We start from the raw sequence: 55502 nt of genomic DNA on the forward strand, positions 1-55502 counted from the left end.
GGCACCAGCGCCGACGGGCTGCCGATCGGCGTGATGCTCGCGGGGCGCCCGGCCGAGGAGGAGCTGCTGCTCGCCCTGGCCGCGCAGGTCGAGGAGGCCGCGCCCTGGCACGGGCGCCGTCCCCGGCTGTGGTAGCCGAGCGCTCGGCGCTCGCCAGCCGGGCCTAGCCGATGCCGCGGAAGAGCAGCGCCGACTTGAAGTCCACGTGGGCGTACTTCAGGTAGTTGTCGAGCACCTTGTTGGTGACCTTGTCGGTGCGGGTCGCGACCGTCACCACGACGACGCTCCCCGTCGAGCCGGAGCGGAACTTGCCGGCCGCGAACTCCGGGATGAAGCGGCCGTCCTGGATGGTGAACTGCTCCTCCTTGAGACCGTTCGCCGCCTTCTCGGCGCGCTTGGCGTTGCGCATCACGAAGAAGATGTGGGTGAACTGGAGGTTGCCCCCGCGTGCCTTGTAGCTCGCCTCGACCGCGTAGCGACATCCCTGGGAGGTGAGCGCCCCCTCCTTCTCGACCGGGGCGCAGGTGCGGTAGTTCCAAGCCCCGGCGTTCTTGGCGGAGAGCTTCACGTCGCCGAGCCGGAAGTTCCAGTCGTCGCGGTACTCCTTGGCCCTCAGCTTCCCGGTGGCGGTCGGGTCGGGCCCCTCGGTCGGCTCGTCGGTGGGGTCCTCGGTCGGCTCCTCGGTCGGCTCCTCGGAGGGCTCGTCGGTGGGGTCCTCGGTCGGCTCGTCGGTCGGCTCCTCGGTGGGGGACTCGGACGGGCTGGGGCTGGTCGAGGGCTCCTCGGGGCCGGCGGTCACCGTCGCCGGATCGTTGTTGAGGCCGTAGACGATCCCGGCCGTGCCCAGGATCCCCAGCACCAGCGACGCCACCAGCAGCCCGAGGACCAGCCGGTCGCGACCGCTCGCCGCGGGTCGCGTCGGTGCCCCCAGCGGACCGGACAGGTGCGAGGGCGGACCGAACCCACCGGTGCCCCCGCCGCTGCCGGGATCCGCGGGGCCGTGCGGTGGCTGCTGGGAGTGGGACATGGAGCGGGTCCTCCTGTGGACGAGGTGGGGTGCGCGGGTTGTTCTACCCGAGGTGAGCCGGAGTAGTCCTCATCCGGCCTCCACCCGCGCGCCGGCGAGTTCGGCGATGAGCACGGCGCCGGCCAGGTCGAGCCGGGTCTCGCCCAGACGGGCGGCGAGGAGGTCGACGCCCTCGAGGCTCGCGCCGCGCAGGTCGGCGCGCCTCAGGTCGCTCTCGCGCAGCGTGGCGGAGTCGAGCCGGGCACGGCGCAGGTCGCAGCCGGAGAGGTTGCTCAGGGACAGGTCCGCCTCGTGCAGGTCGAGGCCGCTGAGGTCCGTCCGGCTCAGGTCCGCGCCGCGGATCGTCACCGCGCCCCACTGACCGCCGCGGACCTTCATCGTCCGTAGGTTGCACCGCTCGAAGACGGACCCGAGCAGCTTGCAGCCCTCCAGGGTCGCGTCGAAGAAGCCGGTGGAGCGGAAGGTGCAGGCCACGAAGGCGGTGCTGCGGTGCACCGAGGAGTTGAGCCGGCAGCGGTCGAAGGTGCAGTTCTCGAACAGCGCGCCGTGGGTGCGCACGTCGCTGAGGTCGACCGCGGTGAACGTGCAGTCGACGAAGCGCGCCGAGCCGAGGTCGTCGCCGTACCAGTCCTCGTCGCGGTAGTCGACGTCACGAACCTCGCCGTCGGCGCTCACCGGCGCAGCTCGAGCAGTCGGCGGGGCAGACGCGCGGTGGACAGCCCGCCACCGGCTCGCCGCACCTCGAAGTGCAGGTGACAGCCGTCGGGGGCACCGTCGTCGGAGACCCGCGCGATCACGTCGCCGCGCCGTACCCGGTCCCCGCGCTCGACGAAGACCTTGCGGGTGTGCGCGATCAGGAAGTCGACGCCGAGGCGGTGGTTGCGGATCAGCAGCGGGTTGCGGCCGTACGCCGGGCCCAGGGCGCCGTTGTCGACCACCCAGCCGTTGCGCGCGGCCGTCAGCTTGCGCCCGCACGGGATCGCGACGTCGATGCCGTGGTGGAAGCCGCGGCCGTTCGCGCAGCGCGGGTCGGCGGAGTAGTAGGGCGCCGGGGTGCACCCGAACGGGATCATGATCCGGTGCCGCCCGGCGTACCAGGGGGAGGAGTACGCCGTCCGGTCGCTGCTGTAGAAGCGCCACCGCGGGTCCGGCTCGGCGCTGGCCGCGGTGACCGGGACGAGCAGCGCCGCGACCAGCACGCTCAGCAGGGTGACGAGGGCGGCGCGGATCATGGCGGACACGCTATCCCGACCGCGGCGAGCAGCCGCTCGCACTCCTCGACCAGCCGCCGGCGCAGCGGGGCGCCCCGCTCGGCGAAGCCGCGCTGCTGCGCGGCGTACTCCCGCTTGCCCGCCGGCGTCTCCACCTCGAGCGGCTCGAAGCCCAGCCCGGTCAGGTCATACGGCGCCGCGCGCATGTCCAGGACCCGGATGTCGCGGGCCAGCTCGAAGCAGTCCGCGACCAGGTCGGAGCAGATCATCGGGGTGAGCCGGAAGGCGTGCTTGTACAGGTCCATCCCGGCATGCAGGCAGCCCGGCTGCTCGAACGCCGCCCGGTCGCCGCTGGTGGGGGACAGGGCGTTGAGCGGGCGCGCGTCGGGGGTGAAGAAGCGGAACGCGTCGAAGTGCGAGCAGGCGATCCGGTGGGACTCCACGACCCGGTCGGTGCCGTCCGCGCCCAGGCGCAGCGGCCAGTCGGCGTGGCGGACCTGCTCGGGGCTGAGCCGGTAGACCATCGCCCACTCGTGCATCCCGAAGCAGCCGAGGTTGGCCGGGCGCGACGCGGTGGCGCTGAGCAGCGCGTGCAGCGACTCCAGCAGCGGCCGCTGCCGCGCGACGTACTCCTCGGCGACGCCCACGCCCTCGCCGAGGTGGGCGTAGCCCTTGAGGTCGAGGTACTCCTCGGCTCCGGTCAGCGCCACCCCGTAGCCGGGGTGCCAGCGGCGCAGCTGGGCGGGGCGCTGGGAGTAGTAGGTGAACAGGAAGTCGTGGACCGGGTGCTTGACCCGGGACTCGCGCCGCGCGAGGTGCGGCGCGACGAACGCGTCGACGCGCGCCTCGTGGGCGGCCCGGCGGGCCGACCACTGCGCCTCGTCGAGCACCCGCACGTCCATCGGGACAAGGGTAGGCGCCGGCCCGCACCGTCCGGCGAGCGGGCGGGGCCCGGGCCGTTAGGCTCGACCCGTGCGTATTGCGAGATTCACCACTGGAGAAGACCCCCTGTACGGCGTCGTGACCGGCGACGTCGACGAGTTCGGCCAGCCGGCCGACGACAGCGTGATCGTCGCGCTGGCCGGCGACCCGCTCTACGTCGGCGTCAAGCTGCTCGAGCAGGAGTACCGGCTGGCCGACGTGCGGCTGCTCGCGCCGGTCCTGCCGCGCAGCAAGGTGGTCGCGATCGGTCGCAACTACGCCGCGCACGCCGCGGAGATGGGCAGCGACCTGCCCGAGGAGCCGCTGATGTTCCTCAAGCCGAACACCTCCGTGGTGGGGCCCGGCGACCCGATCTTCTACCCCCGCCAGACCCAGGACCTGCACTTCGAGGGCGAGCTCGCGGTCGTCATCGGCCGGATCTGTCGCGACGTGCCGCCCGAGCAGGCCACCGACGTCATCCACGGCTACACCATCGCCAACGACGTGACGGCGCGCGACCTGCAGCGCAAGGACGTGCAGTTCACCCGGGCCAAGGGCTTCGACTCGTTCTGCCCGCTCGGGCCGTGGATCGAGACCGACCTGGACCCGCAGACGTTCGCCGACGGGGTCTCGATCCAGACCCACCTCAACGGCGACCTGAAGCAGGACGGCAGCACCCGCGACCTGATCTTCGACATCCCCACGTTGATCGCCCACGTCACCAGCGTGATGACGCTGCTGCCCGGCGACGTCATCCTCACCGGCACCCCCGAGGGTGTCGGTCCCATGAACGTCGGCGACGAGGTGGAGATCTCGATCGCCGGCATCGGCACTCTCACGAACAAGGTGGCTCAGCGCTAATGGTCTCGACAACCCCGACCGACGACGACGCAGGCTCGACCAACGACGCGACCCCCCAGGCGCGCCCCGTCCGCGTCCGGATGGCGCCCTCGCCGACCGGCAGCCCCCACGTCGGGCTGGCCCGCACGGCGCTCTACAACTGGGCCTTCGCCCGCCACAACGGCGGCACGTTCGTCTTCCGCATCGAGGACACCGACGCGGCCCGCAACACCCAGGAGTCCTACGACTCCCTGATCGAGGTCATGCAGTGGCTCGGGTTGGACTGGGACGAGGGCCCGCTGGTCGGGGGCCCCTACGGCCCCTACCTGCAGAGCGAGCGCTCGCACATCTACCGCGACGTCCTCCAGCGGCTGCGTGAGTCCGGCTACACCTACGACTGCTACTGCACCAACGCCGAGGTCGAGGAGCGCCGCAAGGCCACCGGCTCCAAGGTGATGGGCTACGACGGCTTCTGCCGCGAGCTCAGCGAGGAGCAGCTCGCCGGGTTCGCCGGCCGGCCCAGCGTGGTCCGCTTCCGGATGCCCGAGGGCGAGATCACCTTCGACGACGTGGTGCGCGGCGAGATCTCCTTCCAGACCGAGTTCGTCCCCGACTTCGCGCTGGCCCGCGCGAACGGCGACCCGCTCTACACGCTGGTGGCGCCGGTCGACGACGCGCTGATGGAGATCACCCACGTGCTGCGCGGCGAGGACCTGCTCTCCAGCACCCCGCGCCAGATCGCGCTCTTCGACGCGCTCAAGGAGATCGGCGTCGCCAAGATGACGCCGCAGTTCGGCCACCTGCCCTACGTGATGGGCGAGGGGAACAAGAAGCTCTCCAAGCGCGACCCCGAGGCCCACCTGCTGCACTACCGCGAGCAGGGCTTCCTGCCCGAGGGTCTGCTCAACTACCTCGCCCTGCTCGGCTGGGCGATCGCGGAGGACCGCGACATCTTCACCCTCGAGGAGATGGTCGAGGCCTTCGACATCCGCCGGGTGAACCCGAACCCGGCCCGCTTCGACCTGAAGAAGGCCGAGGCCATCAACGCCTCGCACATGCGGCGCCTCACCCTCGACGACATGACGCACCGGGTGCTGCCGTTCCTCAAGGACGCCGGCGTCGTCTCCGACCCGGTCTCCGACTCCGACGCACGCCTGCTGGAGCTGGCGATGCCGCTGGTCGCCGAGCGCATCAACAAGCTCACCGAGGCCGTCGACATGCTGGCGTTCCTGTTCGTCGAGGAGGAGGCGTTCACCCGCACCGACTCCATCGACGACGCCGGACGCGAGGTCGTCCGGGCGGCGTACGACGCGCTGGCGGCGCTGCACACCTGGTCGACGGCCGACATCGAGGAGGCGCTGCGCAAGGCGCTGGTCGAGGAGCGCGGCCTCAAGCCGCGGCTGGCCTTCGGCCCGGTGCGGGTCGCGGTGTCCGGGCGCAAGATCTCCCCGCCGCTGTTCGAGTCGCTCGAGCTGCTCGGCCGCGAGCGGGCGCTCTCGCGGCTGCAGCGCGCCCAGGACGCCTGAGCGTGCAGCCCGGCGCCCCCGGCCCCGCGCTGACCCAGGAGGAGATCGACGCGGCGTACCCGCCGCTGGGGTTCCACGAGCTGCACCGGGCCGGGGAGCGCGGCTGGTGGCGCACCCTGCTCGGGGTGGTGCTGCTCGCGGTCACGATGGTCGTGCTGGCCCCGGTGGCCTGGCTGGTGCCGTTCACGGTCGGCTTCGTGGTCGCCGGGGAGCCGGTGGGTGAGGCGATGGGCGACCTGCTCGATCTCGGCGACCCGACGCCGCTCGGCCTGGCCTACCTCAACCTGTCCCTGGCCACGCTGATCCCGGTGGTGTGGCTGCTGACCCGGGCGCTGCACGGGTTGAAGCCGCGCTGGACGACCTCGGTGCGGCCACGGATGCGGTGGGGCTACTTCGTCGCCTGCCTGGGGCTCTCGGTGCTCGCGCTGGTCGCCACCGTGGTGGTCTCCGCGCTGCTGCCGGTCCAGGACGGCGGCGCGGACGTCACCTCGACGCCGCGGGAGTTCACCCGGGAGATCCGCGACTTCGTGATCGTGGTGCTCTTCCTCACTCCGCTGCAGGCGGCGGGGGAGGAGTACGCCTTCCGCGGCTACCTCACCCAGGCGTTCGGCGGCCTCTTCCGCAGCCGTGCGGTGGCCGTGGTCGTGCCCGCCCTGCTCTTCGCGCTGGCGCACGGGCTGGGGCAGAGCCTGCCGATCTTCTTCGACCGGTTCGCGTTCGGGATCGTGGCCGGGCTGCTGGTGGTGCTCACCGGCGGCCTGGAGGCGGCCATCGCCATGCACGTGCTGAACAACTGGCTGGCCTTCGGTCTGGCGCTGGCCTTCAGCGACATGGCCACCGCGCTGAACCCGACCGGGGGAAGCTGGTGGTCGATCCCGACGACCCTCACGCAGTCGCTGGTCTACCTCGCTCTGGCCCTGCTGGTGGCCCGCGCGATGCGGCTTCGGAACACCGCGGATTCGGCCGTTTTGGTGGCCTCCCGGGGGCGCGTGTATGGTTTCTCTCCGGCGCCAGAACGGGCCTGAAGCCCCCAAGAATTACGTGGGGGCTTGCATTACCTTGGGATATGGTGTAATTGGCAGCACGACTGGTTCTGGTCCAGTTAGTCTAGGTTCGAGTCCTAGTATCCCAGCGAGATCGCGGCGCAGGCCGCGATTTTGTGCGAGAGGCTAGCCCCGCTAGAGTTTCGCTCGCGAACGAAGCCGCAAGGCGGAAGATCGCAATGCCCCCGTTGTGTAGCGGCCTAGCACGCCGCCCTCTCAAGGCGGTAGCGCCGGTTCGAATCCGGTCGGGGGTACAGACACGAAGGCCCCGCGGTCACCACCGCGGGGCCTTCGTCGTTCCCAGGCGCTCCTCGCCTGCGAGCTTGCGCCGACTCGGCGCCTGTCTCGTGCGAGCTCACGCCGACTCGGCGGGTTTTCCGCGCGAGTGCGCGCCGACTCGCTGTGGGGTCTGATTTCCGCCAGTCGGGGCGGGGGTGGGGTGTCAGGATGGGGGTGTGTCGATGACCACGTCGCTGGACCCGGAGAGCTGCTACCGCGCGGTGCGCAGTCGCGACCGCCGCTTCGACGGGGTGTTCTGGACCGCGGTGCGCACGACCGGCATCTACTGCCGGCCCTCGTGCCCGGCGCGCACCCCCGCCTTCGCCCACGTGAGCTTCCACCGCAGCGCCGCGTCCGCCCAGGCGGCCGGGCACCGCGCGTGCAAGCGGTGCCTGCCCGACGCCGCCCCCGGCAGCCCCGACTGGGACGTGGCCGCCGACGTGGCCGGGCGGGCGATGCGGCTGATCTCCGACGGGGTGGTCGACCGCGGCGGCGTCCCCGAGCTCGCCCGGCGCGTCGGCTACACGCCCCGGCACCTCAACCGGATCCTGCTCGCCGAGCTGGGCGCCGGCCCGCTGGCGCTCGCCCGGGCGCGGCGCGCGCAGACCGCCCGGGTGCTGATCGAGTCGACCACGATGTCGTTCGCCGACGTCGCGTTCGCGGCCGGGTTCTCCAGCGTCCGGCAGTTCAATGAGACCGTCCGCGAGGTCTACGCCAGCACGCCGTCGCAGCTGCGCGGCCGGCGGGGCGGGCCTCAGACGGCCGGCACGCTGACGATGCGGATCCCGGTGCGCACGCCGTACGCCGGGCGGGCCCTGCTGGGCTTCCTGGCCCGGCGGGCGATCCCGGGAGTCGAGTACGTCGAGGGGGACTGCTATTCGCGCACCCTGGCCCTGCCGCACGGCCAGGGCGCCGTGGCTGTGCGGGTGCCCGACGTCGCCGACGGTGCCGGCGTCGCCTCGGCCGAGGCGACGTTCACGCTCACCGACCTGCGGGACACCTCCGCGGCGCTCGAGCGCGTACGTCGTCTGCTCGACGCCGACTGCGACCCGTTGGCGGTCGACGGACAGCTCGCCGACGACCCGCTGCTGGCGCCCCTGGTCCGCGCCACCCCGGGGCTGCGGGTGCCCGGCCACGTCGACGGCGACGAGGTGGCGGCTCGCGCGGTGCTGGGGCAGCAGGTGAGCGTCGCGGGGGCCCGGACCCTCGCTGCCCGGCTGGCGCAGGCGCACGGCCGCGAGCTGACCACGCCGGTGCCCGGCCTCGAGCGGCTGTTCCCCACGGCGGGGACGCTGGCCGCGCTGGCGCCGGAACAGCTGGCGATGCCGCGCGCCCGGGCGCGGGCGCTGACGGGTCTGTGCGCGGCGCTGGCCGACGGCTCGGTGGCCCTGGACCGGGGCCCGGACCGCGGGGAGGTGCGGCGCCGGCTCCTCGCCCTGCCCGGCATCGGGCCGTGGACGGCCGACTACATCGCGCTGCGGGCGCTGGCGCACCCCGACGTGTTCCTGCCGACCGACGTCGGCGTGCGCCAGGCGCTGACCCGGCTAGCGGGCCCGGCGGCTTCGGCACCGGCCGCGGCCGCCGCGGCAGCGGAGGGTTGGCGCCCCTGGCGCTCCTACGCGCTGATGCACCTGTGGCACTCCCTTACCCTGTCGAGCGAGGAGACCTGAGATGTGGACGGAGATGGAGTCGCCCGTGGGCGACCTGCGCATCGTCGAGCGCGATGAGGCGATCGTCGCGATCGAGTTCGCCCCCTACCCGCCGGTGGGCCGCGAGCCCGCGATCGGGGGACGCGCCGACGATCACCCGGTGCTGGTCGAGGCGCGCGCCCAACTGTCGGCCTACTTCCGTGGGGAGCGGACCACGTTCGACCTGCCGCTGCGCCCGGTCGGGACGCCGTTCCAGCAGCGGGTGTGGGACCAGCTGCGCACCATCGGCTTCGGCGAGACCACGTCGTACGGGCGGATCGCGCAGCGCCTGGGGATGACCAACGCGGCCTCGCGTGCCGTGGGGCTGGCCAACGGCCGCAACCCGATCGCGGTGGTGATCCCGTGCCACCGGGTGATCGGGGCGAACGGCAAGCTGGTCGGCTACGCCGGCGGGCTGGTGCGCAAGCAGGCGCTGCTCGACCTCGAGCGCAGCGGCGCCGACGTCCTGTTCTGAGCGGGGGCTACTCGGCGGCGGCGCGGCGCAGGGACTCGGAGAGCCGCTCGGCGGCGGCCAGGACGGCCGGGGCGTGCATCCGGCCGGGCTGGCGCGAGAGCCGCTCGAGGGGACCCGAGACCGAGACCGCGGCGATGATCTTGCCGCTCGGCGAGCGGACCGGGGCCGAGACCGAGGCGACGCCCTGCTCACGCTCGCCGATGGACTGGGCCCAACCGCGGCGGCGGATGCCGGACAGGGCGGTGGCGGAGAAGGCGGCGTTCTGCAGGCCGCGGTGCATGCGCTCGGGGTCCTCCCACGCCAGGAGCACCTGTGCCGCGGATCCCGCCCGCATCGTCAGCTGAGAGCCCACCGGGATCGTGTCGCGCAGGCCGCTGGGGCGCTCCGCGGCGGCGACGCAGACGCGGTGATCACCCTGGCGGCGCCACAGCTGGGCGGACTCGCCGGTGATGTCGCGCAGCCGCGCCAGCACGGGCCCGGCCGCGGCGAGCAGGCGGTCCTCGCCGGCCGCGGCGGAGAGCTCGGTCAGTCGCGGGCCGAGCACGAAGCGGCCCTGCATGTCACGGGCCACGAGGCGGTGGTGCTCCAGGGCGACCGCGAGGCGGTGCGCCGTCGGGCGGGCCAGGCCGGTGCCGCTGACTAGACCGGCCAGAGTCGCGGGGCCCGCTTCCAGCGCTGCCAGCACCAGTGCTGCTTTGTCGAGAACGCCCACGCCGCTAGAGTTGTCCATATGGCAATACTGCCGTCTCAGATCATGGGATGCAAGGGGTAGATTCCAGGTCCGAGAGAAATCCGATGGCCGGCCGGCGTCACCTGCCGTGCCAGGCGAGTCAGTGTGGAGGGGAAGTTATGGGCAAGACCCTGGCCGAGAAGGTGTGGGACGAGCACGTGGTCCGCAGTGCACAGGGGGAGCCGGACCTCCTCTTCATCGATCTCCATCTTCTCCACGAGGTCACCTCCCCGCAGGCCTTCGACGGGCTGCGGCTGGCGGGGCGCTCGGTGCGTCGTCGCGACCTGACCATCGCCACCGAGGACCACAACGTGCCCACGATCGACTGGGACAAGCCGATCGCTGACCCGGTCTCACGCACCCAGGTCGACACGCTGCGTCGCAACGCCGAGGAGTTCGGCGTGCGGCTGCACCCGCTCGGCGACGTGGAGCAGGGCATCGTCCACGTGGTCGGACCGCAGTTGGGGCTCACCCAGCCGGGGATGACGATCGTGTGCGGCGACTCCCACACCTCCACCCACGGCGCGTTCGGGGCGATCGCCTTCGGGATCGGCACCTCCGAGGTCGAGCACGTGCTCGCCACCCAGACGCTGATGCAGGCGAGGCCGAAGACGATGGCCGTCACCGTCAACGGCACCCTGCCCGCCGGCGTCACCGCCAAGGACCTGGTGCTGACCCTGATCGCCCACGCCGGGACCGGCGGCGGCCAGGGCTACATCGTGGAGTACCGCGGCGAGGCCATCGAGCAGCTCTCCATGGAGGGCCGGATGACCATCTGCAACATGTCGATCGAGTGGGGCGCCAAGGCGGGCATGATCGCCCCCGACCAGACCACCTTCGACTACATCGAGGGCAAGCCCGAGGCGCCGAAGGGCGCCGACTGGGACGCCGCGGTCGCGCACTGGCGGACCCTGGTCACCGATGACGACGCCGTCTTCGACAAGGAGATCGTGCTCGACGCCTCGACGATGACCCCGTTCGTCACCTGGGGCACCAACCCGGGGCAGGGGGTGCCGCTGGGCGCCTCGGTCCCGAGCCCGGACGACTTCGAGGACCCGACCGACAAGATCGCCACCGAGCGGGCCCTGCAGTACATGGACCTGCAGGCCGGCACCCCCCTGCGCGAGGTGAAGATCGACACCGTCTTCGTCGGCTCGTGCACCAACGGCCGGATCGAGGACCTGCGCCTGGCCGCCGAGATCATCAAGGGTCACAAGGTGGCCGAGGGGACCCGACTGCTGGTCGTGCCGGGCTCGGTCCGGGTCCGCCTGCAGGCGCAGGAGGAGGGCCTCGACTCGATCTTCCTCGAGGCCGGCGCGGAGTGGCGCGGGGCGGGCTGCTCGATGTGCCTGGGCATGAACCCCGACCAGCTCGCGGTGGGGGAGCGCAGCGCGTCGACCTCCAACCGCAACTTCGAGGGACGTCAGGGCAAGGGCGGGCGCACGCACCTGGTCTCGGTGCCCGTCGCCGCCGCGACCGCGGTCCGCGGCACGCTCTCCTCGCCCGCCGACCTGATCAACGCCTGACGGCCCTCGCAGAACAGGACATCGACATGGACAAGTTCACCACCCACACCGGAGTCGGGGTGCCGCTGCGGCGCAGCAACGTCGACACCGACCAGATCATCCCGGCCGTCTACCTCAAGCGGGTCACCCGCACCGGCTTCGAGGACGGGCTGTTCGCCGCCTGGCGCAACGACCCCGACTTCGTGCTGAACAACCCGGCGTACGCCGCGGGCTCGGTGCTGGTCGCCGGACCCGACTTCGGCACCGGGTCGTCGCGTGAGCACGCCGTCTGGGCCCTGCAGAACTACGGCTTCAAGGTCGTCCTCTCCCCGCGCTTCGCGGACATCTTCCGCGGCAACTCCGGCAAGGCCGGCCTGCTCGCCGCCCAGGTCGATGAGAGCGTCGTGGAGCGGATCTGGGACCTGCTCGCCGCCCAGCCCGGCGCAGCCGTGACCGTGGACCTGGAGGCCCGCACGGTGCGGGCCGGCGAGGGCCCGGACGCGATCGAGGCCCCCTTCGACATCGACGACTACACCCGCTGGCGGCTGCTCGAAGGGCTCGACGACATCGGCATCACCCTCTCCCACGAGGCGGACATCACCGCTTACGAGGCGACCCGGCCCTCCTGGAAGCCGGTCACGCTGCACGCCTCCTGAGGCCCGCTGCACCCCCCGCATCACCCCGCTCCACTCCGACGGCCCGACGCTGCCCGCGTCGGGCCGTCGGCGTTGGACGACCGGTGGGTGAGCAAATCGTCCAAGGGTGATTGTGAGGGACCTCACAAGTCCCTAGCGTGCAGGCATCCATGCCGAGCACCGGGCTCGGCCCACGTTCCTAAGGGGACCGCAGTGAACAAGACGCAGCTGATCGACGCCCTGGCGGCCCGCTACGACGGCAACCGCAAGGCCGCGGCCCAGGCCCTCGAGTCCGTGCTGGACACCATCACCCGGGAGGTGGCGCGGGGGGAGAAGGTCGCCATCACCGGCTTCGGCTCCTTCGAGAAGCGGATCCGGGAGGCCCGGTGGGTCCGCAACCCGCGCACGGGCGAGCGGATCATGGCGGAGAAGACGGCCGTGCCGAAGTTCACGCCCGGCGCCGATCTGAGGAACGTGATCTCCGGAGCCAAGAGTCTCCCCGCACTCACCCTGGCCGTGGCGACGGCGCCGGCCCGGGCAGCGGCCGCGACCGCGCTCGGGGCGGCGGGTGGCGCGGCCAGGAAGGCGGACGCGACGAGCACGAGCGCGAGCGCGACGGCGACTCCGGCGACGTCGGCGAAGAAGACCGCCCCCAAGAAGACCGCCACCAAGCAGGCTCCCGCGAAGAGCACCGCGAAGAAGGCCCCGGCGAAGGCCACCGCGAAGAAGGCCACCGCGAAGACCACGGCGAAGAAGAGCACGGCGAAGAAGACCACCACCGCGAAGAAGACCACGGCGAAGAAGACCACGGCGAAGAAGACCACCGCGAAGAAGACCACCGCCAAGAGGAGCACCGCGAAGAAGGCGGCCGGCGGCTCCTCGAGCTGATCAGGCGCGGCCGGTGACCTCGGCGGTCCGGGTCCCCACCCCCAGCACGAGGGCGTGGCCCAGGTCACCGGGGTCGTCGACGTCGGAGCGCAGGCTGACCAGCGCCCCCTCGATCTCCCGGGCTCCGCCCGCCAGGTGAGCCGCGCGGGAGCCGGCGCCGAACCGGGGGGCGAACCCGGCGTGTCCGGCGGCGTACATCGTCGTGCCGATGCCGGCGCGGTCGGCGACGAAGCAGGCGTGTCCGGCGGCGGTCTCTCGGGCAGCCTGGGTGAGGGCGGCCTGCAGGTCCTCGGGACGCAGCGCCGGCAGGTCGGCGCACAGTGCGACCGGCACCAGCCGCGGCCAGCGCCGCAGCGCCTCGGCCGCGGTCTGCACCAGGCTGGCGTTGAGATCCTCCGCCGCGCCGTCGGGCACCACCGAGCAACCGGCCGCGCTGAGCTGGGCGGCGAAGCGGTGGTCGTCGGTCACCACCAGCACCTGGGCGACCGCGGGGGTGCGCAACGCCGCGGTCACGGTGTCCAGGGCGAAGGCGGCCGCCAGGCGGCGTCGGTGCTCGTCGGGGAGCCCGGCCAGGCGCGACTTGCCGACCGCGGGCGGCTTGACCGGGACGAGTACGACGAACCCGTCGGCGGCGCCGTCGGGGGTGGAGGGTGCGGAGTCTGTCATCGGGGACGATCCTGCCACCGTCGGGCGCCGCAGCCGCAGAGTGTCGAGCCAAGGACCGCCCTGGACCGGACGAGCGAGTAGCCTGCACCTCGACGTAGGGCGCGTCACGACCGGCGTGGACGGTCGCCGGCAGGGACGGGGAACACAGGTGAGGGTACGCAGGCTCGAGGGGAGGCGCGGCTGGGCGTTCACGCTGGGCGCGGTCATCCTCAAGCCGACGTTCCTGGCCACCACCCGGCACACCTGGCTCGACGGGGACAAGATCCCGGCGACCGGTGGCTGCATCGTGGTGCTCAACCACCTCTCGCACCTCGACCCGCTGATCAGCGCCCACCTCCTCTACGACCACGGCCGGCTGCCGCACTACCTGGCCAAGGCCGGGCTCTTCCGCAACCGCGCCCTGCGCCGCTTCCTCATCGCCGCCGGCCAGATCCCGGTGGAGCGCCTCTCCGGCACCGCCGTCGGCGCGTACGACGCGGCGGTGCGCGAGGTCGCCGCCGGCAAGTGCGTCGTCGTCTACCCCGAGGGGACCCTGACCCGCGACCCCGCGCTGTGGCCGATGGTCGGCAAGACCGGTGCGGCCCGGATCGCGCTGGAGACCGGCGCGCCGGTGATCCCGGTCGCCCACTGGGGGGCGCAGCAGCTGCTGGCGCCGTACAGCCGCCGGCCCCATCTCTTCCCGCGCAAGCACCTCACGGTGAAGGTCGGTGACCCGGTGCCCCTCGAGGACCTGCGCGAGGCTCCCCGCACGGCCGCTACCATCCGGGCGGCCACCGACCGGATCATGGATGCGATCACCGGCCTCCTCGCGGAGATCCGCGACGAGCCGGCGCCCGCGGAGCGCTTCGACCCTCGCCGTGCGGGCGTGCGGCAGATCGGCAACCCCCACCGGAAGGACCGTTGATGACGAAGGTCGCAGTGATGGGCTCCGGCTCGTGGGGGACCGCGTTCTCCATGGTCCTGGCCGACGCCGGGAACGAGGTCACCATGTGGGGCCGTCGTGAGGAGGTGTGCACGGAGATCAACAAGACCCGTGAGAACACCGACTACCTGCCCGGCATCGAGCTGCCGCGCTCGGTGCGCGCCACCCACGACCCGGAGCAGGCGCTTGCGGGCGCGGACGTCGTCGTCCTGGCCGTGCCGTCGCAGAGCCTGCGGGAGAACCTCGTGGCCTGGGCTCCGCACGTGCCCCGGCACGCGGTGCTGGTCTCGCTGATGAAGGGCGTGGAGCTCGGCACCCTGGAGCGGATGAGCGAGGTGATCGCCGAGGTCGCCGACGCGGGACCCGAGCGGATCGCGGTGGTCAGCGGGCCCAACCTGGCCAAGGAGATCGCGCGGCGGGAGCCGGCCGCGTCCGTGGTGGCCTGCGCCGACGAGGACGTGGCCAGGCGCCTGCAGCGGCTGTGCCACTCCAAGGCGTTCCGGCCCTACACCAGCGTCGACGTGCTGGGCTGCGAGCTGGGCGGCGCCTACAAGAACGTGGTCGGGCTGAGCGTGGGCATGGCGGTGGGCCTGGGGTTCGGCGACAACACCACGGCCTCGGTGATCACCCGTGGTCTCGCGGAGACCGCCCGCCTGGCCACCGCGCTCGGCGCCAACCCGCTGACCCTGATGGGGCTGGCCGGCCTGGGGGACCTGGTCGCCACCTGCTCGTCACCGCTCTCGCGCAACCGGACGTTCGGCGAGAAGCTCGGCCAGGGCATGACCACCAGCGAGGTCTACGCCTCCACCCGGCAGGTCGCCGAGGGGGTCAAGTCGTCCTCGTCACTGCTGGCCCTGGCCCGGCGCACCGGCATCGACGCGCCGATCGCCGAGCACGTCGACGCCGTCGTGGCCGGCCGGATGACCGCGCCCGAGATGATGGACTCCTTCATCGCCCGTGACACCAAGGCCGAGACCGACTGAGCCCGACGTCGCGAGACGCCGGTGACCGGTGACGCTGGTGACCAGCGTCACCGGCGGCCGCGGGGACCCAATGGCGCGTTTGTCCGGACAGGGCGGCGCCCGGCAGGCGAAGATATACGAACGGTCGGCTCTTCGCCGGGCGTTGCGACACGGGGGTGTCAGACATGGGGAATGCCGGGGGGCCGGCCAAGCGAGGCCGGGGCGCGCCCCTGAAGGTCCTGGAGGACCTCACCGCGCTGCATGAGGGCACCGTCGACGCCAACGTCCGCTCCGGCTGGCTGCTGCGGATGGCCCGGCTGACCGCCCGGCCCGGTTCCTTCGCTCGCCAGTCGGACATGATCACCGCGCTCGAGGAGCGCGGCATCCTCACGACCCCGTACACGCTGAGCCGGATGGAGTCCGGTCAGCTGCGCTCGGGCAGGCTGATCGACGCCTACGAGGAGCTGCTCGGCCTGTCGCCCGGCGTCCTGCGGGCGCCGGTGGACCTGATGTGCCGGACCTTCCCCCAGGCGCGGGCCGACCGTGACCGCGAGGCGCCCCTGCGCGACGACGACATCACGCTGGCCACCGAGGCGGTGCGCGCCGGTCGACCCACCGGGGGAGAGTGGCTGCACTGGGCCCGGATCGTCTCCCGGCCCGGAGTCGGGTTCCCGCACCGCCTCGCCGTCGAGCTGGCCGCGCGCCTGGTCAGCGAGCTGGAGCGCGGCGTAGGAGCCGCCTTCGCCCCACGGTTCGAGGCGCTGGCGCTGCTGCGCTGCGGCCCCCGCGCCGACGCCGTCGTGGAGGCCGTCGCGCGCCGGCTGGCGGATCCCGACCTGCAGCTGATCTACAACGTCGCGGTGGTGATGGGCCAGAGCGGCACGCACGAGGGTTGGATGTGGGGGGTCGAGCGGCTCCGCGACCCGCGCTCGCACGTCGTCTACGCCGGGGTGTGGGCGATCGAGACGGCCGCGGTCACCCGTGGCTTCCGCCACGAGTGGTGGTTCGACCTGGTCGAGCCCTTCATGGAGGCGTGCCGGGAGGTCGAGCACGGCAGCGAGCACTGGCGCTCGCTGTCGGTGCTGTTCTGGAACCTGCCCACGGACGTGCAGCGCGGGCTGGAGCGGCACCTGCCCTGGCTGCCGGAGTCCGCGCCCCCGGAGGAGACCTGGTCGCCCACCCGAGGGAACGCCGACTGGGTGGCCTGCGAGCGGATGTCTGCCGAGATCTGCCGCCGGCTGGGCCTCGACGAGCAGCCCATCCTCACCCGGCTGCTCTTCGAGCTGGTGGCCGGCCCGTCGAACGCCACCATGGTGACGAGCTACCTGCTGCTCGCCGCCCTCCCGTTCTCCGGGCTGATCATCGAGACCCTGGCCCGGACCGTGCAGGACAGCGCCGACCAGCGCCTGCGGGAGCGGGTCACCTTCACCCTCGTCTCGATGCGCGCCCCGCGCTTCCCCGCGGCGATGAGCGCCTGGTTCGAGGGCCCGCGCGACCTGCAGCTCGCCGCGGCGACCATGGCGGCCACCGCCGGCCACCCGATCCCCGAGGGCCTGCTGGAGGCGCTGCTCAAGGAGGGCGACGTCACCAGCCGGCGCGCCGTGTTCGCCGCCGGGATGGCCCAGCACCCCACGCTGGAGCTGCTGGCCGGCGCCGGCGCGGCGACACAGGAGATCCAGGGCGCGGCCGCGTGGTGGCTGCGTGAGGGCGGGGTCGTCGCCGACGACCCGCCGGCCGGGCGCTAGCTACCGCTCGGCGGTCAGCGTGTCCAGGGCCCGCTCGAGGTCGTCCCACAGGTCGTCGACGTCCTCGATCCCCACCGACATGCGCACCAGGGCGTCGGGGATGGTGGCCGGCTCGGACTTCCAGCGCCGACGTCGCTCCAGCGTCGACTCCACGCCGCCCAGGCTGGTGGCGTGGACCCACAGTCGGGTCTTGTGGGTGAAGAGGTCGGCCGCCAGCGCTCCCTCGGCCAGCACCACCGACACGATGGAGCCGAACCCGGGGTAGCGGACCTGCCCGATGGCGGGGTGGGCGTCGAGACGGCGCACCAGCTCCTGGGCGTTGGCCTGGGCGCGCTCGACACGCACGTGCAGGGTGCGCAGGCCGCGCAGGGCCAGCCACGCCTCGAGCGTGCCGGGCACGGCGCCGATCAGGTCGCGGCGCCCCTTCAGCACCCGGTGCAGCTCGTCGTCGCGGGTCACGATCGCGCCCATCAGCACGTCGCTGTGCCCGGAGATGTACTTCGTCGCCGAGTGCACGACCAGGTCCGCGCCGAGCTCGAGGGGACGCTGGAGCAGCGGCGTGGCGAAGGTGTTGTCGACGACGACGTAGGCGCCGGCCTCGTGCGCGGCCGCCACGATGGTCTCGATGTCGGCGACCTCGAGGGCCGGGTTGGTCGGCGACTCCAGCCAGACCAGCGCCGCGTCCGCGCACGCCTCGACGACTGCGGGGGTATCGGTGATGTCGACCAGCTCCGAGCGGATCCGACCTCGGGCCTCGAGGTCGCCGAGCTGCATGATCGTGCCGTTGTAGCTGTGTCGCGGCGCCACCACGAGGCCGTCGTGTCCGACCAGGTCGAGGACGGTGGCGACCGCCGCGAGGCCGCTGGCGAAGGACAGGCACCGTCCGCCCTCGAGCGCGCCGAGGGCCTCCTCGAAGGCCTGCCAGGTGGGGTTCCCGTAGCGGCCGTACTCCAGGTCGCCGCCCGCGACGTACGTCGAGGCCATCGTGATCGGCTCGTTGAGCGGTGCGTCGGGCTGGACCTTGGGGCGTCCGGCGGTGACCGCGATGGTGGCCGGCTTGAGTGCTCTGGGGGTGTCCTCGGGCATGGCGCCCAGCCTAAGGCCGGTAGGGTCGGCGCCGATGAACGAGCCCAACAGCGATTCCCGTACCACCCGCCGCCCCCGGGTGGCCGTCGTCTTCGGCGGTCGCTCCAGCGAGCACTCCATCTCGTGCCTGTCGGCCGCCAGCGTGCTCTCGGCCCTCGACCGCGACGCCTACGACGTGGTGCCGATCGGCATCACCCGCGAGGGGCGGTGGGTGCTGGAGTCCGACGCCTCGAGGCTGGCGCTGGGGCCCGGCGGTGAGCTGCCCGAGGTCACCGACGGCGCCGACGTGCAGATCGTGCACGGCGAGACCAACGAGCTGCTCGTGCACGCGCCCGGCCAGGTGCCGCAGGTGCTCGGCGAGGTCGACGTGGTGTTCCCGGTGATGCACGGCCCGTTCGGCCAGGACGGCACCCTGCAGGGGATGCTGGAGATGGCCGGGGTGCGCTACGTCGGCGCCGGCGTCCTGTCCTCCGCGGTGGGCACCGACAAGATGTACATGAAGCTGCTCTTCGAGGCCCACGGGCTGCCGGTGCTGCCCTACGTCGTGCTGCCGCCGCGCACCTGGGAGCGCGACCGCGCCCGGCTGCACGAGGAGATCGTCGCCCTCGGGCTCCCGGTCTTCGTGAAGCCCGCCCGGGCCGGGTCGAGCTTCGGGATCTCCCGCGTCGACTCCTGGGACCAGCTCGACGAGGCGCTGGCCGAGGCGCGCCGGTTCGACCCCAAGGTGATCGTGGAGGCCGCCGCGGTCGGTGCCCGCGAGATCGAGTGCGGGGTGCTGGAGGGGGAGCGGGGCGCGGGCCCCGCCACCAGCGAGCTGGCGGAGATCCGGGTCGCCTCGGCGCACGCCTTCTACGACTTCGAGGCCAAGTACCTGCCCGAGGAGAACACCGCCCTGGACGTGCCCGCCGACGTCGACCCCGAGGTCGCCGACCGGGTCAAGGCGCTGGCGGTCGCCGCGTTCGAGGCGCTCGACTGCGAGGGCCTGGCCCGGGTCGACTTCTTCGTCTTCCCCGACGGGCGGGTGGTGCTCAACGAGGTCGAGACGCTGCCCGGGTTCACCAGCCTGTCGATGTTCCCGCGGATGTGGGCCGCCAGCGGGATCGACTACCCCGAGCTGGTCGACCGCCTGGTCCGCCTCGCCCTGGACCGGGACACCGGACTGCGCTGAGCCGGTCGGCGACGCTGCCTCAGGGCAGCTCGCCGGCGCAGGACGACACGTGGTGCAGCGACTCGCCGACCGCGGGAGCGAGCTCGACGAACACGTCCGTGGGCGGCCGCCGCTGCGCGGGCACCCGGACGGTGACGCCCGGCGAGTAGCCGATCGTGCTCATCACCACATCGGCCGACTGGTCGGCGATCTGGTCGGCGGGGACGAACCATTCGATGCCGTCGACCTCCTGGCAGGTGGACAGCGCGTCGAACTCGGCCGGGACCGGGGTCCCGCACTCGACCACCACGGCCGGGTCGCCCCAGGCCCGCGCAGTGGCGCCCTCGGGGGTGGTCTCGCGGGGCTCCAGGCCGACCAGGCGCTCGGGCAGCGCGTCGAGGAACTCGGCGCAGGTCGTGGCGTCGGCGCGGCTGAGGTCGGGAGAGGCCACCTCGACCGCGTCCTGGCCGCAGGCGGCCAGGGCCAGGCAGAGCCCGAGCAGAGCGGGGACGACGACGCCCCGGGTCCGTAGGGACTCGGGGCGTCGAATCGGAGCCAACACGCTCAGATGTGGACGACCGGACAGGTGAGGGTCCGGGTGATGCCGTCGAGGGTCTGCACCTTCGCGACCACGAGCTTGCCCAGCTCGTCGACGTTGCGGGCCTCGGCGCGCACGATGACGTCGTAGGGGCCGGTGACGTCCTCAGCCAGCGTGACGCCCTTGACCTGGGCGATCGCGGCAGCGACCTCGGCCGCCTTGCCGACGTCGGTCTGGATCAGGATGTAGGCCTGCACGACCATCGAGGGCTCCTCAGAGGGGGGTTGCGGAGATGTGACGGCCTCAACCTACCGCGACGTAGCCGCGTGTCGGTACCCGCCCGGAATCGGCTCAGCGGGGGTGGTCTGATGAGATGGTCCGCATGGTTCCTCCCACACATCTCGATCCCGGCGCGACCCTCGCGGACGTGGGTGAGTTCGGTCTGATCGCAGCCTTCGCGGAGATCTTCGAGCAAGGCGAGCACGTCCTGGTGGGGCCCGGCGACGACGCCGCCGTGCTGCGGGTGCGCACCGGGCACGTCGTGGTGTCCACCGACCTGATGGTCGAGAACCGGCACTTCCGCCGCGACTGGTCCTCGGCGACGGACGTGGGGCACCGCGCCGCCGCGCAGAACCTCTCCGACCTCAACGCCATGGGCGGGCGGGCCACCTCGCTGACGGTCGCGGTCGCGGCCCCGCCCGACCTGCCCGCCGCCTGGCTGCTGGACTTCGCGCGCGGGTTCGCCGAGGAGGCGGCGCTGGTGGGCGCCAGCGTCGTCGGCGGGGACCTGGCCCGCGGGGACGCCATCGTCATCGCGGTCACCGTGCTCGGGGCCTGCACCCAGGCGCCGGTGCTCCGCTCGGGCGCTGAGCCCGGCGACGTGGTGGCGATGTGCGGACGCCAGGGCTGGGCCGGTGCCGGGCTGGCGGTCCTGGGTCGGGGGTTCCGCTCGCCGCGGGTGCTCGTCGAGGCCTATCGCCGCCCCGAGCCGCCGTACGACGCGGGCAGGATCGCCGCCGAGGCGGGCGCCACCGCGATGATCGACATCTCCGACGGCCTGGTGGCCGACGCCGGCCACATCGCGCGCCACTCCGGCGTCGCCATCGACATCGACTCCTCCGCCTTCGAGATCGCCGAGCCGCTGCAGGCGGTGGGCGCCGCCCTGGGTGCCGACCCGCTGCAGTTCGTGCTCGGTGGCGGGGACGACCACGCGCTGCTGGCGACGTTCGCCGATGCCGGCGCGGTCCCGTCCGGGTGGCTGGTGGTCGGCTCGGTGAGCGAGGGGGAGGGTGTCACCGTCGACACCGAGCCCTACGCCGGGGCACCCGGCTGGACGCACTTCTGAGCAGCGCCCCAACGCAAGAACCCCCCGGGCCGAGGCCCGGGGGGTTCTGACGACACTCGATCTCAGGTCAGCTGTGCACCTTGCCGGCCTTCAGGCAGCCGGTGCAGACGTTGAGACGCTTCGGCGCACCGTTGACGGTGCCCCGGACGCGCTGGATGTTGGGGTTGAAGCGACGCTTCGTAATCTTGCGCGACCACGGACGGTTGTTACCGAAGCCCGGCTTCTTGTCGCAGATGTCACAGACGGCAGCCACCGTGAACTCCTGGAGATTGAGGTTGGAACGAGGATGGGTACCCGTGGACCATGGACGGTCGCGGGCAACCGAATCAGACTATCGGATGCCCGCAGCACAGGCGAATCGGCAGCGGCTCAGGCAGCCGGGCCGCCCACCAGGTCCGGGCGAGCCATTACATTGTGGCACTGATCGCCAAGGGTGGACGTGCCCGGGCACCGCGACTAATCACGAGGTGGACGCATGCAGACCCCGCCAGGTGACAAGGTCGACGTCGCCACCGTCCTGCGCTTCGTCGACGTCGCGACCGACGCGCTCTCCGCGGCGCGTGAGGAGATCGACGCGCTCAACGTCTACCCGGTACCGGACGGCGACACCGGCACGAACATGTTCCTCACCATGTCGGCGGCTCGTGACGCGCTGCGCGAGATCGCCACGGCCGACTCGAGCAGCGAGGAGCTCGGCAGCGCCCTGTCGGCCTTCGCCCGCGGTGCCCTGCTGGGGGCGCGCGGCAACTCGGGGGTGATCCTCAGCCAGATGCTCGGCGCGATCGCGCACCGGATCGCGGCGGCCGCGCCGGGGGAGCGCAACGCCATGGTGATGGCCGAGGCGATGTGCCAGGCCACCGACGCCAGCTACGCGGCGGTGGGCGAGCCGGTGGAAGGCACCATGCTGACGGTCTCGCGCGCGGCCTCCGACGCCGCGCGGCTGCGTGCCGAGGATCCCGCGGCCCGCGCTCGCGACGTCTTCGAGGCCGCCGCGCTGGCCGCCCGGGTGGCGCTGACCCGCACCCCCGAGCAGTTGCAGGTGCTCGCCGACGCCGGCGTGGTGGACGCCGGCGGTCGCGGGCTGAGCGTCGTGCTGGACTCCGCCGAGACGGTGCTCACCGGCCGGCGACCGGTGTCCGCGGAGGCCGCGCTGGGGCGTCACCACATCCCCGTCCCGCTGGTGACCCCCTCCGGCGATCTGACCGAGGACGGCCCGGCCTACGAGGTGATGTATCTCCTCGATGCCGACGACGCGGCGGTGGCCAAGCTGCGGGCCACCCTCTCGGGGCTCGGCGACTCCCTGGTGGTGGTCGGCGGTGAGGGCCTGTGGAACGTGCACGTGCACGTCGACGACGTGGGCGCGGCGATCGAGGCGGGCATCGAGGTGGGGCGCCCCTACCGGGTGCGGGTCACCCACTTCGCCGAGCAGGTCGCCGGCGCCCGCGCGAAGCTGCGCCGGCGGACCGGTCGCAAGGTCGTCACGGTCGCCGCCGGGCCGGGCCTGGAGCAGGTGTTCGCCAGCGCCGGGGCCGTGGTGGTCAGTGGCGGGCCCGGCCGCCGGCCGTCCTCGGGCATGCTGCTCGAGGCGATCACCGGCTGCCGTGCCGCCGAGGTCGTGGTGCTGCCCAACGACCACGACTCGCTGCGGGTGGCGGAGATCGCGGCACGCACCGCCGAGGAGTCCGGCGACCTGCGCGTCGCGGTCGTGCCGACCCAGGCGCAGGTGCAGGGACTGGCCGCCCTGGCCGTGCACGAGCCGGGCCGCAGCTTCGAGCAGGACGTCCTGGAGATGACGGCCACCGCCCGGCACGCGCGGCACGGGGCCGTCACCATCGCCGCGCGCCAGGCGATGACCACGGCCGGCCCGTGCGAGCCCGGCGACGTCCTCGGGGTCATCGCCGGCGACTTCGTGCTGGTCGGCCCCGACCTCCTCGAGGTGGCCGTCGAGGTGATCGACCGGCTGCTCGGCGGCGGCGGGGAGCTGGTCACGCTGGTCTCCGGCAAGGACGACACCGACGGCCTGGCGGCCGGCTGCGCGCAGTACGTCGAGCGCCGGCACCCGACCGTCGACGTGCTGGTCTACGACGGCGGCCAGGAGCGCTACCCGCTGCTGGTGTCGGTCGAGTAGCGAGAGGAGCACCCGATGATCACCCTCGACTCCCCGGTGGCCACCGTGCTGGGCGACCGCGGCACCAAGCACAAGAAGATCACCGAGGGCCTCGGCCTGCGCACCGTCGGCGACCTGCTGCACCATTTCCCCCGCCGCTACCTCAAGACCGGCGAGCTCACCGAGGTGGGCACGCTCGAGCCCGGCCAGGCGCTCACCATCGTCGGTGAGATCAGCCGCAGCCAGGTGCGCACCTACACCGACCGGCGCACGGGCCGCACGGCGTACCGGCTGGAGACGGTGCTGCGCACCAACGGGCCGTCGCTGGTGATGACGTTCTTCGCCAAGTCCCAGCACGTCGCCGACTGGCATGCGCGGCGCCTGCCGGTGGGACGTCAAGGCATCTTCACCGGCCAGGCCAGCACCTTCCGGGACTCCTGGCAGCTGACGAACCCCCAGATGCTGCTCTTCGGCGAGGACGCCGACGACGACGAGACCGCCAGGATCGTCCTGGAGAACCTGCGCGGGCTGTACCCGATCTACCCCGTGACCAAGGGGGTGGACTCCTGGGACCTGCAGCGGGCGGTGAGCTTCGCCCGGACGGTGCTCGACGAGGTGCCCGACGTGCTGCCCGAGGCCCTGCGGGGCCGCTACGACGTGGTGGACGCCCGCACCGCACTGGACTGGGTCCACGCCCCGGACGACTACGCGCAGGTCGGCGCCGCGCACCGGCGCTTCCGCTTCGAGGAGGCGCTGGTCACCCAGCTCGTCCTGGCCCGGCGCCGGGCGCTGCTGCGCGCCCAGGGCGCCCGGGCGCGCACCGGGGGACAGGGCCGGCTGCTGGAGTGCTTCGACGCCCGGCTGCCCTTCGCGCTCACCGGAGGTCAGCGGGAGATCGGCGCGCAGCTCGAGGAGGACCTGGCCCAGCCGCATCCGATGAACCGGCTGCTGCAGGGCGAGGTGGGCTCGGGCAAGACCCTGGTCGCGCTGCGGGCGATGCTGCGGGTCGTGGACTCCGGGGGGCAGGCGGCGCTGCTCGCGCCGACGGAGGTGCTGGCCCAGCAGCACCACCGCTCGATCACCGCGCTGCTCGGTGACCTCGCAGGCGGCGGGATGCTCGGCGGAGCCGAGGACGCGACCTCGGTGGCGCTGCTGACCGGGTCGATGGCGCGCGCCCAGCGCAAGGAGGCGCTGCTGCGCATCGCCTCCGGTGAGGCCGGCATCGTGATCGGCACGCACGCGCTGCTCGAGGAGCACGTCTCGTTCGCGGACCTGGGGCTGGTGGTCGTCGACGAGCAGCACCGCTTCGGCGTCGAGCAGCGCGCCGCGCTCACCGACAAGGCCGGCACGCCGCCGCACGTGCTGGTGATGACCGCGACCCCGATCCCGCGCACCGTCGCGATGACCGTGTTCGGCGACCTCGAGACCTCGACGCTGAGCGAGCTGCCCGCCGGCCGGGCCCCCATCCAGACCAACGTCGTGGCGATCGCCGAGCAGCCGCACTGGCTCGAGCGTGCCTGGCAGCGGGTCCGCGAGGAGGTCGCCGCCGGGCACCAGGCCTACGTCGTGTGCCCGCGGATCAGCGGCGACGAGCTCGAGCAGGGGGAGCGCGACGCACCGGAGCTGGACGCGCAGGGGGAGCCGTCGCCCACCACCCGTCCCGGGGCGCTGGCAGCCGTGGAGGAGGTGGTGACCTCGCTGCGCGAGGGGCCGCTGACCGGGCTGCGGGTGGAGCGCCTGCACGGCCGGATGGCCCCCGACGACAAGGAGCGGGTGATGCGCTCCTTCGCGGCCGGGGACATCGACGTGCTGGTCTCGACCACGGTGATCGAGGTCGGCGTCGACGTCGCCAACGCGACGGTGATGGTGCTGCTCGACGCCGAGCGCTTCGGGGTCTCCCAGCTGCACCAGCTGCGCGGCCGGATCGGCCGTGGCGGCCATCCGGGGCTGTGCCTGCTGGTGAGTCACGCGGAGCCCGGCAGCCCGGCCCGGGAGCGGCTCGACGCGGTCGCGGCCACCACCGACGGGTTCGAGCTCAGCCGGGTCGACCTCGAGCAGCGACGCGAGGGCGACGTGCTCGGCGCGTCGCAGTCGGGTTTCCGCTCCTCCCTGCAGAATCTGCGGGTGCTGCGTGACGAGAAGACGATCCTGGCCGCCCGCGAGGCGGCCGGCGAGCTGATGGCCGAGGACCCCGGACTGGGCGCCGCCCCGGGGCTCGCCCGCGCCGTGCGCGACCTCGAGCTCTCCCAGCAGTCCGAGTTCCTGGAGAAGTCGTGACCCGGATCATCGGCGGCAGCGCCGGCGGGCGCCGGCTCAGCACCCCGCGGGGGAGCAGCACCCGACCCACCAGCGACCGGGTGCGCGAGGCGCTCTTCTCGGCGCTGGAGCACGAGCTCGGCTCGCTGAGCGGGCTGCGCTTCCTCGACCTGTACGCCGGATCGGGCGCGGTCGGGCTCGAGGCCTGGTCGCGTGGCGCCGGAGTGGTCACGCTGGTCGAGCAGGACCGCCGTACGGCGATGCTGATCGCCACCAACGCCCGCACGCTCGGCTTCCCCCGTGCCGACGTGGTGACCGGCTCCGTCGCCGCGACCCTGGCCCGCCCGCCCAGTGCCCCCTACGACGTGGTGTTCTCCGACCCGCCCTACCCGCTGCCCGACGAGCAGGTCGCCGCCGACCTGCGCGCGCTGGTGGACAACGGCTGGCTGGTGCCGGGAGCCCTGGTCGTCGTGGAGCGCTCGGCGCGCAGGTCGCTGGTGGCGTGGCCCCCGGAGATCGTGGGGAGCCGGGAGAAGCGCTACGGCGAGACCGTGCTTTGGTACGGTCACGCGGGCTCGCCCCCGAGCTCCGAGCCGGCCCAGGGCCCGGAGCACTCTCACCATCCCAGCGAGGAGTAGCCAGTGCGCCGTGCCGTCTGCCCAGGGTCCTTCGATCCGGTCACCAACGGACACCTCGACATCGTCTCGCGCGCCAGCGGCCTCTTCGACGAGGTGGTGGTGGCGGTCGGGGTGAACGCGTCCAAGAACCGGCTCTTCTCGCCCGAGGAGCGCATCGAGATGCTCACCGAGGCGTGCGCCGGCTTCGCCAACGTGCGCGTCGACGGCTTCACCGGGCTGCTGACCGACTTCTGCCTCGAGCACGACATCCACGCCATCGTGAAGGGCCTGCGGGCGGTCAGCGACTTCGACTACGAGCTGCAGATGGCCCAGATGAACTCCAGCCTGACCGGTGTGGAGACGGTGTTCGTGCCCACCAGCCCGGCGTACTCCTTCCTGGCCTCCAGCCTGGTCAAGGAGGTCGCGACGTTCGGCGGCGACGTGTCCGGGCTGATCCCGGCGTTCGTCAACGAGCGCCTCACCCGGCGCCTCGCCGAGCGGGCGCAGGCGAGTGGGTGACCCCGGTTTTGCAGGCGGGCCGCCACGGCGGCTACGATTCCACCCGATCTGTCGTGCCACGTCACTGGAAGTGAAACTCTGAGCAGCCTGGACCCGAGAGCGCCGCTCGTGCTCGATACACGCGAGCTCGGCCGCCGCCCGGGGTCCCAACGCGAAGTGTTTCGTTCGGTGCCGGCACCGGCAGATCTCGGCATCGAGGTCCTGCGTGTCCCCGAAGGTTCGCCGGTCGAGTTCGACCTGCGGATCGAGGCGGTCATGGAGGGCGTCCTGGTCACCGGCACCGCCACGGCGGCGCTGGTCGGCGAGTGCGCACGGTGCCTGGAGCCCATCGAGGACGAGATGTCCGCGAGGTTCCAGGAGCTGTTCGTCTACGACGACCACGGCCAGGACATCGATGACGAGGACGGCGTCAGCCGGCTCGAGGACGACCTGCTCGACCTCGAGCCGCTACTGAGGGACGCGGTGGTGCTCGCACTGCCGTTCCAGCCGCTGTGTGAGGAGGACTGTCCCGGGTTGTGCGTCGAGTGTGGCGCCCGCCTGGCAGACGATCCCGATCACACGCACGAGGCTGCGATCGACCCGAGGTGGAGCGGGCTGCTGCAGCTCAAGCAAGGCGAAGACTGAACCAGCCGGACACTTCACCGGCTGGACGCAAGTGGCCGGAAGACCGGCCAAGGTAGAGGAGAGAACAGTGGCTGTCCCGAAGCGGAAGATGTCGCGCAGCAACACGCGTCACCGTCGCTCGCAGTGGAAGGCCGTCGCGCCGTCCCTCGTGACCTGCGCCAACCCCGCGTGCGCTGCGAAGCACCTTCCGCACCGTGCGTGCGGCGAGTGCGGGCAGTACGGCGCCAAGACCGACCGTCGCCAGGTCCTCTGAGCGCGGTCCCGGTCCCCTGACCAACTACATCGAGCTTCGCGAGGCGCTCGGGGATCCGAAGTTGGACCCCGAGCTCCTCGAGCGCGCTCTCACGCACCGGTCCTACGCCTACGAGAACGGTGGGCTGCCGACCAACGAGCGGCTCGAGTTCCTCGGTGACTCCGTCCTCGGCGTCATCGTGACCGAAGCCCTCTACACCACCCATCCCGACCTCTCCGAGGGTCGGCTGGCCAAGCTGCGCGCCGCGGTCGTCAACGCCCGGGCGCTGGCCGAGGTGGCGCGCACGATCGGTCTGGGCGCCCACATCAAGCTCGGTCGCGGCGAGGAGACGACCGGCGGCCGCGACAAGGCCTCGATCCTCTCCGACACCGTCGAGGCGGTGATCGGCGCGGTCCACCTCAGCGGCGGGGGCTTCGAGTCCTCTGGCGAGGTGGTCCACCGGCTGTTCGACCCGCTGATGACGGCCGCCGCCGCGCTGGGCGCCGGACTGGACTGGAAGACCTCCCTGCAGGAGCTCGCCGCCGAGCACTCCCTCGGCGTGCCCGAGTACGTCATCGAGGACGACGGTCCCGACCACATGAAGACGTTCACCGCCCAGGTCCGGGTGGGGGACGGGCTCTACGGTCACGGCGTGGGTCGCTCCAAGAAGGAGGCCGAGCAGGCCGCCGCGGAGACGGCGTACGGCGAGATCGCCGGGACGGCCATCAAGAACGCCGCCGACCAGGCCGGCGGCAGCGACCGGGCCTGAGTCGTGCCTGAGCTGCCCGAGGTCGAGGTCGTGCGCGCCGGCCTCGCGCGGCACGTGGTCGGGGCCCGGATCACGCACGTGGACGTGCTGCACACGCGTCCGGTGCGCCGCGACCCCGCAGGGCCGGCCGGCTTCGCGCTGGCCCTGACCGGGCGCCGGGTCGAGGCCGCGCGCCGGCGCGGCAAGTACCTCTGGCTCCCGCTCGACGACGGTGACGCCCTGCTCGCCCACCTCGGCATGAGCGGGCAGCTGCTGGTGCAGCCCGACGGCGCGCCCGACGAGCGGCACCTGCGGGTGCGTCTGCGCCTCGAGGGCGCGCCGGGGGCTCCCGGGGCCGCGGCCCGCGAGCTGCGGTTCGTGGACCAGCGGATGTTCGGCGGCCTGCTGGTCTCGCCCGGCGGGGCCGAGCTGCCCACCCAGATCGCCCACATCGCCCGCGACCCGCTCGACGCGGACTTCGACGACGACGAGTTCGTGCGCCGGGTGCGCCGGCGCACCTCGGGCATCAAGCGCCTCCTGCTCGACCAGACCCTGGTCTCGGGGGTGGGCAACATCTACGCCGACGAGGCGCTGTGGCGGGCCCGGCTGCACGGAGAGCGCCCCGGCGACCGGCTGCGCGTCGCCCAGGTCCGTGAGCTCCTGGCGCACGCGCGCCAGGTGATGAGCGACGCGCTGGCTCAGGGAGGCACCTCCTTCGACGCGCTCTACGTCAACGTGAACGGGGAGTCGGGCTACTTCGACCGCTCGCTGGACGCCTACGGTCGCGAGGCGCTGCCCTGCCGGCGCTGCGCGACGCCGATCCGCCGGGTCGCGTTCATGAACCGCTCGTCGTACTTCTGCCCCACCTGTCAGCCGGCGCCGCGGGCACGGCGCACCGGCCCCGGCGTGGCCGGCGCACGGGCCCTCTGACCTGCGCCTTCAGGGGTCCTACGTCGGATTGACCGGGGCTGGAACCGGTGAGATTCTTGAAGACGGTCCCTGCGGACCGCCCATCCAGGACCGGCCCCACCGGTGTGGGGCCTGGTCTCGCGCTCATCGACTCCGAAAGGCTCATCCATGGCCAAGGCGCTGATCGGTCACCTGCCCAGCGACCTCCCGGCACACCTCGTCGCCGAGAACCACCGGCTCCGCACCCGCGTCGGCGAGCTCGAGGCCCTGGTGCTTCGTCTCTCGACGGAGAACGACCGGCTCACCGAGGCCGAGGCGGCCTCCCTGCTCCAGCTCGACACGGACGCCGCGGCGCTCCAGCCCGCCTGACGGCGCGCCGGCACGGCCCCCGCGGCGTACGGCCGCGCGTCCCTGCGCGGCGGCGCCGGGCGGGTAGCCTGCTGGTCACCGACCCGGGGAGGAGTGCGCGTTGTACCTCAAGAGCCTGACGCTCAAGGGATTCAAGTCCTTCGCCTCCTCCACCACCCTGCAGCTGGAGCCGGGCATCACCTGCATCGTCGGGCCCAACGGGTCGGGCAAGTCCAACGTCGTCGACGCGCTCGCCTGGGTGATGGGGGAGCAGGGCGCCAAGTCCCTGCGCGGCGGCAAGATGGAGGACGTCATCTTCGCCGGCACCTCCGGGCGCCCGCCGTTGGGTCGCGCCGAGGTCCAGCTGACCATCGACAACTCCGACGGCGCGCTGCCGATCGAGTACGCCGAGGTGACGATCAGCCGGACGATGTTCCGCAACGGCGGCTCGGAGTACGCCATCAACGGCAGCTCGTGTCGCCTCCTCGACGTCCAGGAGCTGCTCTCCGACTCCGGGATCGGCCGGGAGATGCACGTCATCGTCGGCCAGGGACAGCTCGACTCGATCCTGCGCGCGACCCCCGAGGAGCGACGCGGCTTCATCGAGGAGGCGGCCGGGGTCCTGAAGCACCGCAAGCGCAAAGAGAAGGCGCTGCGCAAGCTCGACTCCACCGAGGGGAACCTGAACCGCCTCGGTGACCTGCTCAGCGAGATCCGTCGCCAGCTCAAGCCGTTGGGGCGCCAGGCCGAGGTCGCGCGCCGCGCGGCGGCCGTCCAGGCCGACGTACGCGACGCGCGGGCCCGCCTGCTGGCCGACGACCTCGTCACCGCCCGCACGGCGCTGGAGCAGGAGATGGCCGACGAGTCGGTGCTGCTGCAGCGCCGCGCGCAGGTGGAGGCCGCCATCGGTGCGACCCGGGAGTCCGAGGCGGCGCTGGAGGCGGCCCTGCGCGAGGACCTCCCCGCGCTGTCGCGGGCCCAGGAGACGTGGTTCGCGCTGTCGGGGCTGCGCGAGCGGCTGCGCGGCACCCAGTCGCTGGCCGCCGAGCGGGCCCGCAACGCCTCCTCGGCGATGGCCGAGCCGACCTCCTCCGGGGGCCGCGACCCCGACCAGCTGGAGGCCGAGGCCGGACGGGTCCGCGAGCAGGAGGAGCAGATCGCGGCCGAGGTCGAGCGACTGCGCGCCGCGATGGACGAGGCCGTCACCGCCCGCAAGGCCGCCGAGGACGCCGCCGCCGAGGAGGAGCGGCGCATCGCCGGCCTGCAGCGCGCGGCCGCCGACCGACGCGAGGGGCTGGCCCGGCTGAACGGGCAGGTCAACGCGCTGCGCTCACGCGCCGCGGCCGCCGCCGACGAGGTCGGTCGGCTCGGCCGCGCCCGCGAGGAGGCGCTGGCCCGGGCCGAGCGCGCGCAGCGCGACTTCACCGCCCTGGAGACCAAGGTGGCCGGGCTGGACGCGGGGGAGGAGGGGCTGGACGCCGAGCACGAGGCGTCGCTGCTCGCCCTCGACGACGTCGAGCAACGGCTGGTGAAGGTCCGCGAGGAGGCCCAGCAGGCCGACCGCGACCGTTCGGCCCTGGCCGCCCGCAAGGACGCCCTGGAGATGGGGCTCAACCGCAAGGACGGGGCCGGGGCGCTGCTGGCCGCCGCCGAGCCGGTGGCCGGGCTGCTGGGCTCGGTGGCGGCGCTGGTCTCGGTGCGCGCCGGGTTCGAGGCGGCCGTCGCCGGGGCGCTGGGCGCCGCGGCCGACGCGGTGGCGATGACCGACGTCGACGCCGCCACCCGGGCGATCGAGCACCTCACCGGCGCCGACCTCGGACGCGCCGGCATGCTGCTGGGCGACGGCCCGGCGGACGAGGGTGGCTGGCCGTCGCTGCCGGGGCACGCGACGTACGCGGTCGAGGTGGTGCAGTGCCCTGAGACGCTGCGCGCCGGCCTGACCCGGCTGCTGCACAAGGTGGCCGTGGTCGAGGACCTGCCTGCCGCCCGGGCGCTGGTCGCCGACCTGCCCGACGTCTGCGCCGTCACCCGGGCCGGTGACGTGCTGGGGGCGCACTTCGCCTCCGGTGGATCGTCGGCGCAGCCGAGCCTGATCGAGGTGCAGGCCGCGGTCGACGAGGCCACCGATCAGCTGGCCCGCGCGGTCGCCGACTCCGAGCGCCTCGCGTTCGAGACGTCGCGGCTCGAGGCCGAGCGTCACGAGCTTCAGCAGCGCGCCGACGCCACCCTCGCCCGTCTGCACGAGTCCGACGCGACGCTGGCCGCGGTCGCCGAGGAGCTCGGGCAGTACGGCTCGCAGTCCCGCGCCGCGAAGGGGGAGGCCGAGCGTCTGGCGAAGGCGATCATCGCCGCGCAGGAGGCCCACGAGCGGGACCTGGCCGGTCTCGCCGAGCTCGAGCAGCGCCTGGCGAGCGCGGAGCAGGCCCCCGACGAGGAGCCCGACACCAGCGCGCGCGAGCAGCTCGCCGAGGCGGCCCGGGCGGCTCGCCAGGCCGAGACGGACTCACGCCTGGCGCTGCGCACCGCCGAGGAGCGCTCCCGGGCCATCCACGGCCGCGCCGACGCCCTGCTGCGCTCGGCGCGCAACGAGCGCGAGGCCCGCGCCCGCGCCGCCGAGCGGCGCCAGCAGCTGCTGCGCGAGGGGCGCGCGGCCGAGGCGGTGGGGGCCGCCGCGGCCAGGGTGCTGGAGAGGCTGGAGAGCTCGGTGACGGCCGCCGCCGAGGTCCGCGCCGACGTCGAGCAGGCCCGTCAGGGCCGCGAGCAGGAGCTGCTCTCGGTGCGCGCGACGCTGCGCGACCTCCAGCGCGAGCACGACGAGCTGGTCAGCTCGGTGCACCGCGACGAGCTGGCCCGCGCCCAGCAGCGGATGCGCATCGAGCAGCTCGAGGAGCGGGCCCTCGACGAGCTGGGCCTGGGCGTCGAGGCGCTGGTCACCGAGTACGGCCCCGACCAGCTGGTGCCCTCGACGCAGGCCCCCGACGAGGACGGCGTCGTGCCCGACCCGGTCCCGTTCGTGCGCGAGGAGCAGACCAAGCGGCTGCGCTCGGCCGAGCGCGCGCTCGCCATGCTCGGCAAGGTCAATCCCCTGGCGCTGGAGGAGTTCTCGGCGATGGAGGAGCGTCACCAGTTCCTCTCCGAGCAGCTCGAGGACCTCAAGCGGACCCGCAAGGACCTGCTGGACATCGTCCGCGAGGTCGACAACCGGGTCGAGCAGGTCTTCACCGAGGCCTGGGAGGACGTCCGGGTCGCCTTCGACCACGTGTTCCGGCGACTCTTCCCCGGCGGTGAGGGCCGGCTGCTGCTCACCGACCCCGGCGACATGCTGACCACCGGCATCGAGGTCGAGGCCCGCCCCCCGGGCAAGAAGGTCAAGCGGCTCTCGCTGCTCTCCGGCGGCGAGCGGTCCCTGGTGGCGGTGGCGTTCCTGGTCGCCCTGTTCAAGGCCCGCCCCTCGCCGTTCTACATCCTCGACGAGGTCGAGGCCGCTCTCGACGACACCAACCTGGGTCGTCTGCTCGAGATCTACGAGGAGCTGCGGGAGAATTCCCAGCTGCTCGTGATCACCCACCAGAAACGGACCATGGAGGTCGGGGACGCCTTGTACGGAGTGACGATGCGAGGGGACGGCGTCTCGGCCGTCATCAGCCAGCGGCTGCGCGAGACGGAGCCGGCGTGAGCGCCGCGACGACCGGCGCCGAGCCCCGGGCGGCCCGCCCGACGCGAGCCGACTACGTCGCGTGGCGCCGGGTGACCACGCGCTGGCGCGACGACGACGCCTACGGCCACCTGAACAACGCGACGTACTACGAGCTGTTCGACACGGCCGTCAACGCCCACCTCTTCGAGGCGACCGGCACCAACGTGCGCGAGCTGCCGCAGATCGGCGTCGTCGCGGAGACCTCGTGCCGCTACTTCCGCGAGATCGGCTTCCCCGACCCCATCGACACCGGGCTGGTCGTCGACAAGGTCGGCCGGTCCTCGATCGTGTACCGGATCGGTCTCTTCCAGGGCGACAGCGACGAGGCCGCGGCCGAGGGCCGCTTCGTCCACGTCTACGTCGACAACACCCACGGCAAGGGCCGTCGTCCGACCGCGCCGTTGCCCGACGCGATCCGCGCGGCGGTGGAGCCGCTGCTGCGCCGCTGAGTGGGAAGGGTCACGTCGCGTGTGGCGCGCGGCGAGTCCTTCACCGGGTGTGCGAGCCTTTACCTACGGCCGCACTCGGCCGGTGAAGCGAACCCCTCGGGAGTGATCCACCGTTGTTCTCCATCGTCGCGACGATGCTCGTGATCCTGCTCATCGCCGGGGTGGTGGTGGTCTACGTGACCTACCCGCACCGTGGCCAGGACGTGCCCGCCGCTCCCTGGCTGGGTCGCCTGCTGCGCAAGGGTGCGGACTCCGTGCCCGTCCTGGACGAGTCCCGCTTCTGATCAGGCGCGGCCGCTGAGGGGGCCGCGGGGGCAGGGTCGGGCACGCTGCCAGGTCTGGTTGGATGGGCGCCATGGACTTCCTGGGTGACTGGCTCCTCCTGATCATCGGCATCGCCGTCGTCGCCGTGCTGGCGGTGGCCGGGCTGCTCAGCAGCGGCGGGCGGCGTTCGCAGCTGCCGCCGGGCGCGGGCACCGACGTCCTCACGCCCCCGGCGGAGGCCGAGGTCGAGGAGCGCGAGGCCGCACCTCCGGTGACGGCCGAGCCGCCGGCAGAGGCCCCCGTGGCTCCGGCGGCGCCCACCCTGGAGCGCCCCGAGGGCACGGCCTCGCGCCTGGTCCGGCTGCGCCAGCGGCTCTCCCGCTCGCAGGGGACGCTGGGGCGCGGGCTGCTCGCGCTGCTCTCGCGCGACCGCCTCGACGAGGACACCTGGGAGGACATCGAGGACACCCTGCTGACCGCCGACATCGGCGTCGCCCCGACCCAGCAGCTGGTCGAGGCGCTGCGCACCCGGGTGCGCGTGGAGGGCTCCAGCGCGGCCGAGGTCCGCGAGGTGCTGCGCGAGGAGCTGCTCGCGCTGGTCGACCCCACCCTGGACCGCCGCCTGCAGGTCACCGGCGCCGACGGCAGCCCCGGCGTCGTCCTGGTCGTCGGCGTCAACGGCGCCGGCAAGACCACGACCGTCGGCAAGATCGCGCGCATCCTGGTGGCCGAGGACCGTCAGGTGGTCCTCGGGGCCGCCGACACCTTCCGCGCCGCGGCCGTCGAGCAGCTGGCCACCTGGGGTGAGCGGGTCGGGGTGCCGGTGGTGCGCGGCCCCGAGGGCAGCGACCCGGCCAGCGTCGCGTTCGAGGCGGTCCGGGCCGGGGCCGAGCAGGGGGCCGACACGGTCCTGGTCGACACCGCGGGCCGGCTGCAGAACAAGGCCGGGCTGATGGACGAGCTCGGCAAGGTCAAGCGCGTCATCGAGAAGCAGGCCCCGGTCACCGAGGTGCTGCTGGTCCTGGACGCGACCACCGGGCAGAACGGGATGATCCAGGCCCGCGTGTTCAGCGAGGTCGTCGACGTGACCGGCATCGTGCTCACCAAGCTCGACGGCTCGGCCAAGGGCGGCATCGTGGTCGCGGTCCAGCGCGAGCTCGGCGTGCCGGTCAAGCTCGTCGGCCTGGGCGAGGGCGCCGACGACCTGGCGCCGTTCGACGCCGAGGCGTTCGTCGACGCCCTGCTGGGCTGACCCCGCGGGGCAGGCACGTCCGTGGAGCCTGGGCAGAGCGCGTGTAACGCGTCAGAAACAAAGGCGGGAATGTCGTTTCCGGAGCGCAACATGTCGTAGCGCAGGTCGAAACCTCCCCGCCGGAGGGTTGTCGTCAATGGGGCGGGACCCCCGGCGGACAGTGCAGTCGAGAGCCGAGTTCCGTCTGTCGCACTGCAACCCCTGGAGGTTCGATGGAGTACGGCTTGCACGCCTGGACGCTGATGGCAGCGTCCCTGGTCCTGCTGATGACAACGCCGGCGCTGGCGCTCTTCTACGGCGGCATGAGCCGCACGAAGTCCGTGCTGAACATGATGATGATGTCCTTCTCGGCCATCGGGGTTGTGGGCATCGTCTACGTGCTGTGGGGCTACTCGATGTCCTACGGCAACAAGGACATCGCGATGCTCTTCAACAACCCCTTCGAGCGCTTCGGCCTCGACGGGGTCTCGGGTCAGGAGTACCTGACGGTCGGATTCCAGATGACGTTCGCGGTCATCACCGCGGCCCTGATCAGCGGCGCGATCGCGGACCGGGTGAAGTTCTCCGCCTGGCTGGTGTTCCTGCCGATCTGGGTGACGCTGTCCTACTTCCCGCTCGCGCACATGGTGTGGGGCTCGGGCTTCCTCTCCGGTGAGAGCGGCGGCCTGGCCGACCTGATCTTCTCCGGTGACGGCGGCGCCGAGGTGGCGCCCATCGACTACGCCGGCGGCACGGTCGTGCACATCAACGCCGGCATCGCCGGCCTGGTCCTGGCGATCGTGATCGGCAAGCGCCTCGGCTTCGGCAGGGAGCCGATGAAGCCGCACAACCTGACGCTGACGATGATCGGCGCCGGCCTGCTGTGGTTCGGCTGGTTCGGATTCAACGTCGCCTCCTGGATCCCCAACTCCGGCCTCGATGACGACGCCAACGCGGCGTACTGGATCGCCGAGACCAGCCTGGTGTGGCTGAATACCACCGTGGCCACCTGCGCGGCCATCATGGCCTGGCTGCTGGTGGAGAAGATCCGCGACGGCAAGGCAACCTCGCTCGGCGCCGCCTCCGGTGTGGTGGCCGGCCTGGTCGCCATCACCCCCGCCTGCGGTGCGCTCTCCCCGGTCGGCGCGATCATCCTCGGTGCGGTGGCCGGTGCGCTGTGCGCCCTGGCGGTCGGCCTCAAGCACGTCCTCGGCTACGACGACGCCCTCGACGTGGTCGGCGTGCACCTGGTCGGTGGTCTGGTCGGCACCATCGGCATCGGCTTCCTGGCCAAGGACGACCTCGGCCTGCTCTACGGTGGCGGCGTCAAGCTCCTCGTCGTCCAGGTCGCGGTCGCGGTGTTCGCGATGATCTGGTCCGGGATCGCGACGCTCCTCATCGCCCTCGCCATCAAGGCGGCCATGGGCTGGCGGATCAGTGAGGAGGACGAGGTCGAGGGCATCGACTTCGCCGAGCACGGCGAGTCCGCCTACGACTTCGCCACCGGCGGCGGCGCCCGCCGTACGCCCTCGGTGCTGGACAAGCAGACCACCTCGGTCTCGGAAGGAGCCAACGCATGAAGCTGGTCACCGCGGTCATCAAGCCGCACAAGTGGGAAGAGGTCCGCGAGGCCCTGGAGACCTTCGGCGTCACCGGCATGACCGTCAGCGAGGTCAGCGGCTACGGACGCCAGAAGGGGCACACGGAGGTCTACCGCGGCGCTGAGTACGACATCGCCCTGGTGCCCAAGATCCGCATCGAGATCGCCGTGGACGACAACGACGCCGACGACATCGTCGGGATCATCGTCAAGACCGCCCAGACGGGTCGGATCGGCGACGGCAAGGTGTGGGTGAGCCCGATCGAGACCGTGGTCCGGGTCCGCACCGGAGACCGGGACGAAGCGGCGATCTGAGAGCCGTGGCACTTCACCCCGACTCATCCGAGCCCGGGAGCGCTCTCCGGCCCCGGCTGTCACCGACAGCCGGGGCCGGCCCGCGTCCCGGTCCCTGTGGAAAGGACCAGCCCGTGACCATCTCGGGACGCGAGCCCGACGCCGGACGGGGCACCCGATGACCGCCGCGCAGCGCTCCGCGCGCACCCAGCAGGCCGACGACCTGTGCCTGCGGGCCTACCGCGAGAGCTGCGGCCCGGAGGAGCGGGTGGCCCTGGTGGCGGTCGGGGGCTACGGGCGCGGGGAGCTCGCGCCGTACTCCGACCTCGATGTGGTCCTGGTCCATGACGACGACGTCGACCCCGGGGGACTGGCGGAGAAGCTCTGGTACCCGATCTGGGACTCCGGGGCCCGCCTGGACCACTCGGTGCGCTCGGTGAGCGAGATGGTCAGCACCGCCGCCGACGACCTGAAGGTCGCGCTGGGGCTGCTCGACCTGCGCCACCTCGCCGGCGACCCGAACCTCACCCTGCGCCTGCGCACCACGATGCTCGCCCAGTGGCGTCGCGACGCCCGGGAGCGGATGCCCGAGCTGCACGCCCTGGTCCAGGCCCGGCACCGGCTGCTCGGCGAGCTGGCCCACGTCTCCGTGCCGGACCTGAAGGAGGCCGAGGGCGGGCTGCGCGACGCCTGCGTGCTCAAGGGGCTGGTCGCCACCTGGCTGGTGGACGTGCCGCACGCCGAGGTCGAGCGAGGACGGCGCACCCTGCTCGACGTGCGCGACGTGCTGCACGCCCACGCCGGGCGCTCCACCGACCGGATCGGACCCGAGATGTGGGGTGATCTGGCCGCCGACCTGGGCCTGGCGGACGCCGGGGAGGTGCAGCGCCGGGTCCGTGAGGCCGGGCGCCGGGTGACTCACCTGTCCCAGCTCACCTGGAGCCGGGTGCAGGCGGTGCTGGCCCGCCCGGCCTCCGTGCGCGGAGCGCGCCGCCCCGAGCTCGTGCCCCTGGCCACCGGGGTCGCCCTCTCCCGCGGGGAGGTCGTCCTGGACGGACGGGTCGCCCCGGCCGGAGACCCGCTGCTGCTGCTGCGCGCGGCGGCCGAGGCGGCCGAACGCGACGTCGCGCTGTCCCCGACCACGGCCGCCCGGCTGGTCCGCGAGTGCCCCGACCTGCCCGAGCCGTGGCCCGCCGAGGCGAGGAGACTGCTGGTGCGCCTGCTCGCCTCCGGACCTGGGCTCCTCGCGGTCTGGGGGACGCTGGAGGAGACCGGCGCGCTGGCGCGGATCCTGCCGGAGTGGGAGCGGATCCGGCTGCTGCCGCACGCCTCGACCATCCACCGCTTCACCGTCGACCGCCACGTGGTGGAGACCTGCGTGGAGGCCTCCTCGCTGATCCGCGACGTGGCGCGGCCCGACGTGCTCCTGGTGGCCGCCTTGCTGCACGACATCGGCAAGGGCGGCCGCAACGAGCACAGCGTCGCCGGAGAGCCGATCGCGCGGCAGGCGGCAACCCGGATGGGCTTCGCCGCGGACACCGTCGAGGTGATCGCGACGCTGGTGCGCTGGCACCTGCTGCTCTCCGAGACGGCCACCACGCGCGACCCCGACGACCCGGCGACCGTCGAGCACGTCGCCCAGCGGATCACCTCGGCCGAGACCCTCTCCCTGCTGGTCGCGCTGACCGAGGCCGACGCCCGGGCGGCCTCGCCCCAGGCCTGGTCGGCGTGGCGCGCCGGACTGGTGCGCAGGCTGGCCCAGCGCACGCTGGCCGCGCTCGTCGCGCGCGCCGCGGGAGCCTCGGTGCCCCGCGTCGCCGACGAGGAGGTGCCGATCCCCGACGAGGTGCGTCGAGACCCCGGTGCGGTGGGGGTGACGGTCCAGCCGCTGGCAGACGGAGCTCGGGTGGTCGTGGTCGCGCACGACCGGGTGGGCCTGCTGGCCGACGCCGCGGCCATGCTCGCCCTGCAGCGCACCCACGTCCGGGCGGCGCGCGCCTGGGCGCAGGACCAGTACGGCGTGTCGGTGTGGGAGGTCCCCGACCAGCACCTCGACGCCACCGTGCTGCGCCAGCGCTTCGAGGCGGTCGCGGAGGGTCGGGTGGACCCTCGGGCCAGGCTGCGACCGTCCGGTCCTGAGACGCTGGACCCGACGGTGGCCGTGCGGCCCGAGGCCTCCCGTCTCGCGACGGTGCTGGAGGTCCGGGCCACCGACCGCCCCGGCGTGATGTTCCTGGTCTGCTCCGCGCTCGCGGAGCTGGACATCGCCGTGCGCTCGGCCCACGTCGACACGCTGGGGCCGCAGGCGGTCGACGTGTTCTACCTCCAGGAGAGCGGTGCCGGCGCGCTGGCCGACGACCGAGCGGCCGCCGCGGCCCACGCCGTACGCGCGGCGCTCTCGGGCGAGTCGGACCCGGGGGCCGGCGGCGGCTAGTCTTGCCTCTGGCGACCCTCACCGCACAAGGTGGTCGCCGACCGCTCGACGTCGCTCCACACCGCTGACCACAGGGGATACCCGCCTTGTTCGCAACTCTGTCCGACCGGCTCGCCGACACCTTCAAGAACCTTCGGGGGAAGGGCCGGCTCTCCGAGGCCGACATCGACGCCACCGCGCGTGAGATCCGCATCGCCCTGCTCGAGGCCGACGTGGCGCTGCCCGTGGTCAAGGAGTTCGTGGGCGCGGTCAAGGAGCGGGCCCGCGGCGAGGAGGTCAGCGGTGCGCTGAACCCCGCGCAGCAGATCGTCAAGATCGTCAACGAGGAGCTCGTCACGATCCTCGGCGGCGAGACGCGGCGCCTGCGCTACGCCAAGACCGGGCCGACCGTGATCATGCTGGCCGGCCTGCAGGGCGCGGGCAAGACCACGCTCGCCGCGAAGCTGGCGCTGTGGCTCAAGGAGCAGGGCAAGACGCCGCTGCTGGTCGCCTGCGACCTCCAGCGCCCCAACGCGGTCAACCAGCTCCAGGTCAACGGCGAGCGGGTCGGCGTGCCCGTCTTCGCTCCCGAGCCCGGCAACGGCGTCGGTGACCCGGTGTCGGTGGCGCGCTCCTCGATCGAGGAGGCCAAGCGTCGTCTGCACGACGTGGTGATCGTCGACACCGCGGGTCGTCTGGGCGTCGACGCCGAGCTGATGCAGCAGGCCGCCGACATCCGCGACGCGGTGCGCCCCGACGAGGTCCTCTACGTCGTCGACGCGATGATCGGCCAGGACGCCGTCAACACGGCGCTCGCCTTCCTCCAGGGCGTCGGCTACGACGGGGTCGTGCTGACCAAGCTGGACGGTGACGCCCGCGGTGGCGCCGCGCTGTCCATCGCCTCGATCACCGGCAAGCCGGTCATGTTCGCCTCCAACGGCGAGAAGATGACCGACTTCGACCTCTTCCACCCGGACCGGATGGCCTCGCGCATCCTGGACATGGGCGACATGATGACCCTGATCGAGCAGGCCGAGAAGGCCTTCGACCAGGAGCAGGCGATGAAGGCCGCCGCGAAGCTGAGCGGCCAGGGTGAGTTCACCCTCGACGACTTCCTCGAGCAGATGCAGCAGGTCCGCAAGCTCGGCTCGCTGTCGAAGATCATGGGGATGCTGCCCGGGATGGGGCAGTTCCGTGAGCAGCTCGAGAACTTCGACGAGCGCGAGATCGACCGGATCCAGGCGATCATCCAGTCGATGACCCCGGCCGAGCGGGCCAACCCCAAGATGATCGACGGGTCGCGACGGGCCCGGATCGCCAAGGGCTCGGGCCGGCAGGTCTCCGACGTCAACGGCCTGGTCGACCGCTTCTTCGAGGCGCGCAAGATGATGATGCAGATGGCGCGCGGCGGCGGGATGCCCGGCATGCCGGGTATGCCGGGCATGCCCGGGATGGGCGGCCCGAAGAAGGGCAAGGCCAAGTCGGCGCCCAAGAAGGCCAAGGGCAAGCGGATCTCCGGCAACCCGGCCAAGGCCGCGGAGGCCAAGAAGGCCGCCCAGACCAAGGCGGCCGAGGCGCCGAACCCCTTCGGCCTCCCGGCCGGCGAGGAGGTCGACTACGAGAAGGCCGCCGCGGCGCTCGACCTGCCCAAGGACTTCTCCAAGTTCCTGAAGTGACCCGTCTTGAAGTGAGCCGGTAGTGGCCACCGTCCTGGTCGTCGACGGCGCCAACGTCGTGGGCAGCCGTCCCGACGGCTGGTGGCGCGACCGTGCCGGAGCCGCCCGCCGCCTGCACGAGGGGCTGCTGGTCGCCTCCACGCCCCACGACGTCGTGGTGCTGGTCCTGGAGGGCGCCGCGAAGGGCGGCGTGCCTGCAGGCCGGGACGGCCACGTCCGGACCGTGCACGCGCCCCGGGACGGCGACGCGACCATCGTGGCGCAGGCCAAGGAGGCCGCCGAGCGCGGTGACCGGGTCACCGTCGTCACCGCCGACCGGATGCTGCAGGCCCGCGTCCAGGGCCTCGGAGCGATGGCGCTGGCCCCGTCCTGGTTGCTCGACCGTCTCTGAGCGGTAGCCTCCCCGGGCATGAGCGCTCCCGTCCTCCGCGTCCACGGTCCGGTCCTGCCCGACGGCGAGGTCCGCGACCTCTACGTCGTCGACGGGCGGGTCACCTACGAGCCGCAGGCCGGTGCGGAGACCGTCGCCCGGGGCTGGGTGCTGCCCGGCCTCGTCGACGCCCACAACCACCTGGGCCTCGACGACGGGGGAGCGGTCGACGACGACGAGGTCGAGCGTCAGGCGCTGGCCGACCGCGACGCCGGCGCGCTGCTGCTGCGCGACTGCGGCTCGCCCGCCGACACCCGCTGGGTGCACGAACGCGACGACCTGCCGCGGCTGGTGCGCGCCGGGCGCCACCTGGCCCGGACCCGGCGCTACATCCGCAACTACGGCCTCGAGATCGAGCCCGAGGAGCTCCCCGCCCGGGCGGCCGAGCAGGCCCGTGCCGGCGACGGCTGGGTCAAGCTGGTGGGCGACTGGATCTCGCGCGAGGAGGGCGACCTGGCTCCGTCGTTCCCGGCCGAGGCCTTCGCCGCGGCGATCGCGGCCGCGCACGCCGAGGGGGCCCGGGTGACCGCGCACTGCTTCGGTCGAGACGTCCTCCCGGGGCTCCTCGACGCGGGCATCGACTGCATCGAGCACGGCACCGGCCTCGGGCTCGACCAGGTGGAGCGGATGGCCTCCGCCGGGGTCGCGCTGGTGCCGACGGTGATGCAGACCGCGAAGTTCCCGGGCTTCGCCGAGGCCGGGGCCGAGCGGTTCCCGGCCTACGCCGCGACCATGGAGGAGCTCTACGCGCAGCGCCGCGAGGTGCTGATGAGCGCCTGGGAGGCGGGCGTGGCGCTGTACGTGGGCAGCGACGGGGGCGGCCCGTCCCGGCACGGTCACCTGGCCGGCGAGGTGCTGGCGATGGTCGAGCTGGGCCTGCCCGCCGCGGACGTCGTCGCCGCGGCGTCATGGCGGGCCCGCGAGTGGCTCGGCTTCGAGGCCACCCTCGCGGAGGGGGCCCCGGCCGACCTCGTCGTGCTCGAGCGCGACCCCGTCGCGGATCCGAGCGTGCTCTACTCGCCGAGCCGGGTGATCCTGCGCGGCCGGGTGGTGGCCTAGCCCGGTTCGGGAGCCGCCGTGGGGGACTCCTCCGGCGGGGCCGGCGGGGCCGGCTGGACCAGCCGGTAGCGGGACCGCGGCCGGACCTCGACCCAGCGCGGCGCCTCCGGCTGCTCGCCGATCCGGTTCAGCAGGTTCTCCATCATCGCGTCGATCCAGTCGCGGTCGTGGAAGGGCTGGGTGCGGGAGTTGGCCTCGGTCTCGCCGCGCAGCTGCAGCGCGAGGTAACGGGCCGTGCGGGTGCGGGTCCCCGAGTAGAGCATCAGCTGGAGCAGGTCGAACTGCCGGGAGTTGAGGTCGACGAGGCGGTCGTCGACGACCACCAGGGCGCGGGCGGGGTTGATCCGCAGGCCGTTGAACTCCACCCAGCTGCCGACGAAGCGCATCCCGAGCCCGAGCATCCCGTTGCGCCCGTCCTCGCCCTGCTCGTCCTCGTCTGGATCCGCCTCGTCGCCGGAGGCCTCCGGCGCGGGGTCGCAGGGCGCGACGCTGTCGGGTCGCGCACCCGCGCGCACCTGCTGGTGGTACGCCGAGCGCTCGGGGTCCTCCTCGGCCACGGCCCAGGCCGTCGCAGCGGGCTCGGCGGGCTCGGCGGACACCTCGGCGACCGGGCGCCGGGCGACCGCGGCCAGCCGGGCCTGCAGCTCCCGGGGCCGGATCGGCTTGGGGACGTAGTCGTCGGCCCCGGCGTCGAAGCCCGCCAGGATGTCCTGCTCGGCGGAGCGGCTGCTGATGATGACGATGTAGGTGCCGCTGAACTCGCGGATCCTCCGGGTCGCCTCCAGCCCGTCCATCCCCGGCATCGAGATGTCGATGGTGGCCAGGGCCGGGCGGTGCAGCAGAGCCAGCGCCATGCCGTCGGCGCCGTTGGTGGCGGTAAGGACGGAGAACCCGGCCTGCGTAAGGACCACGTCGAGGAGATCGGCGGTGTCCTCGTCGTCCTCTACGACCAGTGCCACGGGCGCGGGGGACGGGGCCGGGGCAATTGCCATGGCCACAGCATCGGCGGTCTCGGCGGCGATCTGAGAGGTCACGACGCAGCAGTCTCCTTCTGGCGAGGCTCGCCGGTGGCGTAGCGGACGGCGGTGAGCACGAGCAGCAGCAGTCCCGAGGCGCCCAGCACGAGCGGGACGAGCACGGCGGCGGCGATGCCGCCCAGCAGCGCCGCGATCCGGGGGGCGGGCCCGATCTCGACCTCCGTCCTGCCAGGTCCGCTCGCGGTCTCCGTGCAGGCGACCTCGAGCTCGCCCGAACCGGGGTCGAAGCGATGCAGCGCGAGCCAGCTGGCGGACCCGACGCTCCGAGTCATCCTCGCGCCCGGCGGGCGCAGGGCGACGGCCTCGCCGGTGGCGGCGTCGGTCACCGTGCACCGGGGTCGGGGACGCGAGGTGTCGTACCAGAGCATCCGGTCCCGGTCGGTGGCCACGCTCACGGCATGGGCCCGGCCGTCGACCGGGACCGCGGTGTCGGTCCGGACGAGTCCGAGCAGCGTCCAGACCAGCAGACCCAAGCCGCAGAGCGCGCCGGCCACCACCAGCGCCCCGCCCACCGCGAACCACCACGCACTCGGACGCGCCGGGCGCGCCGGAGCGGGGAACGGCGCCCAGGGCGGAGGGGGCGGCCCCGCCGGGGGGAGAGGTGGTGAAGGCGTGCTCATGGCGTCATGATGGCGTGCAACGCGGTCCCGCGTGGGGCTTCCGGGGGCGGGATTTCCGAGGGCCGTGCGACATCTGGCACAATGACGGGCTGAGTCCTGTACTGACGGTCCCTCTCAACCGGCAGTGCAGCGCCCATGGAGGACGACCGCTTGGTCCCCACCCTGTCCGGGAGTTCTCACCCACCACAATTTCCGAGGAGACACCACAAACGTGGCCGTCAAGATTCGTTTGAAGCGCCTGGGCAAGATCCGAGTGCCGCAGTACCGCATCGTCGTCGTCGACGCACGCAAGAAGCGCGACGGCAAGGTGATCGAGGAGATCGGCAAGTACCACCCCAAGGAGGACCCCTCGTACATCGAGGTCGTCTCCGAGCGGGCGCAGTACTGGCTGGGCGTCGGCGCGCAGCCGAGCGAGGCCGTCGCCGCCATCCTCAAGATCACCGGTGACTGGCAGACCTTCAAGGGTCTCCCCGGCACCGAGGGCACCCTGAAGGTCGCCGAGCCGAAGCGCGACAAGCTCGACATCTTCAACGAGGCGCTCGCCGAGGCCCACAGCTCCGCCAAGGGTGACGCGGTCACCAAGAAGTCTGAGAAGCCGGCCGCCAAGAAGGCGGACAAGGCTGACAAGGCTGACAAGGCGGACAAGGCTGACAAGGCCGAGGAGAAGCCCGCCGAGGCTGCTGCCGAGACTGAGAGCACCGAGGCCTGAGCATGATGCTCGCCGAGGCGCTCGAGCACCTGGTCCGCGGAGTCGTCGACAATCCCGACGACGTCTCGGTCCAGGACAAGCAGCTGCGCCGCGGATCGCTCCTCGAGGTCCGGGTGCACCCCGACGACCTGGGGAAGGTCATCGGCCGCAACGGCCGGACGGCCACCGCCTTCCGCACGGTGATCTCCGCGTTGGCCGGTCGGGGCGGTGCCCGGATCGACTTCGTGGACGTGGACCGGCGCCGCTGAGGCTCGTCCGCGACAGAATGGGTGTCGTCCCTCACCGGGGCGGCACCCATTCGGCGTCCCACGGGGGAGACGCCCGCACGTCACATTCATGCCGGGGCCGCGGGCCCCGGCTTCGAGAGAGGGAACCTGCGTGGAGCGCTCCGGGTCGGATCAGGACACGATCGAGGTCGTGGTGGGCCGCATCGGCAAGCCGCACGGCCTGCGCGGCGAGGTCACCGTCGACGTCCGCACCGACGAGCCCGCCCGGCGGTTCGCGACCGGCGCCACGCTGAGGGCCCAGCCGCCCGCCGGCTCCGCCTCGCCGCTGCGCTCTCTGACGGTCACCGGGTCGCGGTGGCACCAGCAGGTGCTGCTGCTGACCTTCGCGGAGATCGGGGACCGCAACGCGGCCGAGGCCGCGCGCGGGATCGTGCTCTACGCCGACCTGCCGCTCGACGCCCGGCCCGAGGACCCCGAGGAGTTCTACGACCACCAGCTCATCGGGCTGGCCGCCCACGACGTCTCGGGCGCCCTCCTGGGGGAGGTCACGGCCGTGGCCCACGGCGCCGCCCAGGACCTGCTCACGGTCAGGACGCCCGAGGGTCGTGAGGCTCTGGTCCCGTTCGTCGCCCAGCTCGTGCCCGAGGTCGACCTGGACGCTCGGCGGGTGGTCATCGCGGACCGACCGGGGCTGGTGAGCCCCTTCCCCGACGACGAGGACGGCGACTGAGTGCGCATCGACATCGTCTCGATCTTCCCCGACTACCTCGCGCCGCTGGAGCTGTCCCTGGCGGGGCGGGCGCGGGCCAGCGGCCTGCTGGACATCCAGGTCCACGACCTGCGCGAGTGGGCGCACGACCGGCACCGGACCGTGGACGACACCCCCTACGGCGGCGGCGCAGGCATGGTGATGAAGCCGGGCCCGTGGGGCGAGGCGCTGGACGACCTGGGGCTCGACGACGCGACGCTGGTGGTGCCGACCCCCTCCGGCCAGCCGCTCACCCAGGCCCTGGCCCGCGAGCTGGCCCAGCGACGGCACCTGATCTTCGCCTGTGGGCGCTACGAGGGCATCGACCAGCGCGTCATCGACCACGCCGCCACCCGCACCGAGGTGCGCGAGATCTCGATCGGCGACTACGTCCTGAACGGCGGAGAGGTGGCGGCGCTGGCCATCACCGAGGCGGTGGTGCGGCTGATCCCGGGGTTCATGGGCAACCCCGCCTCCCTGCTGGAGGAGTCGCACGAGGACGGGCTGCTGGAGTACCCCGTCTACACGAAGCCGGCCACCTGGCGCGAGCTCGACGTGCCGGCCGTGCTGATGGGCGGCAACCACGGCGCCATCACGCGGTGGCGCCACGAGCAGGCGCTGCGCCGCACCGCCGAGCGACGCCCCGACCTGGCGCACCCGGCCGCGGCGCTGAGCGTCGCCGACGTGTCCGGGTGGCTGCGCCCGGCCGCCCGCGGTGACGCCGGGGAGCTGATGGTGCTCCAGCGCGCGTGCCTGGTCCAGGACCTGCTCGACGACCCCGACGCGCCCCGCGCGGCACTCCACGAGAGCCTCGACGACGTACGCCGCGGCCTCGAGCAGTGGCAGACCTGGGTGCTGCACTGCGAGGGCCGGCTGGTCGGTGCCGTCCGCGCCCGGCTGGACGGCTCCGCCTGGCTCATCGGCCGGCTGCTCGTGGTGCCCGACCTGCAGGGGCGGGGGATCGGGCGGACCCTGCTGGGCCACGCCGAGGACGCCGCGGCGCCCGCCGCCACGTCGTACGAGCTGTGCGTCGGGGCCGGGAGCGAGGCAGTCGTCCGCTTCGCCCGCCGGGTCGGCTACCGGCCCGCCGGCCGGTCGCCGGCCGGGACGCCGAGGCTGGTGAAGCGGCGCGCCCGCGGCTGATCGCCCCCACGCGGCCACGGGGCGGCGGCCACCGGATTGGCTGACGCGTCCCTGACTGTGGCAGACTCTATCCTCGGCCCAGTCGGCCGAAGGGCAGCTCCGGGATCACGCACGGGGTGTCCGCGTCTGTTCTCCTGCCACAGGGGGAGTCGACGCCGCCGGCCACCCGTACCGGGCCTTCTCGTTCGAACCGATTTCGCGGTTGGCCTGTGGCATCCGTGAGGAGCAGACATGAGCAACGTCATTGCCGAGCTCGGCAACGCGCAGAAGCGCGCCGACGTCCCGGACTTCCGCGCCGGCGACACCATCAAGGTCCACGTCAAGGTCGTCGAGGGCAACCGCGCCCGCGTCCAGATCTTCCAGGGCGTCGTGATCCGCGTCCAGGGCTCGGGCGTCGGCCGCACCTTCACCGTGCGCAAGGTCTCGTTCGGCGTCGGCGTCGAGCGCACCTTCCCGCTGAACTCCCCGATCTTCGAGCAGATCGAGGTCGTGACCCGCGGTGACGTGCGTCGCGCGAAGCTGTACTACCTGCGCAACCTGCGCGGCAAGAAGGCGAAGATCAAGGAGCGCCGCGAGGCCTGAGCCTCGGCTCATCCGCCCTGTGGCTACGCTCTGCGCGTGACTCCCGAAGACCGCGATCCCGCTCCCCACGTCGAGACCGACGAGGAGCCGGGGTCGCGGTCTTCGCGTTCGGGCAGCCCCGCGGCCGCGAAGACGCGCAAGGCGCTGCCGCTGTGGCAGGAGACGATCCTGCTGCTGGTCACCGCGCTGGTGCTCGCGGTGGCGATCAAGGCGCTGTTCCTGCAGGCCTTCTACATCCCCTCGCAGTCGATGGAGCCCGGGCTGGTCAAGAACGACCGGATCCTGGTGCAGAAGCCCTCCTACTGGGCAGGCGGCACCCCGCAGCGCGGTGACGTCGTGGTCTTCGAGGACCCCGGCGGCTGGCTCAACGACGTCGAGTCGGCCGGTCCCACCAACCCGTTGGCCAAGCTGATGGCCACCATCGGGCTGTACCCCTCGGGTGGACACCTGGTGAAGCGGGTGATCGGCGTGGAGGGCGACGTCATCGAGTGCTGCGACAAGCAGGGCCGCCTGAAGATCAACGGCGTCGCGATCGATGAGTCCGGCTTCACCAAGGAGGGCTCGACCGCGCAGTGCGCCGGGCCGATGAAGTCCTCGTGCAACTGGAAGGCCGGGCCGGTCCCGGAGGACCACATCTTCGTGATGGGCGACAACCGCGACCACTCGGCGGACTCCTCCTTCCACATGTGCGCGCGCCCCGACGAGGTCAGCGACTGCGTGCCCGGCGACGAGTTCATCGACGAGGACCTGGTCGTCGGCAAGGTGTTCGCGCTGGTGTGGCCGCGCGACCACTGGGACTGGCTGGACCGGCCCGACGCCTTCGCGGACGTGCCCGACGCCCAGTGAGGACCTGGTCTCGTGAGTGAGCTGCCTCGGGGCCTGACCGTACGGCGCGACGCCGGCCTGTACGGCTACGAGCGGGCGCTGCGCCGGGTCGGCATCGAGCCGATCGCGGGCGTCGACGAGGCGGGCCGCGGTGCCTGCGCGGGCCCCCTGGTCGCGGGCGCGGCGATCCTGGCGCCCGGCAAGGGGGGCGTCATCCCGGGGCTGGCCGACTCCAAGCTGCTCACCGCGCGGGCCCGGGAGCGCTGCTACGACGAGGTCGTGAAGCGGGCGGTGGCCTGGTCGGTGGTGGTGATCGGGCCGCAGGAGTGCGACCGTCTCGGCATGCACGTGGCCAACATCGAGGCGCTGCGCCGGGCGGTCGCCCTGCTCGAGGTCCGCCCGGCCTACGTGTTGACCGACGGCTTCGGGGTGGACGGACTCGGGGTCCCGGGGCTGGCGGTGTGGAAGGGGGATCGGGTGGCGGCCTGCATCGCGGCGGCCTCGGTGCTCGCCAAGGTCACCCGCGACCGGATCATGTGCGAGCTCGACGTCGAGTACCCGGCGTACGACTTCAAGACCCACAAGGGCTACATCACCGACGTGCACACCGCGGCGCTGACCGAGCACGGGCCCTGCGAGGTGCACCGCAGGCGCTTCGTCAACGTGCGCCGAGCGGCGGGCCTGGAACCGGGCGAGGACTGTGGGATGCTCGGTAGTCCGCCGGTCGCGCCGGCGAGCGCGCCATGTCCACCCGCCATACGTTCTGTCCAGGAGTCGCGATGAGTGCCGAGGATCTCGAGAAGTACGAGACCGAGATGGAGCTCAACCTCTACCGCGAGTACCGCGACGTGGTCGGGATCTTCAAGTACGTCGTCGAGACTGATCGCCGCTTCTACCTGTGCAACCAGGTGGACGTGAAGGCGCGCACCGAGGTCGGCGACGTCTTCTTCGAGGTGTCGATGAGCGACGCCTGGGTGTGGGACATGTACCGCCCCGCGCGGTTCGCCAAGAACGTCAAGGTGCTGACGTTCAAGGACGTGAACGTCGAGGAGCTCGCGCCCTCGGAGATCGACCCGCCGAAGGTGTAGCCAGCCGGCCGGCGAGACCACCTGGTGTCCACAGGGGTCGAGCCGCCCGGATTCCTCCACAGGCCCCGGCACGCAGCCGCCGTTCGCCTCGTCCTGGCGCCACGCTGGGTCGAGGAGGTCGACATGACACTTTCGGCATCGGCGGCGCGCAGGCTCGCGCTCGGCAACTACGGCGAGACGCTGGCGGCCCGGCACCTGCGCGCGCAGGGCATGGTCGTGCTGGACCGCAACTGGTCGTGCGAGGCGGGCGAGATCGATCTCGTCCTGCGCGACGGCGATGTGCTGGTGATCTGCGAGGTCAAGACGCGCACCTCGCTCGACTACGGCGGCCCGCTGGAGGCGGTCAACGAGGTCAAGCTGCGCAGGCTGCGCCGGCTGGGCGCCCGGTGGCTGCAGGAGCACCGGCTCCAGGCGGTCGAGGTCCGCTTCGACATGGTCGGCATCGTCCGGCCGCGTCGCGGGCCCTCGGTGATCGAGCACGTGCGGGGGATCGGCTGATGCCCTTCGCCACCGCCCACACCGTCTCGTTGCAGGGGGCGCTGGGACACCTCATCGACGTGCAGTCCGACGTCTCCCCGGGCATGGTCGGCACCACGCTCGTGGGGCGCGTCGACTCGGCCCTCAACGAGGCCCGCGACCGCTGCCGGATGGCGGTGTCCAACAGCCACTTCCCGTGGCCGGTCACCCGGCGCGTGACGATCCTGCTCTCACCGGCCGACCTGCCCAAGCGCGGCACCCACTTCGACCTCGCGATCGCGGTCTCCGTCCTCGCCGCCGCGGGCGAGGTACCGCGCGCGTCCCTGGCCCAGACGGTGTTCCTCGGCGAGCTCACCCTCGACGGCGGCCTGCGCTCGGTGCCCGGGGTGCTGCCGATGGTGCTGGCCGCCTCGGCCCGCGGGATCGCCCGGGTGTTCGTGCCCGAGCCGCAGGCCCGGGAGGCGGCGATGGTGCCGGGGATGTCGGTGTTCGGGATGCGCTCGCTGGCGCAGGTGGTGGCCGAGCTGCGCGGCACGGAGGTCCCCGAGGCCGCGCCGGTGGCGCCGATGTCGGGCAACCGCCTGCTGACGTGGCGCGGCCAGGACCGGATGGGCGAGCTCGACCTCGCCGACCTCGTCGGCATGCACGACGCCCGCTACGCGGTGGAGGTGGCGGCCGCCGGCGGGCACCACCTGCTGCTCTCCGGGCCCAAGGGCGCGGGCAAGACCACGCTGGCGGAGCGGATCCCCGGCATCCTTCCCGACCTGAGCCCGGAGGAGTCCCTGGAGATCACCGCCATCCACTCGCTGGCCGGTGCGCTGGAGCCCGGCGACGACATGATCGTCCGGCCGCCGTTCTTCGCCCCCCATCACAGTGCGAGCAAGGCAGGGCTGCTCGGTGGCGGCTCGGGCCGGGTCCGCCCCGGCGACGTCAGCAGGGCCCACTGCGGGGTGCTGTTCCTCGATGAGTTCCCGCTGTTCAACGCCGACGTCATCGAGGCGCTGCGCCAGCCGCTGGAGAGCGGGGAGGTGACGATCTCGCGCGGCGAGGAGTCGGCGACCTTCCCGGCCCGGGGCATGGTCGTGCTGGCGTGCAACCCCTGCCCGTGCGGCGACTTCCACCCCACGGCCAGCGAGAACCGCTGCACCTGCACCGAGGTGCGCCGGCGCGACTACCGGCGCAAGATCACCGGCCCCCTCGCCGACCGCATCGACATCGTGCGCCACGTCCTGCCGGTGCGCCCGCACGAGGCCCGTGACCCGTTCGCGGAGCGGGAGTCCTCGGCCTGCGTGCTGGAGCGCGTGGAGCGGGCGCGCGAGCGCCAGCACCGGCGCTACGCCGGGCGGACCTGGCGGCTGAACGCGCACGCGCCCGGGCCGGTGCTGCGCGAACGGTGGCCGCTGACCCCGCAGGCGCAGGAGCGCCTCGACGACGAGATGTACGCCGGGCGGCTGAGCAGGCGGGGGGCCACCCGAGTGCACCGGCTCTCCTGGACGGTCACCGACCTGCGGGAGCTCGACCAACCCGGGATCGCCGAGCTCGTGACGGCGCTGTGCCTGCGCAGTGGGGACCCGCTCGCGCTGGCCAGCCTGGAGAGGGCGACCCGATGAGCGGGGCGCCGGACGCCGAGCGGCTGGCCCGCGTGGCGCTCAACCGGATCACCGAGCCGGGTGACCCGCGGCTGATCGCGCTGGTCGCGGAGGTGGGCGCCGTGCGGGTGCACGACCACCTGGCCGCGGAGCGCGACCTCGGGGGCCTGCTCAGCGACACCGCGGCGCGGATGGCCGAGGTCGATCCGCGCCGCGAGCTGGACCAGGCCGCCCGCCTCGGCATCCGCTTCGTGGTCCCCGGCGACGCCGAGTGGCCGACGCGCCTGGAGGACCTCCTGGGCGCGGAGCCGCTGCACCAGCGCGGCGGGCCCCCGCTCGGGCTGTGGGTCCGGGGCCCGATCCGGCTCGACCAGCTCGAGCGGTCGGTCTCGATCGTGGGCTCCCGCTCGGCCACCACCTACGGGGCGGACACGGCGGCCGAGATCGCCTCGGTGGTCGCGCGGGCCGGGCACTGCGTCGTGTCCGGGGCCGCGTTCGGCATCGACCAGGCCGCCCACCGCGGCGCGCTGGCCGGTGGGGGACCGACGGTGGCCGTGCTCGCCTGCGGCGCCGACCGGGTCTATCCGGCGGCCCACCGCCAGCTGCTCGCGCACCTGGGCGAGCACGGGGCGATCGTCTCGGAGGCACCACCGGGCTGTGCCCCGACGCGCGTCCGCTTCCTGGCCCGCAACCGGATCATCGCGGCCCTCACCGCCGGCACGGTGGTGGTGGAGGCGGCGCTGCGCAGCGGCGCGCTCAACACCGCCAACTGGGCGGAGCGTCTGCTCAGGCCGGTGATGGGCGTGCCGGGTCCCGTCACCAGCGCCCCCTCCCAGGGCGTGCACCAGCTGATCCGCAGCGCAGCGGCGACGCTGGTGACCAGCGGCCAGGAGGTGCTGGAGCAGGTCGGGGGAGCGGGCGAGCATCTCGTGGAGGTGGCGCGGGCACCGGCGCGGGCCCGGGACCGGCTCAGCACGCGTCAGCTGCAGACGCTCGACGCCGTGCCGGTGGTGAGCGGCGCGCCGGTGGACTCGATCGCCCGCACGGCCGGCATCGGGCTGGTCGAGGTCCGCGCGACCCTGGGCGCCCTGGCCAGGCTGGGGCTGGTCGAGCAGTCCGGGGTCGGCTGGCGGCTCGCGGACGCGGCGCGGTGACTCGCGGCGCCCTATGCTGGGCCGATGGCCGAGGACGAGGACCTGCCCGAGCCGATGGCCCGGGCGCTGGGGGACTACGAGCGGCACCTGGCCTCCGAGCGGGACCTCACCCCGCACACGGTGCGCGCCTACATGGCCGACGTGGCCGGGCTGCTGCGCCACGCGGCGCGAATGGGGCTGGTGGAGGTCTCCGACCTCGACCTGCGCACGCTGCGCAGCTGGCTCGCGCTGCAGCAGAGCACGGGCAAGTCCCGCACGACCATCTCGCGTCGTGCCACGGCCGCTCGCGTGTTCACCGCCTGGGCCGCCCGCACCGGGCGGGCCGCGACGGACGCCGGCTCCTCGCTGCGCTCACCGAAGGCACACCGGACCCTGCCCCCGGTGCTGCGCCCCGACGAGGCGAGCGGGCTGCTCGAAGCGGCCATCACCCTCGTCGACGCCGGTCCCACCGGCCTGCGCGACGTCGCCATGCTGGAGCTCCTCTACGCCACCGGCATCCGGGTCGGCGAGCTCGTCGGGCTCGACGTGAACCACGTGGACCGCGAGCGCAACGTGGTGCGGGTGCTGGGCAAGGGGCGCAAGGAGCGCAGCGTCCCGTTCGGGCAGCCGGCCGCGACCGCGCTGGATGAGTGGATCGCCCGCGGGCGACCTGAGCTGAGCGGGGACGGATCCGGGGACGCGCTCTTCCTCGGGGTGCGCGGGCGGCGCATCGACCAGCGCGCCGTGCGCACCCTGGTGCACCGGCGCATCGCGGAGGTGGCCGGGGCGCCCGACATCGGCCCCCACGGCCTGCGTCACAGCGCCGCCACCCACCTGCTCGAGGGCGGGGCGGACCTGCGCTCGGTGCAGGAGATCCTGGGCCACTCCTCGCTGGCCACCACGCAGATCTACACCCACGTCACGACCGATCGTCTGCGCCGGGCCTACCAGCAGGCTCACCCCAGGGCCTGAGCCAGCCAGTCGGCGTAGGGCAGCGGGAGGCGCCAGGACGGCAGCGGCGAGCTCTCCCGCGGCGCCGCGGGCACGGGGGAGTCGCCCCACAGTGGCAGCAGCCGCACCGGCTGGCCACCGACCAGCAGCAGCGGGTCGAGGTAGGTCCGGTCGCGGATCCAGCCCCAGTGCAGGCAGGCGCGCGGGAAGCAGTGGGAGCCCGCCAGCTCCAGGGTCCCGATCCGCCTCCCCGCCGCCACCACGTCGCCGACCGCGACCGAGGCCTGCACCGGCTCGTAGGTCGTGCGGGTCTCGCCGTGGTCCACGGTGACCACGCCACGACCGGCCAGCCGGCCGGCGTACGCCACGCGTCCCGGCAGCGCCGCGACGACCGGCTGGGCCAGTGAGCCCGCCAGGTCGACGCCGCGGTGGCCGGGCCCCCATGCGGAGTCCGGTGGGCGGAAGGCCGCGGTGACCTCGGGCTCGGGCCGCAGCGGCCAGACTCCCCGCCCGACCAGGTCGGAGGGCGCCTCGCCCTGGGCCCCGGCAGGAGCCCCCACGAGCAGCATCAGCAACAGCGGCACGAGGATCCAGGAACGACGCATGACCCCACGGTGCCGTCCCTCGCACGGGCCCGGGGCCGCCTACCGGGGGCCTGTGGACAAGGGCCCTGCCGGGCGCCCCTGTGCGCGGCCGCTGGGCCGCCGTGCGGATTGGCGAGTACCCCCGGAGGTGGACTACGCTGCCACCAGCAGTCCTCTGGACTGACTTCGCACGCACGTCCTCCGTGGCGGTCCGGCATGCTCCTCGCCGGCCCGGTCTTCCGCGGGCGGCGACCCTCGGTCCCGGCCCTGAGCGCAAGCTCTGGCGGGTGGGGTTCCCGTACGAGCGTCAGGGCGACCGGCACCCGTCGGTCGCAGGAACTGAAAACAACCGGAGAGCATCACCGGTCCGTCCTGCTGAAGGGCGGGCACCAGCGGCGGTGCCTCCACACAACAGGAGAGAAACCCTCATGGCAGTCGTGACCATGCGCCAGCTCCTCGAGAGCGGCGTCCACTTCGGACACCAGACCCGTCGCTGGAACCCGAAGATGAAGCGCTTCATCATGACCGAGCGCAACGGCATCTACATCATCGACCTGCAGCAGTCGCTGGCCTACATCGACCGCTCCTTCGCCTTCGTCAAGGAGACGGTGGCCAAGGGCGGCACGATCATGTTCGTCGGCACCAAGAAGCAGGCCCAGGAGGCCATCGCCGAGCAGGCGACGCGCGTCGGGATGCCCTACGTCAACCAGCGCTGGCTGGGCGGCATGCTCACCAACTTCCAGACCGTGCACCAGCGGATCAACCGCCTCAAGGAGCTCGACGAGCTCGACTTCGACAACGTCGCGGGCTCGGGTCGCACCAAGAAGGAACTGCTTCAGATGAAGCGGGAGCGCGACAAGCTCGACAAGACCCTCGGCGGCATCCGCGAGATGGGCCGCACCCCGTCCGCCGTCTGGATCGTCGACACCAACAAGGAGCACCTCGCGGTCGAGGAGGCCCGCAAGCTGCGGATCCCGATCATCGCGATCCTGGACTCCAACTGCGACCCCGACGTGGTCGACTTCCCGATCCCGGGCAACGACGACGCCATCCGCGCGGTCGGCCTGCTGACCCGCGTGGTCGCCGACGCCGTCGCCGAGGGCCTCATCGCCCGCTCCGGTGGCAAGGCCGAGGCCG

General features: G+C 72.9%; 59 protein-coding genes and 2 tRNA genes (2 of these 61 running past the window's edge). 48 read left to right on the plus strand and 13 right to left on the minus strand.

Annotated features, from left to right (window positions below; all coding sequences use genetic code 11):
• Positions 1-135, plus strand: partial view of an amidase gene (locus AC6EI4_RS13050; RefSeq protein ID WP_498451722.1) — the 3' portion only. Its footprint begins 1272 nt before the window's first position; the window shows 135 of its 1407 coding nt (coding positions 1273-1407); its start codon lies off the left edge, out of view; its stop codon occupies positions 133-135.
• 28 nt (positions 136-163) lie between these two features.
• Here AC6EI4_RS13050 and AC6EI4_RS13055 read toward each other — a convergent pair whose 3' ends face one another.
• From AC6EI4_RS13055 to AC6EI4_RS13070, 4 genes are all read right to left on the minus strand, one after another.
• Complete coding sequence (locus tag AC6EI4_RS13055; RefSeq protein WP_498422098.1) at positions 164-1027, minus strand: hypothetical protein; 864 nt, start codon at positions 1025-1027, stop codon at positions 164-166.
• A 69-nt stretch (positions 1028-1096) separates the two neighbouring features.
• Positions 1097-1702, minus strand: a complete 606-nt coding sequence (locus AC6EI4_RS13060; RefSeq protein WP_498451723.1) for a pentapeptide repeat-containing protein — start codon at positions 1700-1702, stop codon at positions 1097-1099.
• Positions 1699-2259: a M23 family metallopeptidase gene (locus tag AC6EI4_RS13065; RefSeq protein WP_498451724.1), complete on the minus strand. Its 561-nt coding sequence runs from the start codon at positions 2257-2259 to the stop codon at positions 1699-1701. Before AC6EI4_RS13065 ends, AC6EI4_RS13060 begins: the two co-directional genes overlap by 4 nt.
• Positions 2256-3140, minus strand: coding sequence for a 3-methyladenine DNA glycosylase (locus AC6EI4_RS13070; RefSeq protein WP_498451725.1), 885 nt, complete (start codon positions 3138-3140; stop codon positions 2256-2258). Before AC6EI4_RS13070 ends, AC6EI4_RS13065 begins: the two co-directional genes overlap by 4 nt.
• 70 nt (positions 3141-3210) lie before the next feature.
• Here AC6EI4_RS13070 and AC6EI4_RS13075 point away from each other — a divergent pair, with 70 nt between their 5' ends.
• From AC6EI4_RS13075 to AC6EI4_RS13105, 7 genes are all read left to right on the plus strand, one after another.
• Positions 3211-4020 carry a fumarylacetoacetate hydrolase family protein gene (locus tag AC6EI4_RS13075; RefSeq protein ID WP_498451726.1) on the plus strand — a complete coding sequence of 270 codons (810 nt, stop codon included), beginning with the start codon at positions 3211-3213 and terminating at the stop codon, positions 4018-4020.
• A complete protein-coding gene (gene gltX, locus AC6EI4_RS13080; protein ID WP_498451727.1) occupies positions 4020-5525 on the plus strand; it encodes a glutamate--tRNA ligase in 1506 nt (501 codons plus the stop codon). Before AC6EI4_RS13075 ends, gltX begins: the two co-directional genes overlap by 1 nt.
• Before the next feature lie 2 nt (positions 5526-5527).
• Entirely contained in the window at positions 5528-6550 is a 1023-nt protein-coding gene (locus tag AC6EI4_RS13085; protein ID WP_498451728.1) for a CPBP family intramembrane glutamic endopeptidase, read from the plus strand.
• A 35-nt stretch (positions 6551-6585) separates the two neighbouring features.
• A tRNA-Gln gene (locus AC6EI4_RS13090) sits at positions 6586-6657 on the plus strand.
• A gap of 92 nt (positions 6658-6749) precedes the next feature.
• Positions 6750-6822: transfer RNA gene (locus AC6EI4_RS13095), tRNA-Glu, on the plus strand.
• A 207-nt stretch (positions 6823-7029) separates the two neighbouring features.
• Positions 7030-8517: an AlkA N-terminal domain-containing protein gene (locus tag AC6EI4_RS13100; protein WP_498451729.1), complete on the plus strand. Its 1488-nt coding sequence runs from the start codon at positions 7030-7032 to the stop codon at positions 8515-8517.
• Between the two features lies 1 nt (position 8518).
• Positions 8519-9010: a methylated-DNA--[protein]-cysteine S-methyltransferase gene (locus AC6EI4_RS13105; RefSeq protein WP_498422083.1), complete on the plus strand. Its 492-nt coding sequence runs from the start codon at positions 8519-8521 to the stop codon at positions 9008-9010.
• Positions 9011-9017: 7 nt separating this feature from the next.
• Here the strand turns inward: AC6EI4_RS13105 and AC6EI4_RS13110 are convergent, their stop codons facing one another.
• A complete protein-coding gene (locus AC6EI4_RS13110; RefSeq protein WP_498422081.1) occupies positions 9018-9740 on the minus strand; it encodes an IclR family transcriptional regulator in 723 nt (240 codons plus the stop codon).
• Positions 9741-9859: 119 nt separating this feature from the next.
• Between AC6EI4_RS13110 and leuC the strand changes: the two genes are divergently transcribed.
• The 3 genes from leuC to AC6EI4_RS13125 all read left to right on the plus strand — a co-directional run bounded on the left by leuC (position 9860) and on the right by AC6EI4_RS13125 (position 12768).
• Entirely contained in the window at positions 9860-11266 is a 1407-nt protein-coding gene (gene leuC, locus AC6EI4_RS13115) for a 3-isopropylmalate dehydratase large subunit (RefSeq protein ID WP_498422079.1), read from the plus strand.
• Positions 11267-11292: 26 nt separating this feature from the next.
• On the plus strand, positions 11293-11901 hold the full coding sequence (gene leuD / locus AC6EI4_RS13120) for a 3-isopropylmalate dehydratase small subunit (protein WP_498422078.1): 609 nt from the start codon (positions 11293-11295) through the stop codon (positions 11899-11901).
• A gap of 192 nt (positions 11902-12093) precedes the next feature.
• Complete coding sequence (locus AC6EI4_RS13125) at positions 12094-12768, plus strand: HU family DNA-binding protein (protein ID WP_498451730.1); 675 nt, start codon at positions 12094-12096, stop codon at positions 12766-12768.
• Here the strand turns inward: AC6EI4_RS13125 and cofC are convergent, their stop codons facing one another.
• A complete protein-coding gene (gene cofC, locus AC6EI4_RS13130; protein WP_498422074.1) occupies positions 12769-13434 on the minus strand; it encodes a 2-phospho-L-lactate guanylyltransferase in 666 nt (221 codons plus the stop codon).
• A gap of 148 nt (positions 13435-13582) precedes the next feature.
• On the opposite strand from cofC, the gene AC6EI4_RS13135 reads away from it, so the two are divergent.
• The 3 genes from AC6EI4_RS13135 (at position 13583) to AC6EI4_RS13145 (ending at position 17063) form a co-directional block, all read left to right on the plus strand.
• On the plus strand, positions 13583-14338 hold the full coding sequence (locus AC6EI4_RS13135) for a lysophospholipid acyltransferase family protein (RefSeq protein WP_498451731.1): 756 nt from the start codon (positions 13583-13585) through the stop codon (positions 14336-14338).
• Positions 14338-15339: an NAD(P)H-dependent glycerol-3-phosphate dehydrogenase gene (locus AC6EI4_RS13140; protein ID WP_498422070.1), complete on the plus strand. Its 1002-nt coding sequence runs from the start codon at positions 14338-14340 to the stop codon at positions 15337-15339. Before AC6EI4_RS13135 ends, AC6EI4_RS13140 begins: the two co-directional genes overlap by 1 nt.
• A gap of 164 nt (positions 15340-15503) precedes the next feature.
• The gene (locus AC6EI4_RS13145) at positions 15504-17063 is read left to right on the plus strand and encodes a hypothetical protein (RefSeq protein WP_498451732.1); all 1560 of its coding nucleotides are present in this window, start codon (positions 15504-15506) and stop codon (positions 17061-17063) included.
• Here the strand turns inward: AC6EI4_RS13145 and AC6EI4_RS13150 are convergent, their stop codons facing one another.
• The gene (locus AC6EI4_RS13150; protein WP_498422067.1) at positions 17064-18149 is read right to left on the minus strand and encodes a trans-sulfuration enzyme family protein; all 1086 of its coding nucleotides are present in this window, start codon (positions 18147-18149) and stop codon (positions 17064-17066) included.
• Positions 18150-18183: 34 nt separating this feature from the next.
• Here AC6EI4_RS13150 and AC6EI4_RS13155 point away from each other — a divergent pair, with 34 nt between their 5' ends.
• Entirely contained in the window at positions 18184-19317 is a 1134-nt protein-coding gene (locus AC6EI4_RS13155; RefSeq protein WP_498422065.1) for a D-alanine--D-alanine ligase family protein, read from the plus strand.
• A 19-nt stretch (positions 19318-19336) separates the two neighbouring features.
• On the opposite strand, the gene AC6EI4_RS13160 is transcribed toward AC6EI4_RS13155, so the two are convergent.
• On the minus strand, positions 19337-19858 hold the full coding sequence (locus tag AC6EI4_RS13160; RefSeq protein ID WP_498451733.1) for a DUF3515 domain-containing protein: 522 nt from the start codon (positions 19856-19858) through the stop codon (positions 19337-19339).
• A 2-nt stretch (positions 19859-19860) separates the two neighbouring features.
• Positions 19861-20097 (minus strand): Lrp/AsnC ligand binding domain-containing protein, encoded by a 237-nt coding sequence (locus AC6EI4_RS13165; protein ID WP_344735486.1) that lies wholly within the window; start codon positions 20095-20097, stop codon positions 19861-19863.
• A 119-nt stretch (positions 20098-20216) separates the two neighbouring features.
• Here AC6EI4_RS13165 and AC6EI4_RS13170 point away from each other — a divergent pair, with 119 nt between their 5' ends.
• The gene (locus tag AC6EI4_RS13170) at positions 20217-21179 is read left to right on the plus strand and encodes a thiamine-phosphate kinase (protein WP_498451734.1); all 963 of its coding nucleotides are present in this window, start codon (positions 20217-20219) and stop codon (positions 21177-21179) included.
• A 67-nt stretch (positions 21180-21246) separates the two neighbouring features.
• Here AC6EI4_RS13170 and rpmB read toward each other — a convergent pair whose 3' ends face one another.
• Entirely contained in the window at positions 21247-21432 is a 186-nt protein-coding gene (rpmB, locus tag AC6EI4_RS13175) for a 50S ribosomal protein L28 (protein WP_498422058.1), read from the minus strand.
• A 222-nt stretch (positions 21433-21654) separates the two neighbouring features.
• On the opposite strand from rpmB, the gene AC6EI4_RS13180 reads away from it, so the two are divergent.
• The 19 genes from AC6EI4_RS13180 to AC6EI4_RS13270 all read left to right on the plus strand — a co-directional run bounded on the left by AC6EI4_RS13180 (position 21655) and on the right by AC6EI4_RS13270 (position 42652).
• Complete coding sequence (locus AC6EI4_RS13180; RefSeq protein ID WP_498422056.1) at positions 21655-23307, plus strand: DAK2 domain-containing protein; 1653 nt, start codon at positions 21655-21657, stop codon at positions 23305-23307.
• A 15-nt stretch (positions 23308-23322) separates the two neighbouring features.
• Complete coding sequence (locus AC6EI4_RS13185) at positions 23323-25563, plus strand: ATP-dependent DNA helicase RecG (RefSeq protein ID WP_498451735.1); 2241 nt, start codon at positions 23323-23325, stop codon at positions 25561-25563.
• Positions 25560-26180, plus strand: coding sequence for a 16S rRNA (guanine(966)-N(2))-methyltransferase RsmD (rsmD, locus tag AC6EI4_RS13190; RefSeq protein ID WP_498422052.1), 621 nt, complete (start codon positions 25560-25562; stop codon positions 26178-26180). The genes AC6EI4_RS13185 and rsmD overlap by 4 nt, the downstream gene beginning before the upstream one ends.
• 3 nt (positions 26181-26183) lie before the next feature.
• Positions 26184-26678 carry a pantetheine-phosphate adenylyltransferase gene (coaD, locus tag AC6EI4_RS13195; RefSeq protein ID WP_498422050.1) on the plus strand — a complete coding sequence of 165 codons (495 nt, stop codon included), beginning with the start codon at positions 26184-26186 and terminating at the stop codon, positions 26676-26678.
• A gap of 78 nt (positions 26679-26756) precedes the next feature.
• Positions 26757-27302, plus strand: coding sequence for a YceD family protein (locus tag AC6EI4_RS13200; protein WP_498451764.1), 546 nt, complete (start codon positions 26757-26759; stop codon positions 27300-27302).
• 67 nt (positions 27303-27369) lie between these two features.
• Positions 27370-27555: a 50S ribosomal protein L32 gene (rpmF, locus tag AC6EI4_RS13205; protein WP_460797976.1), complete on the plus strand. Its 186-nt coding sequence runs from the start codon at positions 27370-27372 to the stop codon at positions 27553-27555.
• Positions 27556-27616: 61 nt separating this feature from the next.
• Positions 27617-28303, plus strand: a complete 687-nt coding sequence (gene rnc, locus AC6EI4_RS13210; RefSeq protein ID WP_498422049.1) for a ribonuclease III — start codon at positions 27617-27619, stop codon at positions 28301-28303.
• Positions 28304-28306: 3 nt separating this feature from the next.
• Positions 28307-29212: a bifunctional DNA-formamidopyrimidine glycosylase/DNA-(apurinic or apyrimidinic site) lyase gene (gene mutM, locus AC6EI4_RS13215; RefSeq protein WP_498422047.1), complete on the plus strand. Its 906-nt coding sequence runs from the start codon at positions 28307-28309 to the stop codon at positions 29210-29212.
• Positions 29213-29359: 147 nt separating this feature from the next.
• Entirely contained in the window at positions 29360-29560 is a 201-nt protein-coding gene (locus tag AC6EI4_RS13220) for a hypothetical protein (RefSeq protein ID WP_498422046.1), read from the plus strand.
• Between the two features lie 100 nt (positions 29561-29660).
• Complete coding sequence (gene smc / locus AC6EI4_RS13225; RefSeq protein ID WP_498451736.1) at positions 29661-33215, plus strand: chromosome segregation protein SMC; 3555 nt, start codon at positions 29661-29663, stop codon at positions 33213-33215.
• A complete protein-coding gene (locus AC6EI4_RS13230; protein ID WP_498422042.1) occupies positions 33212-33685 on the plus strand; it encodes an acyl-CoA thioesterase in 474 nt (157 codons plus the stop codon). Before smc ends, AC6EI4_RS13230 begins: the two co-directional genes overlap by 4 nt.
• A 113-nt stretch (positions 33686-33798) precedes the next feature.
• Positions 33799-33969, plus strand: a complete 171-nt coding sequence (locus AC6EI4_RS13235) for a hypothetical protein (protein ID WP_498422039.1) — start codon at positions 33799-33801, stop codon at positions 33967-33969.
• A gap of 71 nt (positions 33970-34040) precedes the next feature.
• On the plus strand, positions 34041-35201 hold the full coding sequence (ftsY, locus tag AC6EI4_RS13240) for a signal recognition particle-docking protein FtsY (RefSeq protein WP_498451737.1): 1161 nt from the start codon (positions 34041-34043) through the stop codon (positions 35199-35201).
• Positions 35202-35413: 212 nt separating this feature from the next.
• Positions 35414-36760, plus strand: coding sequence for an ammonium transporter (locus AC6EI4_RS13245; RefSeq protein ID WP_498422035.1), 1347 nt, complete (start codon positions 35414-35416; stop codon positions 36758-36760).
• Positions 36757-37095 (plus strand): P-II family nitrogen regulator, encoded by a 339-nt coding sequence (locus AC6EI4_RS13250; RefSeq protein WP_498422033.1) that lies wholly within the window; start codon positions 36757-36759, stop codon positions 37093-37095. Before AC6EI4_RS13245 ends, AC6EI4_RS13250 begins: the two co-directional genes overlap by 4 nt.
• Positions 37096-37252: 157 nt before the next feature.
• The gene (locus AC6EI4_RS13255; RefSeq protein WP_498422032.1) at positions 37253-39508 is read left to right on the plus strand and encodes a [protein-PII] uridylyltransferase; all 2256 of its coding nucleotides are present in this window, start codon (positions 37253-37255) and stop codon (positions 39506-39508) included.
• 86 nt (positions 39509-39594) lie between these two features.
• The gene (gene ffh / locus AC6EI4_RS13260) at positions 39595-41163 is read left to right on the plus strand and encodes a signal recognition particle protein (RefSeq protein ID WP_498422030.1); all 1569 of its coding nucleotides are present in this window, start codon (positions 39595-39597) and stop codon (positions 41161-41163) included.
• A 22-nt stretch (positions 41164-41185) separates the two neighbouring features.
• Positions 41186-41554: a hypothetical protein gene (locus AC6EI4_RS13265; RefSeq protein ID WP_498422027.1), complete on the plus strand. Its 369-nt coding sequence runs from the start codon at positions 41186-41188 to the stop codon at positions 41552-41554.
• Between the two features lie 18 nt (positions 41555-41572).
• Complete coding sequence (locus AC6EI4_RS13270; protein WP_498422024.1) at positions 41573-42652, plus strand: amidohydrolase family protein; 1080 nt, start codon at positions 41573-41575, stop codon at positions 42650-42652.
• Here AC6EI4_RS13270 and AC6EI4_RS13275 read toward each other — a convergent pair.
• Complete coding sequence (locus tag AC6EI4_RS13275) at positions 42649-43644, minus strand: response regulator (protein WP_498451738.1); 996 nt, start codon at positions 43642-43644, stop codon at positions 42649-42651. The genes AC6EI4_RS13270 and AC6EI4_RS13275 overlap by 4 nt on opposite strands.
• 38 nt (positions 43645-43682) lie before the next feature.
• A complete protein-coding gene (locus tag AC6EI4_RS13280; RefSeq protein ID WP_498422018.1) occupies positions 43683-44309 on the minus strand; it encodes a hypothetical protein in 627 nt (208 codons plus the stop codon).
• Between the two features lie 211 nt (positions 44310-44520).
• Here AC6EI4_RS13280 and rpsP point away from each other — a divergent pair, with 211 nt between their 5' ends.
• The 12 genes from rpsP to AC6EI4_RS13340 all read left to right on the plus strand — a co-directional run bounded on the left by rpsP (position 44521) and on the right by AC6EI4_RS13340 (position 53802).
• Positions 44521-45018, plus strand: a complete 498-nt coding sequence (rpsP, locus tag AC6EI4_RS13285) for a 30S ribosomal protein S16 (protein ID WP_498451739.1) — start codon at positions 44521-44523, stop codon at positions 45016-45018.
• A 5-nt stretch (positions 45019-45023) separates the two neighbouring features.
• On the plus strand, positions 45024-45266 hold the full coding sequence (locus tag AC6EI4_RS13290; RefSeq protein WP_498422269.1) for an RNA-binding protein: 243 nt from the start codon (positions 45024-45026) through the stop codon (positions 45264-45266).
• Between the two features lie 130 nt (positions 45267-45396).
• Complete coding sequence (rimM, locus tag AC6EI4_RS13295; protein ID WP_498422014.1) at positions 45397-45975, plus strand: ribosome maturation factor RimM; 579 nt, start codon at positions 45397-45399, stop codon at positions 45973-45975.
• Positions 45976-47136, plus strand: coding sequence for a tRNA (guanosine(37)-N1)-methyltransferase TrmD (gene trmD, locus AC6EI4_RS13300; RefSeq protein WP_498451740.1), 1161 nt, complete (start codon positions 45976-45978; stop codon positions 47134-47136).
• Between the two features lie 231 nt (positions 47137-47367).
• Positions 47368-47718, plus strand: coding sequence for a 50S ribosomal protein L19 (gene rplS, locus AC6EI4_RS13305; RefSeq protein WP_498422009.1), 351 nt, complete (start codon positions 47368-47370; stop codon positions 47716-47718).
• A 36-nt stretch (positions 47719-47754) separates the two neighbouring features.
• Positions 47755-48564: a signal peptidase I gene (gene lepB / locus AC6EI4_RS13310; RefSeq protein ID WP_498451741.1), complete on the plus strand. Its 810-nt coding sequence runs from the start codon at positions 47755-47757 to the stop codon at positions 48562-48564.
• 12 nt (positions 48565-48576) lie between these two features.
• Positions 48577-49326, plus strand: a complete 750-nt coding sequence (locus AC6EI4_RS13315) for a ribonuclease HII (protein ID WP_498422006.1) — start codon at positions 48577-48579, stop codon at positions 49324-49326.
• Positions 49323-49631: a DUF2469 domain-containing protein gene (locus AC6EI4_RS13320; RefSeq protein WP_460798039.1), complete on the plus strand. Its 309-nt coding sequence runs from the start codon at positions 49323-49325 to the stop codon at positions 49629-49631. The genes AC6EI4_RS13315 and AC6EI4_RS13320 overlap by 4 nt, the downstream gene beginning before the upstream one ends.
• 123 nt (positions 49632-49754) lie before the next feature.
• The gene (locus tag AC6EI4_RS13325; protein ID WP_498422004.1) at positions 49755-50129 is read left to right on the plus strand and encodes a YraN family protein; all 375 of its coding nucleotides are present in this window, start codon (positions 49755-49757) and stop codon (positions 50127-50129) included.
• Positions 50129-51718: a YifB family Mg chelatase-like AAA ATPase gene (locus AC6EI4_RS13330; RefSeq protein WP_498451742.1), complete on the plus strand. Its 1590-nt coding sequence runs from the start codon at positions 50129-50131 to the stop codon at positions 51716-51718. The genes AC6EI4_RS13325 and AC6EI4_RS13330 overlap by 1 nt, the downstream gene beginning before the upstream one ends.
• A complete protein-coding gene (dprA, locus tag AC6EI4_RS13335) occupies positions 51715-52851 on the plus strand; it encodes a DNA-processing protein DprA (RefSeq protein WP_498451743.1) in 1137 nt (378 codons plus the stop codon). Before AC6EI4_RS13330 ends, dprA begins: the two co-directional genes overlap by 4 nt.
• A 24-nt stretch (positions 52852-52875) precedes the next feature.
• A complete protein-coding gene (locus tag AC6EI4_RS13340) occupies positions 52876-53802 on the plus strand; it encodes a tyrosine recombinase XerC (protein WP_498451744.1) in 927 nt (308 codons plus the stop codon).
• On the opposite strand, the gene AC6EI4_RS13345 is transcribed toward AC6EI4_RS13340, so the two are convergent.
• Complete coding sequence (locus tag AC6EI4_RS13345) at positions 53787-54386, minus strand: M23 family metallopeptidase (protein ID WP_498451745.1); 600 nt, start codon at positions 54384-54386, stop codon at positions 53787-53789. The two genes, AC6EI4_RS13340 and AC6EI4_RS13345, sit on opposite strands and share 16 nt — an antisense overlap.
• A gap of 407 nt (positions 54387-54793) precedes the next feature.
• Here AC6EI4_RS13345 and rpsB point away from each other — a divergent pair, with 407 nt between their 5' ends.
• Positions 54794-55502, plus strand: partial view of a 30S ribosomal protein S2 gene (gene rpsB / locus AC6EI4_RS13350; RefSeq protein WP_498421995.1) — the 5' portion only. Its footprint extends 245 nt past the window's final position; the window shows 709 of its 954 coding nt (coding positions 1-709); its start codon is at positions 54794-54796; its stop codon lies beyond the right edge, outside the window.

The sequence above is a fragment of the Nocardioides sp. Z43_10 genome (genome assembly GCF_059766615.1).

Bases quoted from the DNA above. Each gene is read 5' to 3' on its own strand.
- AC6EI4_RS13055 (WP_498422098.1), bottom strand. From the start codon at position 1,027: ATGTCCCACTCCCAGCAGCCACCGCACGGCCCCGCGGATCCCGGCAGC.
- AC6EI4_RS13065 (WP_498451724.1), bottom strand. From the start codon at position 2,259: ATGATCCGCGCCGCCCTCGTCACCCTGCTGAGCGTGCTGGTCGCGGCG.
- AC6EI4_RS13070 (WP_498451725.1), bottom strand. From the start codon at position 3,140: ATGGACGTGCGGGTGCTCGACGAGGCGCAGTGGTCGGCCCGCCGGGCC.
- gltX (WP_498451727.1), top strand. From the start codon at position 4,020: ATGGTCTCGACAACCCCGACCGACGACGACGCAGGCTCGACCAACGAC.
- AC6EI4_RS13100 (WP_498451729.1), top strand. From the start codon at position 7,030: ATGACCACGTCGCTGGACCCGGAGAGCTGCTACCGCGCGGTGCGCAGT.
- AC6EI4_RS13105 (WP_498422083.1), top strand. From the start codon at position 8,519: ATGTGGACGGAGATGGAGTCGCCCGTGGGCGACCTGCGCATCGTCGAG.
- AC6EI4_RS13110 (WP_498422081.1), bottom strand. From the start codon at position 9,740: ATGGACAACTCTAGCGGCGTGGGCGTTCTCGACAAAGCAGCACTGGTG.
- leuC (WP_498422079.1), top strand. From the start codon at position 9,860: ATGGGCAAGACCCTGGCCGAGAAGGTGTGGGACGAGCACGTGGTCCGC.
- leuD (WP_498422078.1), top strand. From the start codon at position 11,293: ATGGACAAGTTCACCACCCACACCGGAGTCGGGGTGCCGCTGCGGCGC.
- cofC (WP_498422074.1), bottom strand. From the start codon at position 13,434: ATGACAGACTCCGCACCCTCCACCCCCGACGGCGCCGCCGACGGGTTC.
- AC6EI4_RS13140 (WP_498422070.1), top strand. From the start codon at position 14,338: ATGACGAAGGTCGCAGTGATGGGCTCCGGCTCGTGGGGGACCGCGTTC.
- AC6EI4_RS13145 (WP_498451732.1), top strand. From the start codon at position 15,504: ATGGGGAATGCCGGGGGGCCGGCCAAGCGAGGCCGGGGCGCGCCCCTG.
- AC6EI4_RS13150 (WP_498422067.1), bottom strand. From the start codon at position 18,149: ATGCCCGAGGACACCCCCAGAGCACTCAAGCCGGCCACCATCGCGGTC.
- AC6EI4_RS13155 (WP_498422065.1), top strand. From the start codon at position 18,184: ATGAACGAGCCCAACAGCGATTCCCGTACCACCCGCCGCCCCCGGGTG.
- AC6EI4_RS13165 (WP_344735486.1), bottom strand. From the start codon at position 20,097: ATGGTCGTGCAGGCCTACATCCTGATCCAGACCGACGTCGGCAAGGCG.
- AC6EI4_RS13170 (WP_498451734.1), top strand. From the start codon at position 20,217: ATGGTTCCTCCCACACATCTCGATCCCGGCGCGACCCTCGCGGACGTG.
- AC6EI4_RS13180 (WP_498422056.1), top strand. From the start codon at position 21,655: ATGCAGACCCCGCCAGGTGACAAGGTCGACGTCGCCACCGTCCTGCGC.
- AC6EI4_RS13185 (WP_498451735.1), top strand. From the start codon at position 23,323: ATGATCACCCTCGACTCCCCGGTGGCCACCGTGCTGGGCGACCGCGGC.
- AC6EI4_RS13220 (WP_498422046.1), top strand. From the start codon at position 29,360: ATGGCCAAGGCGCTGATCGGTCACCTGCCCAGCGACCTCCCGGCACAC.
- ftsY (WP_498451737.1), top strand. From the start codon at position 34,041: ATGGACTTCCTGGGTGACTGGCTCCTCCTGATCATCGGCATCGCCGTC.
- AC6EI4_RS13245 (WP_498422035.1), top strand. From the start codon at position 35,414: ATGGAGTACGGCTTGCACGCCTGGACGCTGATGGCAGCGTCCCTGGTC.
- AC6EI4_RS13250 (WP_498422033.1), top strand. From the start codon at position 36,757: ATGAAGCTGGTCACCGCGGTCATCAAGCCGCACAAGTGGGAAGAGGTC.
- AC6EI4_RS13255 (WP_498422032.1), top strand. From the start codon at position 37,253: ATGACCGCCGCGCAGCGCTCCGCGCGCACCCAGCAGGCCGACGACCTG.
- AC6EI4_RS13270 (WP_498422024.1), top strand. From the start codon at position 41,573: ATGAGCGCTCCCGTCCTCCGCGTCCACGGTCCGGTCCTGCCCGACGGC.
- AC6EI4_RS13275 (WP_498451738.1), bottom strand. From the start codon at position 43,644: ATGGCAATTGCCCCGGCCCCGTCCCCCGCGCCCGTGGCACTGGTCGTA.
- AC6EI4_RS13280 (WP_498422018.1), bottom strand. From the start codon at position 44,309: ATGAGCACGCCTTCACCACCTCTCCCCCCGGCGGGGCCGCCCCCTCCG.
- AC6EI4_RS13290 (WP_498422269.1), top strand. From the start codon at position 45,024: ATGCTCGCCGAGGCGCTCGAGCACCTGGTCCGCGGAGTCGTCGACAAT.
- rplS (WP_498422009.1), top strand. From the start codon at position 47,368: ATGAGCAACGTCATTGCCGAGCTCGGCAACGCGCAGAAGCGCGCCGAC.
- AC6EI4_RS13320 (WP_460798039.1), top strand. From the start codon at position 49,323: ATGAGTGCCGAGGATCTCGAGAAGTACGAGACCGAGATGGAGCTCAAC.
- AC6EI4_RS13325 (WP_498422004.1), top strand. From the start codon at position 49,755: ATGACACTTTCGGCATCGGCGGCGCGCAGGCTCGCGCTCGGCAACTAC.
- AC6EI4_RS13330 (WP_498451742.1), top strand. From the start codon at position 50,129: ATGCCCTTCGCCACCGCCCACACCGTCTCGTTGCAGGGGGCGCTGGGA.
- dprA (WP_498451743.1), top strand. From the start codon at position 51,715: ATGAGCGGGGCGCCGGACGCCGAGCGGCTGGCCCGCGTGGCGCTCAAC.
- AC6EI4_RS13340 (WP_498451744.1), top strand. From the start codon at position 52,876: ATGGCCGAGGACGAGGACCTGCCCGAGCCGATGGCCCGGGCGCTGGGG.
- AC6EI4_RS13345 (WP_498451745.1), bottom strand. From the start codon at position 54,386: ATGCGTCGTTCCTGGATCCTCGTGCCGCTGTTGCTGATGCTGCTCGTG.